This window comes from Fictibacillus barbaricus (genome assembly GCF_014635025.1).
In the GTDB taxonomy this organism is placed as follows: domain Bacteria; phylum Bacillota; class Bacilli; order Bacillales; family Fictibacillaceae; genus Fictibacillus; species Fictibacillus barbaricus.
Map to the genome: position 1 here is coordinate 1,728,595 of NZ_BMCE01000001.1, position 56,460 is coordinate 1,785,054.

Here is a 56,460-nt window from a genome sequence, read left to right on the forward strand (position 1 = left end):
CTTCTTTTTGGGTTAATGAAAATAGAACAAATGTCCTGTGGGAGAGGAGAGACTTTTTTACCTTGTTGGACGGAAATTTTGTAAAAAAAGGTCAAAAAATAAGGAATTTTAAGGGTAGAATAGCGAAAAACGCCTAAAAAAGATTGAATTTCTTAATGTAATCGTATAATATAAGGCTTGTCACAGATAAAATTAGTAAAATCCTGTATATTACATACATAAATAATACTTAGGAAAGTATTTCAATACCGATATAAGTGAGGGAATTCCTTGAGAGGAGGTGAATGGAATGAACAAGACTGATCTAATCAATACAGTATCTGAGCAAGCTCAGCTTTCTAAGAAGGATGCATCTAAAGCAGTTGACGCTGTTTTCGAAGCAATCACTGGTACTCTACAAAGCGGTGATAAGGTACAACTTATCGGATTCGGTAACTTTGAAGTTCGTGAGCGTGCTGCTCGTAAGGGACGCAACCCACAAACTGGTCAAGAAATCGAAATTTCTGCTAGCAAAGTTCCTGCTTTCAAACCAGGGAAAGCCCTTAAGGACGCTGTTAAATAATTGATACATAGGGCATTTGAAAGGAACCGTGAAACAAATTTCACGGTTCTTTTTTGTTTATTGAAAACGGAGAATCTCTTGCAGGCAACCGATTAATTAGCGGAAATTTTGATATATATTGCAATCATGTAACTTATCAACAAAAAAACAATAAATTCTGCGAAAAATAACTTTTTTCGGCATGATCTCCGGGCATATCGGCATTTCGCCAAATCCCCTTACCTGCTTTCTTCAGAAAACGTTACAGGTGTTCTCCTGGTCTCATCACTTTCTTTCGACCTCGCATGACTCAATAAACCAAATCTTTTTCTCCTTGGTGTAAGGGTTTTCTCCTTTTGCTATTCTTTCTGCATTATGCTAAAATTTTTCTATTGTGTTATTGGAATTGGAGGACAAAAAGCGTGGCAGAAGTTCAAAAAGAAAAAATTGAAATAGCAGTAAAAATGATTCTAGAAGCTATCGGTGAAGACCCTGAACGTGAGGGGTTAATAGATACACCAAAACGTGTGGCAAAAATGTATGAAGAAGTGTTTCAAGGATTAAACCAAGATCCGAAAGAGCATTTTGCTACTATCTTTGGGGAAGACCATGAAGAATTAGTGCTAGTAAAAGATATACCGTTTTATTCAATGTGTGAGCATCATCTTGTACCTTTCTTTGGCAAAGCGCATATTGGATATATACCAAAAGGCGGAAAAGTTACTGGTTTAAGTAAACTTGCACGAGCTGTAGAAGCCGTTACGAAGAGACCGCAGCTCCAAGAGAGAATTACCTCTACGATCGCAAACAGCTTGCTTGAGACTTTAGAGCCTCATGGAGTAATTGTTGTTATTGAAGCGGAACATATGTGTATGACCATGCGCGGTGTGAAGAAACCTGGTTCTATGACCGTTACTTCAGCTGTTCGAGGTGTTTTTGAAAAAGATCCGGCTGCTCGTGCGGAAGTCTTAAGTTTAATTCGAAACTAAGGAGGGTAACCAATGAAATCCGATTTTGATTTTTTCGTGATTAAAGCAAAAGAAAATGGTGTCAATGTAATTGGGTTAACCCGTGGAACGGAAACTAGGTTTCATCATTCTGAAAAGCTGGATAAAGGTGAAGTAATGATCGCTCAATTCACAGAACATACTTCAGCTGTAAAAGTAAGAGGGAAAGCGGTCATCTATACGAAGCATGGGGAAGTAGATACAGAATCGTAAGTGATTTAACGGGTGTTAGGATGCCGATTAAATACGCTAGGCCATAAGCCTAGTTTTCTTTATGTCTTTTAGAGAGGTTGAATCCTAACATTATTGGCGACTATGTTATAATAATAAAGCGCAAAATGGCTGTATCATTGGAGGGATATGATGAACACCATGGAACAAATTCAACGTTTAAAACAGCATACACTTTTATTGATGCAGCACAGTTATGTGGAAAGATACATCCAACCTCCCGTCTTTAGTGAAGCAAAAGTGTTTATCACGTACTGTCTGCTCCGTGAACTTGAACTCGATGAGGCAATAGAAGCGGAATATTTTAGCTCTATTCTTTTAATACAGTCTGCGCTGGATCGTCACGATGATATTTTAAACGAGAAAATAACAGCCGACAAAAAGAAGAGACAGCTTGTTGTTCTATCTGGTGATTATTTCAGCAGTCTCTACTATCTCTTGTTATCCCGCTGCGAAAACTTAGATTTAATCTCCCGGTTATCAAGTGCAGTACAAAGGATAAATGAATATAAAGCACAGCTGCATATGCAAGATCAATCTATGAGTTACAGTGTGGAAAACATGAAGGCAACTCAGCAGATCGAATGTTTATTACTTACAAAGGCAGCTGAATCATTAGGCTTGCATACATATATTCCTTTTATTGAACGTTACCTTCTAATATCTCGTTACCAAAGCATAGAGGAACGAAAAAAATTGAGTGAAGAACAATTAGAGTTTTTGGTTGCGTGTGAGAATGACTTGAAAAATAAAGAAGTTGAAATTCCGCTGCTGTTTCATAGGGAAGGTTACAGCATTGAAAATTGGATTGAAAATGACCTAATGTTAGGAGAGGGGTAATCCGATGTTGAGCAAAGAAGAACGGGTTCACTCTGTATTTGAAAAAATCTCTGATCAGTATGACTATATGAACGATCTGATCTCGTTTAAACAGCATAACAAATGGCGCAACGATACGATGAAACGAATGAAAGTGAAACCGGGAGATCATTGTTTGGATGTTTGCTGCGGAACAGGTGAATGGACATTTGCTCTTGCAGAGGCCACTGGTGCAAAAGGAAAAGTAATCGGCTTGGACTTTAGTCAAAACATGCTTAATGTCGGCCGTGAAAAGTTGAAAAAACGTAATTTTCCGCAAGTATCTTTTATCCATGGGAATGCGATGGACCTTCCTTTTGAGGACGATTCGTTTGATTTTGTAACAATTGGTTTTGGCTTAAGAAACGTCCCGGATTACCTCCAGACGCTAAAAGAGATGGCGAGAGTCGTAAAGCCGGGTGGACGTGTAGTGTGTCTTGAAACATCACATCCAACAGTACCTGTGTTTAAACAGCTCTTTAAATTTTATTTTACGTATATCATGCCTGTATTCGGTAAGTTATTTGCAAAAAGCTATCAAGAGTATGCATGGCTTCAAGAATCAACAGAAGCCTTTTTAACGAAAGAGGAACTTAGGGATCTGTTTAAAGAAGCAGGTTTATCTAATTTGGAAGTCAAATCGTATGCTTTAGGTGCTGCTGCTATGCATACAGGGAAAAAACAGCAATAGAAGAGAGCGTTGCAGTGTGTGGAAAAAGTTTAAAATAATACTAGAGATGATTAAGTTTGAGCATACCATTTTTGCTCTGCCGTTTGCTTTTCTAGGAGCAATAATGGGAAATCTTGTTGAAGAAGGCAATCTGCCATCATTGGTCGAATGGATTTGGATCACGCTGGCGATGGTAGGTGCCAGAAGTTCTGCGATGGCTCTAAATCGTGCGATAGATTCAGAGATTGATGGAGCGAATCCAAGAACAAAAACTAGAGCGATTCCGGCTAAGCTGTTGAAACGAGGAGAAGTTTATCTGTTTATTGCTGCTTCACTTGCTCTTTTGTTTGTGAGTGCATATCAGCTAAACCCTCTGTCTGTGAAGCTGCTTCCGCTTGCCGTGTTTTTTCTCGTTATCTATTCGTATACGAAGCGGTTCACTTATTTGTGTCATATCGTCCTTGGTATTACGATTGCCATCGCGCCTCTTGGCGGATGGGTAGGTGCAACGGGAACATTGAGTTCAGAAGCATTTCTGTTATTCTTCGGTGTCCTGTTCTGGACAGCAGGATTTGACGTGATCTATGCAACACAAGATGCTGAATATGATAAGACTCACGGCCTGTATTCCATTCCATCTGCGTTTGGTATTGCAAATGGCCTGATGACAGCTAGATGGCTGCATGTTGCTAGTTTCATAGCTTTTATTTCTTTAGGTGTTGTTTCTGGGATGGGCTGGATCTATTACCTTGGTGTATTCATCTCTGGTGCGATCATGGTCTATGAGCATTCACTCGTGAAGCCACATGACTTGTCCAAACTGGATGTAGCTTTCTTTACGATGAACGGCATCTTGAGTGTAGTCATGTTTATCTTTTCAATAGGGGACCTTTTATTATGAAGACTTTTACAATAGGAATTACTGGTGCAAGCGGGGCGGTTTATGGTGTACGCCTTGTACAAGAAATCTTAAGAAGCGGTCATAAAATACACCTAGTCGTAACAGAAGCAGGGTGGCAAGTGTTTAAAGAAGAATTGTTATGGGATACAGAAGACCGTGAAAGATGTATTGAAGAAAATTTTGCCTCATTTGGCAAAGACCGTTTTTATTATCACACATTACGTGACTTCAACGCACCTATTGCAAGCGGATCTTACCAGAATGATGGAATGGTCATAATACCTTGTTCGATGGGAACACTCTCGGGTATAGCACATGGTGCATCAGGTAATCTATTAGAACGTACGGCTGATGTTATGCTGAAAGAGAGCCGCAAGTTAATTTTAGTGCCTAGAGAAACACCGCTTCATAAAATTCATCTGGAAAATATGTTGAAAGTGACAGAGGCTGGAGGTAAGATCGTACCGGCTATGCCTGGATTTTATCATCTGCCTAAGTCGATGGACGACCTTGTAAACTTTTTAATAGGGAAAGTTCTGGATAACTTAGGCGTACATCACGAATTGTTTACACGCTGGGGAGACTGATAGATTATGAACATCGGGGAGATCAGCTATACGAACATAATACCCCTTTATTATTACTTAGATAGAGAACGGTTGATGGATCAAGGTGTAACGATCACACATGCTGTACCATCAAAGATAAATTCATTAATGGAGAAGCAGTTAGTAGATATCGGAGGCATCTCTTCTTTTTCTTATGGAAAGAATGCCGAAAATTACAGTTTGGTTCCGGATCTATCTGTGTCTTCGTTCGGAAGAGTTAATTCGATCTTTTTATTTTCTAAATACAAGATCGATGAATTAGGCGGAAAACGAATCGCCTTAACTTCTAGCTCGGAAACATCGGTTGCGCTTCTGAAAATTATATTAGATCGTTTTTTTAGGGTTGAGTCTTCCTTTCAAGTGGAAACTCCTAATTTCGAAAAAATGCTTGGTAATTATGATGCATGTCTATTAATCGGTGATGATGCGATCGCAGCTTTCAGAAAAAGAGGCACATACCATGTATATGACTTAGGGGAGATCTGGTATCAGCAGACCGGCCTTCCTATGATATTTGCGGTAATGGCTTATCGGAATGAGATGGAAACACAGAAGGGAAGCCTCCTTTCATACGTCGGAAAAAGTATGATTGAGAGTAAAGAGCGTTGTCAAAGAGAAAATTTTGTTCCGGTTATTGAACGTGTGTTAACTCAGCATGGCGGCACTTTTGAGTTTTGGGAATCTTATTTTAACGGATTAAATTATCAATTTAGTGGCGAACATGAAAAAGGATTAAATCTTTATTTTCAGCTAGCTGTAGAGTGCGGATTGTTAAAGACAATGCCCTCTATCTTAAAGTTTTCGTATAAGTAACGGGCGATAGGGTGAAACAAAATGAAGTTAAAGGACTTATACTCATTTTTAAAAAAAGATTTGCAGCAAATCGAAGATCAGCTTGTTCAATCCGTTCGTTCTGATCAGACATTGATTCATACGGCCGGCGTTGAACTTTTGAAAGCTGGGGGAAAGAGGATCCGCCCTGTATTTGTATTGCTTTCTGCTCAGTTTGGGACGTATAACATCCAGCAGATAAAAAAACCTGCAGCTGCCTTGGAGCTGATTCATATGGCGTCTCTCGTACATGATGATGTCGTGGATGATGCTGATATGAGACGTGGAAGAGTAACAGTAAAAGCAAAATATGACAATAAGATCGCCATGTATACGGGAGACTTTATTTTCGCATCTGCATTGAAATTAATGACTGAGATAGATATTCCGGGTGCACATCAAATTCTTGCACAAGGCATCAAAGAGATGTGTCTTGGTGAGATCGAGCAGATTAATGAACAGTATGATACGGATCAAAATATTAGAAAATATTTCAAGCGTATCAAAAGGAAAACAGCGTTGTTGATCGCATTAAGCTGCCAGCTGGGAGCCATTACATCAAAAGCCGATGTTTCTCTGCAAAAGAAGTTGTATGAATTTGGATTCTGTGTCGGAATGGCTTTTCAGATTACTGATGATATTCTGGACTTCACAGCTTCCGAAAAGCAGCTCGGAAAACCTGCAGGAAGTGATTTAAAGCAAGGAAACTTAACGTTGCCGGCGCTTTATACCATTTATCGGCATCCTTTGATGAAGGAAAAGTTAAAGTTGTACTACGAATCCAAAGATGCTGCATTGCTCGCTGAATTATTAAAAGATATTAAGCGCCTTGGCGGAATTGAATATGCAACGGACATATCTGATAAATATTTAAAACGTGCTAAACAGGCTGCTGCTTCCTTGCCTGAAACGGAGGCTAGGGATAGTCTGTTAAAAGTAGCAGATTTTATCGCTGGTCGAAAATTTTGAGTGATTGCTAATTTTTAAAATTTTTGGTACGATTTCTCTGGGGAACTTGTCCCACATATACATAGATGATAGGAGAGGGAATGCATGGAAAAAACGTTTTTAATGGTCAAACCAGATGGTGTTCAACGTGCGTTAATCGGAGAAATCGTATCCCGTTTTGAAAAGAAGGGTTTTCAGCTTGTTGGTGCGAAACTAATGAACATTTCTGAAGATCTTGCGAAAGAACATTACGGTGAGCACAAAGAACGTCCGTTCTTCGGTGAACTTGTAGATTTCATTACTTCTGGCCCTGTATTTGCAATGGTCTGGGAAGGAAAAGACGTAATTCTTACAGCTCGTAACATGATGGGGAAAACAAACCCAGCTGAAGCTGCTCCTGGTTCAATCCGCGGAGATTATGCTGTACAAGTAAGCAACAACATTATTCATGGTTCAGATTCAGCTGAGAGTGCAGTACGTGAAATCGGTCTATTCTTTAAAGAAGAAGAGCTCGTTTCTTATGATAAAGCAGTTGCAGTTTGGATTTAATTTCAAAACAAAATGAAAGCGTTTTAGCCGGCCTTGTGCCGGTTTTTTTTCATGCAATAATCCCGAATCTATCCGATATATATAGAAGATTACATAAAATTCTTTTTGGTGTTGAATAGGAGAGAAACACACATGGATCACGATTATGATAGTTTTAAAAAGAATATTTACGATAAGACAGGAATCGACCTGTCATTATATAAGGAAGCTCAGATGAAAAGGAGACTTGTTGCGCTTAGGGATAAGCGCTCATTCTCTTCATTTATGGATTACTACCGTTATCTTTCACGAGATAAAGAACTTCTAAATGAATTTTTAGATCGAATGACGATTAATGTTTCAGAGTTTTATCGAAATCCCGCTAGGTGGGCAGTCCTAGAAGAGAAAATCCTTCCTCTTCTATTAGACGATAGGCAGTCACTTAAGACGTGGAGTGCGGCTTGCTCTACAGGTGAAGAACCGTATACGATATCCATGCTGCTCTCTGAATACAAAGGTTTATCCCGGTTTTCAATATTAGCGACAGATCTAGACGAACAAGTGTTAGACCGTGCAAAAAAAGGGTTTTATTTTGAAAAAGCTGTTCAAGATGTACCGAAAGATAAGAGGGTTCGTTATTTTACAAAAGAGGAGCTGGGATTGAAACTATCAGAATCTATTAAGAAGAATGTTACATTTAAAAAGCAGAATTTGCTTTCCGATAGATTCGGGACAGACTTTGATCTGATTATCTGCCGGAACGTGATGATTTATTTTACAGAAGAAGCAAAAATGGTTCTTTATCAAAAGTTTAGCGATGCTCTTCGTAAAGGCGGGATATTGTTTGTCGGGAGTACAGAACAGATTTTTAATCCAGCGTTATATGGTTTAGAGTCTGTTGAACCGTTTTTTTACCAAAAGAAATAATTTTTTGTTTAATCTCTCTTCAGATGTATCTGTTGACAGATTAAGGTGAATGGTTTATTGTAACTGATAAGTTTAGAGATTTAGTTTAGGTATGAAGTTTAGAGCTTAGTTGAGACAAGTTGAGAGAGTTTGAGTGGAGCAGAGCCGAGAATGGATATGTACATATGCCATGCGGGTTATTTCTGCATGGCTTTTTTGTATTCCACATAAAAATAAAGTACATGTTCCAATGAAATCGACCTCTTTAATTCCCCCTCATTCTCCGTATTAACGGAGGTGCAGATATGATTAGACCCTTTCCGATTCCTCCTTGAACGTTTTTGTTTTCTCCAACGATAAACAAAACGTTAAAAGGAGTGTTCATATGATTTCAACTATCATTCAAAAAATAATGAAACACGAGACATTAAAAGAAAACGAGGCTTCCTTTTTTATGGAGAACCTCGCGAGTGGAGAAGTTTCAGACGCACAAGCGAGCTCTGTTTTAAGCATCATGAGCTTTCGAGGCGAAACCGTAGAAGAGATTGTAGGATTTGTAAAAGCCATACGGAAACTATCTCGCATAACAGAGCCTTCACTTCATCACGATCTGATGGATACTTGCGGTACAGGCGGCGATGGTGCATCTACTTTTAATATCTCCACAGCAGTAAGCATCATTTTATCCTCACTAGGTATTAAAGTGGCTAAACATGGAAACAAAGCGGTTACTTCTAAAAGTGGCAGCTCAGATGTATTAGAAGCATTAGGCATACATGCGGCAAGTAATCATTATGAAGCGAATACTCAATTGTCAAAATACGATATCGCGTTTTTACATGCACCTTATTTTCATCCAGCATTAAAAAAAGTTGCTTCCTTAAGACAGCAGCTTCCTTTTCGAACCATCTTTAATTCTATTGGCCCCTTACTGAACCCTATGTCACCAGCTTATCAGTTGATTGGCGCAAGCAATGAGATAGTCGCTGGGAAGCTGGCAGAGGTGATCAGGGTGCTGGGGATAAAAAGAGCTTTGATCGTAACAGGCAAGGAAGGGTTGGACGAATGTTCAATTACTGGGGAGACGAGCATGTTTTTAGTTGAGAACAACGCTGTTTCAGCCTTTACTTATACCCCAGAAGAAGCTGGGTTAAGACGAGGGTCATTGCATGACCTAAAAGTTAAGAACAAGCAAGAAAGCGCTAAACTAATTATTTCCATTTTAAATGGAGAAGGAAATGAATCTGCAAAAAACATCGTTATCTTAAATGCGGCTGCAGCCCTTTTTGCCTCTAATCGTGTACAGAGTATCCGAGACGGTGTTGAGATCGTTAACCAATGCTTACAATCACAGACCGCTTATTATCATTTGCTAGAAATCACAAAAATGGAGGCGAATGTTCATGTTAACTAAAATTCTCCAACATAAAGAAAAAGAGATTGCGGTACTGCCTCCATTCTCAAAAGGAGAGCTTAAATTTAGAGATAAAGATCACAGGCCGTTTTCCTCAAAGCTTGTTCAATCACAGAACAGACCCGCATTGATCGCTGAAGTGAAAAGAGCTTCTCCTTCAAAAGGTGTGATAAAGGAGAATTTTAATCCGATAGACATTGCTCTGACGTATGAAAAAGCGGGGGCTGCCTGCTTGTCCGTTTTAACGGATACTGAGTTCTTTCAAGGAAGCCTTCAATATTTAAGAGACATACGAAACCATGTTTCCCTTCCTCTGTTAAGAAAAGATTTTATTATTGACGAAAAGCAGATCATTGAGAGTGTAGAAAACGGAGCTGACGCTATTTTACTCATTGCAGCTTGCTTGACGAGCGATAAGTTGAGGGATCTGTATGATTTTGCTGCCGAATGCGGATTAGAGTGTTTAGTAGAAGTTCATTCCAAAGAGGAGATCAAACAAGTTTATGATGTTTGTAATCCTTCGATGATCGGAATCAACAACCGTGATCTAAAAACGTTTGAAACTGATATTCAACATACATTTTCCATGCTTCCATCTATTAAGAAAGACACACTTGTTATCAGTGAGAGCGGGATTAAAACTGCGTCAGATGTAAAAAGCCTTTTGGATCATCAGGTAAACGGAATGCTGATCGGTGAGACATTGATGAAGGCTGACTCTATAGAAAAAAAAATTAAAGAGCTTTATTATGACATTTCAAATTAAATATTGCGGTTGTCAGTCAGAAGAGGATTACAGACTGTTAATCAAAACACATGCTAACATGATCGGATTTATATTTGCTGAGAGCAGAAGAAAAGTAAACCCTTTTGACGTGAAAGTATGGGTTAAAAAATATGGAAGGCCTAAACAGCTCGTTGGCGTTTTTCAAAATGCAGCAAATCAAGAGATCATTAATACGATTAACGAAGTTCCGCTCGATATGATTCAGTGCCATGGAGCTGAAACAGTAGAATCGATAGCAGAGTTAAAGAAACAAACAAAAAAGAAAGTCTACAAAGCGCTGCCATATAGTGACCAAATTCTTGAGGATATCCGTTTATACGGAAGTGCTACAGATGCGATCATTGTGGACAGTGTCTCAAAAGGGCAGTTCGGCGGCACGGGTGTACCTTTTTCTTGGAGAAACGTTCCAGCCATCATGAAGGAAGCGGAGCAACAAGGCATTTCGTGTTTTATAGCTGGGGGAATTACTCCAGACAATGTTTCTTTGCTGCTTAAGTTTAAGCCCCATGGAATCGATCTTAGTGGTGGAATTGAGAAAAACGGAAAAAAATGCAAAAAACGGATAGATAAGTTAGAAAGGATGATGTACCCATGAAGACAGCAACAGTACCTGATCAAAGAGGAAGATATGGTGTGTTCGGCGGAAAATATGTACCGGAAACGATCATGTTTGCACTCGAAGAGCTTGAGACAGCCTTTGATGAGGCCGTTCGTGATAAAGAATTTAATGAACGATTTCAAAAAGAACTTGCCATCTATTCTGGACGGCCTACTCCGCTGACAAAAGCAGATCGGTTAAGTGAGTCAAACGGCGGGGCTGCCATCTATTTAAAGAGGGAAGACCTAAATCATACAGGGGCACACAAGATTAATAATGCTATCGGCCAAGCACTTCTTGCTGTCAGAATGGGAAAGAAAAAGATTATTGCTGAAACAGGTGCAGGTCAGCATGGTGTTGCAGCAGCGACTGTAGCTGCTAAATATGGGTTGTCCTGTAAAGTGTATATGGGAAAAGAGGATATAAGAAGACAAGCGTTGAATGTGTTTCGAATGAAGCTTCTGGGAGCAGAAGTGATCGAAGTAACAAGCGGGAGCCAGACGCTAAAGGATGCTACAAACGAAGCGATCAGAGAGTGGGTAGCTTCAGTAGAAGATACATTCTACTTGATCGGTTCCGCAGTCGGTCCATATCCTTATCCTAAAATGGTTAAACAGTTTCAGCAGGTGATCGGATATGAGACCAAGAACCAGTTCGAGTCTGTGCATGGCGGAAAACTTCCTGATGCTGTTGTAGCCTGTGTGGGCGGAGGTAGTAACGCGATTGGGATGTTTGCATCTTTTATTGACAAGGAAGTGCCATTGTACGGGATAGAAGCAGCCGGCCTTGGCGTTGATACAGATCGGCATGCAGCTACTCTATCAAAAGGGTCAAACGGTGTGATACATGGCTCATTGACCAAGCTGCTTCAGACAAGTGAAGGGCAGATAACAGAGCCTTATTCTATCTCTGCAGGACTTGATTACCCGGGCATAGGACCGGAGCATGCCTATCTTCATGAAACAGGAAGGGTTACTTATGAAGCTGTAACCGACCAAGAAGCATTAGAAGCTCTGAAACTATTATGTATGAATGAAGGTATACTATGTGCACTTGAGAGTGCTCATGCGATGGCTTATGCCATAAAGCTCGCTAGATCTATGAAAAAAGATCAGACAGTGGTAGTTTGTCTTTCGGGCCGTGGAGACAAAGATGTACACACCCTTATGGACCAATTTGAGGAGGAGGGCGAATAACATGAACAACAGATGGGAAATTTTTCAGAGTTCGTCCGACTATCGTTTTGTGCCTTATATCATGGCAGGAGATCCTTGTATCGAGGCAACGATTGAATTGTCTTTAGCGCTGCAAGAGAGTGGGGCAGCTGCAATAGAACTCGGCGTGCCCTATTCAGATCCCCTTGCCGATGGACCAGTTATCCAACGGGCAGGGATGCGCGGACTAGTTCAGAATATGAATCTTGAGAAAACAGTTAGGCTTGTTAGTGAACTTCGGGCAAGAGGATTAGAGATTCCTGTTATTATCTTTACTTATTATAATCTTTTGTTACAATTAGGAGAAAATCGCTTCCTGTCGTTAGCTAAAGAGAACGGGGTTGACGGGGTTCTTGTACCAGATCTCCCGTATGAAGAAAGCGGTTATCTAAAAGAAATGTGTTCAGACCATCAGCTTGCTTTAATATCTCTCGTATCACCAACCACAAGGGAAAAGAAGCTAGTTAAACTCTCAAAAGAAGCAGAAGGTTTCTTGTATTGTATCTCCTCACTAGGCGTTACAGGGATTCGAAGCGAGTTTAGGAAGGAATTGAACGATTTCTTGAAGGCCGCCAAAGCAAACAGCAGCGTTCCAGTCTTAGTAGGATTCGGACTGTCACAAAGAGAACAGATTCAACAGTTTGAAGGAATAAGTGATGGGTTCATTGTAGGCAGTGCGATCGTTAAAAAGATCGAAGAACTAGAAGAACAGCTGCTTTCGAACAGGAATGAAGCGATAACAACGTTTAAACAATTTATTGAATCATTGCTGCCAGTCTATAGTCGTTAAAAAGGAGTGGGAAAATGCAGCCGAAACAGCAGTTATTATCTTTAAGACCTTACAAACCAGGTAAACCGGTAGAAGAAGTTAAACGAGAATTAGGTTTGGAGAAGATTGTAAAGCTTGCTTCAAATGAGAACCCATACGGATGTTCTGATCTTGCCAAAGATAAAATCACCGAAGAACTCTCTAATCTTCATGTATATCCAGATGGATATTCAGCAGAGCTTAGAGAGAAGCTAGCAGACTATCTTGGGGTCGATCAAGATCAGCTTATATTCGGCAATGGATCTGATGAAGTGGTACAAATCCTATGCAGAGCTTATTTATCTCCTGAAACAAACACAGTAATGCCAGCTCCTACTTTTCCTCAATATAGACATAACGCCATTATTGATGGAGCAGAGGTAAGGGAAGTTCAATTGATCAACGGCAACCATGATCTAGAAGCGATGTTAGCGGCCATCGACAATCAAACAAGAATTGTCTGGCTCTGTAATCCAAACAACCCTACTGGCAGCTATATCCCTGAAGCTGACTTTGTAAGCTTTATGAAGAGGGTTCCCTCAAACGTTATTGTTGTGAGTGATGAAGCATACTTTGAATATGTTTCAGCTGCTGATTATCCAAACACGGTAACTTATTTAAATGATTTTCCGAATCTGGTGATCTTAAGGACCTTCTCTAAAGCACATGGACTTGCAGCCCTCCGTATCGGTTACGGAATTGCGAACAGCACGGTCATACAGTCTATAGAGCCGGCAAGAGAACCTTTTAATACTTCACGCATCGCACAGGCTGCTGCTATCGGTGCACTTGACGACGCAGAATTTATCAAGACGTGTAAAGAAAAGAATAGAGAAGGGTTAAAACTTTTCTACTCTTTCTGTGAAGATAAAGGTCTGCTGTATTATCCTTCTGAAGCAAACTTTATTCTCCTTGATGTGCAATCAGATGCCGACGAAGCCTTTGATTTTCTGCTAAGAAAAGGATATATTGTGCGTTCAGGTAACGCACTCGGATTCCCATCAATGATCCGAATCACAGTAGGTGAAGAAGCTCAGAATAAAGAGATCATCAGTCACTTAGAAACATATATAGAAACAGTTAAAGAAAAAGTAAGCAAATAAGAAGCAGCCCGGGTTCTTTCGTTAAAAGACTCGGGCTATTTTCATAATTTTCAAAAAAGTGTTGCATTTTAAAAAAGCTGTCTTTATAATGAGGGTAATATGGTTTCTCTCCACTCCTATCCATATTATTCTTTCCTGACAACGCTTACATGTCAGGACTTTTTTTGTTTATAAGACTTTTCTTTCATAAAAATAGCATTTCTATCATAGCTTGTCTTAAAGAGAAAAAAGGAGGCGAGCTATGCGATATATTATTGAGCGCCCGTTGCAATCGCTCGGTACGAATACTGTTCTTTCTTATCTAGTAGACTCTCAAAAGATCTCCTATGTGTCACAGGGCCCTCTCAGGATGAATGTCATGAAGATGTCCATGCATGGATTTAAGATGGTTCCAGGCCACATCAGTCCTCTATTTTCATTAAATAAACAGCCGATTGAGATTGTAAAGCAGCGTTTATCTGAGAAACTTCGTAAAGGTACGACTACACTTTTAACTTCTGCTGAGATTAATTATCTCCACGATGCAGAAACAGAACTAAAAAGAACACGCCATCTGCTCATTTCAAGTTCAATTGATTATTGTATCGGCCTAAGCATGTCTCCAGAAAGAATCACACCACAGATGATAAGTTTTTGCAGAAAGAAAAAGATTCCTTTTATTGAGTTGATCTGTAAGGATTTTAGTCAGTTAACACACGTGATCTGGGAAAGGATCAGAGAAGCTAATTTTATTTACGGAACAGTTATTTTTCCAACTTTCCCTTCGCATATAGATAGTAAAATGAAAAAACTATGGCAAAAAAAATGGAATGAACTTTCTGCAAAGTATCAGATTCCGACATTGTTCAATGAACTGTATGAAGATGAAACGGTCCCATTGCCCAGCCTGAAGACACTAGGCCTCTACCCTGATAAAGGTGGTTTATTTACCGGCAGCGATGCAGATTATTGTCTTCTTTCCACTGATGGTGTGACTGAAAACATAAAGAATGTAATCGTGAGAGGAACAATCGTCTATTCAGAGAACCTTCCGGAAAAACATCAAGGTCATGGCAAAGAAATTGTCGTCGTTAAGCCCCGTCGTTTTGGAGAATCTCTTATATCTCGTGTATAATAAGCACAAGAATACAAGGGATAAGGGAGTTTTACCATTGAATGATATCCAAGATGCGATTAGGCTTGTAGAACGCGGCGACGTAGAAAAAGGAATGTCTTTATTAGATCAGCTAAAGCAAAAAGCAACAGACCCTGAAAAGTTTGAGATAGCAGAAATTTACTTGAATTGGGGACATGCATCAGAAGCAATGACTCTTTTTAACGAATTACTGATGAAATATCCTGGTGACGGGGAACTGCTTGTTTCTATTGCAGAGTGCTGTCTGGATGAAGGGATGGATGAGAAAGCAATCGAGTATTTAGAACAGGTAAAAGAGCAGGATGATGAATATTTGAGGGCACTTATTCTGCAAGCAGATCTGTACGAGAATCTTGGATTAACTGAAGTGGCTGAACGGAAACTAACTGCAGCACACCGAAAAGACGAGAACCATCCTGTTCTCGCCTATGCGCTGGGCGATTTCTATTTGAGACAAGGTAAGTTTGATTCGAGTTTACCGTTATTAAAGATAGCATTAGATCAAAATGCAGAAATTGAAGACTTAACGCTTAGATATGCAGAAGCTTTAAGCAGAGCTGGAAAATTTGAAGAATCACTGCCTTTTTACAGAAAAGGACTGGATCACCATAAGGATCTATACAGCCTGTTCGGCCATGGTGTAACAGCCTTTAAAGCAGGTGAATTTAAAGAAGCGATCGCAAGTTTAGAAGAGTTAAAAGATATGGATCCAGACTATACCACTTTATACAGTGTTCTCTCTGAATCATATGAAGAAGAAGGGGCTTTAGCTGAAGCTTATGAGGTCATCACAGAAGGCTTAAAAAGAGATGAACACAACGAAAATATATATTTGCAGGCAGCGAGACTAGCATATAAACTCCATAACCCAGATCAGGGTGAAGAATGGGTGAAACAAGCTCTAGAACTTAATCCGAGCCGAATAGAGCCGCTCCTACGTTTAGGTGATCAATATATTGCAGAAGATAGATTTGAAGATCTGTTAAGTTTATACAAACCACTCGCTGATACGAAAGAGGAGATTCCACTCATGTATTGGCATCTTGCAACAGCTAATAAAGAAACTGAAAACTATGAGGAAGCAGCCGGGTGGTATGCTAAAGCAGCAGAACTTTTTTCAGAAGACCCTGTGTTCTTAGAAGAATATGCTTATTTCCTTTTAGAGGAAGGCGAGTCGGTAAAAGCGAAGAACATCTTGTTGAACCTGCTAAAACATAATCCTGAGCGAGTGGACATAGAGGATGTTTTAAACCGAATGGAAGAATTTTAAAACTTTCTGAAGCTAAGAAGGATTTTACAACCAGTGGGAGAATATAATTATTATACAAAAGACGTGTTTTGAATGATGGGGGGATTGCAATGAGCAGCACCGTTTCGGTCCTTGAAAAGAAGGATTTTATCAAATGGTTCCTTAATCATTATCAGTTAAAGAAGCGCGAATGTGTTTGGTTATTAAATTATTTAGTCAGTGATGATCAGTTGATGGAAAAAGTACATTTTGTTGAGAAAGCTGAATATTGCCCAAAAGCCATTATCATGTCAACTCAATGCACAGATGGTGTTCCGTTTCGTTTTTATAAGCAGAATGTTTTAACAACAGATGCTGAAAAATCGTTCCATGACATCAGGTTGAACCAAGAAGAAGAGATCTACCTGGAGCTTAATTTCAATGCGTCACGGCTGACTCCAGAATATGCCTCGGTCTTAGAAGAGAATCCTCACTTGCCGCAAAATATGTCAATGGATAAAAAATACGGCATATGGGCAGAAATGGTTTTAGAAAAATCGATCGAAACGTACCGTAAGAACGATATCATGGCTAAAATTGATGAAGCCTTAGATCAAAAAGATTTTGATAGTTTCACGAAATGGACGAACGAACTTAAGAATCTTGAGAAACAGCCATCATAAACGTAGAGGTGACTTCATTCTAGGAGTCATCTTTTTTTGTGCTCTTTTAAGATTCTAGTCATTCCGGGAATTTAATATTCATACCCGTCCTCGTCTCTAAACAAGAGGCGACAGTCTCCTAGACCAGCTTTTCAAAAGCTACGCGATAATCCTGCCAGAATTATGGTACGATAAAAACAGTACATACTAAGTAAGGAGACTTTATCATGAAATGGAAAACAAAAGATGCAGACGTATTCTTAAAGTCTGGAGAATATGTTGACTCTCTATTAATCCCCTTAACTCCTGTAAGTTTCACACAAGATTTCAAGTCGAGTGTAACGATGGCAGAATACACCGAGCTGCTCTGCGGGGAAATGGAGCGTCAGCTTCATGGCAGACTGTTTTTAGCTCCTAATTTTACTTATGTAAAGGACGAACCGGCTATTGAACGGCTAGCAAGTTTCATAGAACATGTTACAATTTCCGGACACTTTAAGCATGTCTTTTTGATGACCAGTGACGTATATTGGAAAGAATTCGAACAGCGTCTTTCAGGCAAGCTTTTTTGGGTTCCGGCACTGCCGCTTGATAGCTTGGATGAAAACTATAAACTTGAAGTTGTAAAAGAGCAGGTAAAACCTATATTTCAGCTCATATTCAACGATTGGCAGAGAAGTATAAATTCGTAATATTTACCACATGTCATATTGACATTAAAAGACAACATAAGCTATCATGTTTATGTCCTAGTAATATGTGTGTAAAAGTCCGGATGGACCGTCATTTACAGCATAAGGGGGGGAAAACAATGTCAAAGGAAGATATTTCAAGACGTCAGTTCTTAAACTACACATTAACTGGCGTTGGCGGTTTTATGGCTGCCGGCATGCTTATGCCAATGGTCCGTTTCGCCCTTGATCCGATTTTAAAAGAGGGTACAGATCAAGAAATGGTAGCGGTTACGAGCGTTGAAGAGCTAGCGAACGAACCAAAGCGTTTCGATTTTAAAATCAAACAAAAAGATGGCTGGTACGAGTCTGATGTTACTCAATCTGCTTGGGTTTATAAAGCGAAGAATGGTGATGTTATCGCACTTTCTCCAATCTGTAAACATCTAGGTTGTACGGTAGACTGGAATACAGATCCATCGCACCCTAATCAGTTTTTCTGTCCATGCCACTTAGGCCGTTATACCAAGGATGGAACAAACGTTAAGGGTACTGCACCTCTTGCACCGCTTGATGTATATGACAGCCAGGTGAAAGATGGAAAGCTTTATTTAGGAAAGGCAAAACCAAGAAAGGGGGCGTAATGAATGCTACAAAAGATTTATGACTGGGTAGATGAGCGCCTGGATATTACGCCACTTTGGAGAGACGTTGCAGACCATGAGGTACCTGAACACGTAAACCCCGCACATCATTTTTCTGCATTTGTTTACTGTTTCGGTGGACTAACCTTTTTCATCACGGTTATCCAAATTCTATCAGGTATGTTCTTAACGATGTATTATGTGCCTGATATCGTGAATGCTTGGGAATCCGTTTATTACCTGCAAAATGAAGTGGCATTTGGAGTTATCGTACGCGGAATGCACCATTGGGGTGCGAGCCTTGTTATCGTAATGATGTTTTTACATACATTGCGCGTATTTTTCCAGGGAGCTTATAAAAAGCCAAGAGAGTTAAACTGGGTAGTTGGAGTACTTATTTTCTTTGTTATGTTAGGTTTAGGTTTCACAGGTTATCTATTGCCTTGGGATATGAAAGCGCTATTTGCGACAAAAGTAGGGATTGAGATCGCTATGACAATTCCTGTAGTTGGACCGATCGCGAAAACGTTCCTTGCCGGCGGAGAGATTATCGGAGCACAGACGCTTACGCGATTCTTTGCGATTCACGTATTCTTCCTTCCTGCAGCATTGTTAGGCTTAATGGGTGCCCACTTCTTAATGATCCGTAAACAAGGTATTTCCGGACCGTTGTAAAAACAAACATAAGATGAAAAGTTTCATGAGAGCAAAGGAGGGAAATATATGCATCGCGGTAAAGGAATGAAGTTTGTCGGTGACTCACGTGTCCCTGCTGAGCGCAAACCGAATATTCCAAAAGACTATTCGGAGTTTCCAGGAAAAACGGAGGCGTTCTGGCCAAACTTTCTTTTAAAAGAATGGATGGTAGGAGCTGTATTCTTAATTGGATACCTCATATTGACAATCGTCCATGAATCTCCTTTGGAGAAAAAAGCGGATCCTACCGATGCTGGATATATTCCTCTACCAGACTGGTACTTCTTATTTTTATACCAGCTTCTGAAGTACAAGTATGCGGCAGGGGATTATGTTCTTATCGGTACTGTTATTATACCGGGTCTAGCATTTGGGGCTTTAATGCTGGCGCCATTCCTTGATACAGGATTGGAGCGACGTCCTTCTAAACGTCCAGTCGCAACAGGATTAATGTTATTGGGTCTGATTTCGATTACATACTTAACATGGGAATCCGTTGTGACACATGACTGGGAAAAAGCTAAGACTCAAGGTAAGATCGTTGATGTAAGCTTTGACGAAAACGATCCAGGATATCAGATCTATCAGAAGCAAAGCTGTGTAGGCTGTCACGGTAACACCTTATCTGGTGGAGCTTCTGGTCCTTCCTTGATCGGAACAGGTCTAAAGCCTGAAGAGATTATGAAGATCGCTAAAGAAGGTAAGCCGCCTGGCATGCCGCCAAATGCGTTCAAAGGTTCAGATGAAGAGCTAAAGCAATTAGCAGAATTCATCTCCAAACTTGAGAAGAAGTAATGATGAAAAAGCCGGCTCGGTAAGGGTCGGCTTTTTTCTAAATGTAAAGGAGTATGTGATATGTCGTGGATACGAACAATCCTGATGGAGCGATGGTTTTTAATCGCTCTTCTATGGATCAACATTCTTGGCACGATCTACGGATATTATTGGTACAACTATCAATTGCAAGAGACTCCATGGTACTTCTTGCCCTTCGTTCCGGACAGCCCGACGGCTTCATTATTCTTTGTGTTCGTGATCATTGGTTTTTTAACCAAAAAGCAATTGGGCTGGATAGAAGCTTTAGCTGTTGCAACCCTTTTTAAGTACGGCATATGGGCAGTCGGTATGAACGTTGGCGGAGCGATCGTCGGACCGCCCTTGGACTTTATAAGCTATATGCTTATTTTTTCTCACTTAGGAATGGCCGTGCAAGGTCTCTTATACGCCCCTTACTACAAAATAAAAGTTTGGCATGTTGGGCTTGCTGCTGTATGGCTGTTCCATAACGAAATCATCGACTATGTATTTGATATGATGCCAAGGTATCCAGTGCTCGAACCTTATCAAGATCTGATCGGTTACCTCACATTCTGGCTTTCGGCACTCTCGATCTTTATTGTTTGGAAAATCAGGAGTCTTTAGTTTAAGCGTAAATTTAGGTCTAACCTTGTCCCAGCTCTCATACGTTTTAGTATAAGGGTACAGGAGGGACAACGGATGAGAAGGTTAGGATGGGCAATTATAGTTCTGTTTATGGTTTTTGGACTTTCTATGCCGGCATTTGCATCAAATCATACAGAAGTAAAAGAGTGGTCTGAGATAAATGAACTAACAAGTGAAATTTGGGAGCTTGGTAAGATAGAGCGCTATCAGGAAGCGGCTGATGTCTTGAAATTCACATCAGAAAATATTGTTCACATACAGGACGTTCTATCCTTAAGCCCCGACCAGCAGCGAATCGTCCAATATACGTTTTCAGATGCTGTATCGTCTCTTCAGAATCCCGAGTGGTCCAAAGAGAAAAAGTTAAACAAACTGACTGAAATCAGGCTGTTAGTTGACGCACTTCAAACCGATTATGAGCCTTTATGGAAAAAAACAGGGCTGATGATGTTAGAACCTTTTATCACGATGGAAAAAGGGATCAGTGATGAAGATTCTGTCGCATTTCATCAAGCAGCGAACCTTTTGTTAGAACGTTATGAAACGGTTAGACCAGCGCTATTGGTAGATCTTTCTGCTGATGAAGTCGAAAAATTGGATGAACATGTATCATATGTGGATGTTAACCGTAATCTGATATTGACTGAAACCGAGCATCAAGAACAGCTTAAGACGGCAGCAGCAGATTTTGAAGCACTTTTCTTTGCTAAAAAAGATAATTCAGAGCCCTCTTTGTTCTGGCTTATTTTCTCAATCGGAGGCATTATTTCTTCAACATTATTTTATGTCGGTTGGAGAAAATATAAAGGTGATAAAGAAGAAGAAATGCGTGTACCCGGTAAAAGGTAAGACATGCATATTCTTTGACAAACAATGAACGGAAAACGTAAACTGTTTGTAACAAAAGCTTTTTATATGGAGGAATGCCAACAATGGGTGGATTTTTAATCTACTTCGCTATTTTGCTTATTGTTCCCATCTGGGCTCAGATGAGAGTGAAAAGCACGTACAAAAAGTATTCGAAAGTTGCCAATAGTACTGGGAAAACTGGTGCTGAAGTAGCAAGAGAGATCTTAGACGAGAACGGGCTTTATAATGTACAGGTAGAACCTGTAAGAGGTATGTTATCTGACCATTATGATCCTCGTAAAAAGGTTGTTCGTTTATCAGAAGATAACTATTATGGAAGTTCGATCGCAGGTGCTGCAGTAGCAGCCCATGAAGTAGGGCATGCGATTCAAGATGCAGAAGGATATGCTTTCCTGCGATTTAGACATGCATTAGTCCCTGTAGCAAACATCGGATCGAATTTTTCGTTTTTATTAATACTTGGCGGAATGCTCCTCGGAGCAATGAATTTGTTCCTTTTAGGTATCATTTTCATGTCTGTCGCCGTATTGTTCCAATTCGTAACATTGCCCGTTGAATTTAATGCAAGTTCACGTGCGATGAACCAGATTGTTTCCACTGGATTAATCCGAAATAATGAAGAACATGGTGCTCGTAAAGTATTGAATGCGGCTGCTTTAACATATGTAGCAGGTGCTTTGATAGCACTTCTGGAACTAGCAAGATTTATCTTCATGTTCTTAGGAATGAACCAAGACGACTAAAAAAACTCCCGATGTTTCGGGAGTTTTTTATTTTATCTTCCTATCGGGTTCTTATCAGCATCAAGTGTAAAGCCTTCCCCAATAACTTCATGCACATCATTTACTGTAACAAAAGCATGCGGATCGATTCTTTCGATCACTTGCTTTAAGCGTACGATTTCGTTTTTTGCGATTACACAATATAAAACTTCACGTATACTTCCTGTAAACGACCCTTTTCCATTTAGGATAGTAGCCCCGCGGTCCAGCTCTTTAATGATATCAGCAGCAATCTCAGTGTTCTTGTCTGAAAAGATCATAACAGCTTTTCCTGCATAAGCACCTTCCTGCATAAAATCGATCACTCTTGCTCCGATGAATACAGCAACGAGTGTATACATCGCTTCACGGTAATCAAGGTATACAAGAGAGATGGCAATAACCATGAAATCAAAGATAAACATCGTTTTACCCATACTCCAGCCTAGAAATTTATGACCGAGTCTTGCGATTATATCGACACCCCCGGTTGTGCCTCCAAATCTGAAGATGATTCCTAGACCTACTCCGATAAATACTCCTGCAAAGAGGGCAGCAAGTGTCATATCTTCCTTCAAATCGATCATAATGGAAGAATAGCGCTGAAAAATAAATAGAAAAACAGAAACAGCAACCGTCCCAATAACCGTATAGATAAAGGAATTTTTCCCGAGCAGCTTCCAGCCGACAAAGAACAGCGGAATGTTTAATGCCAGGTTAGAATAGGAGGGATCGATCGAGAACAGAAAATATAGGATAAGGGTGATCCCTGTAAAACCTCCTTCTGCTAAATTGTTTGTCATGTTAAAATGAACGATTCCAAACGAGAAGATAGCAGAACCGAACAGGATAAAAAAGATATTCTTTAATTTGATTGGATAACTCATATAATGCCTCTTTTCCTTCTAAGTACGACAACAGTCTTCGTGCATGCCTTCCTATTATAATCAAATTTTCATGAAATTTGTCAAACAGAAAAATTACCGATAACATAAAGAAGAATAATATTGAATGAGGAGTGTCAACATCATGGCCAACCGTACCTTAAAAGAGAGTCAGGACGTTGTAGATCAATACATATCACAATTTAAAGAAGGCTATTTCAGCCCGCTTGCTATGCTTGCAAGATTAACGGAAGAGTTAGGTGAACTTGCCCGTGAGATTAATCATCATTATGGTGAAAAGCCCAAAAAATCAACAGAAGACGCTAAAACTGTCGATGAAGAACTGGGTGACATGTTCTTTGTTATAATATGCCTTGCCAATTCTTTAAATATAGATTTAGATGAAGCGCTGAGTACAGTAATGAACAAGTTTGAAACGCGTGATAAAGACAGATGGACACGAATTAAAGAAGGAGAGAGAGATTCATGAATAACATTCGGATTATTTTAGCAGGACCACGCGGAAAGATGGGACAAGAAGCACTAAGAATGATCGATGAGACACCTCATCTTGAGTTAGTGGCAGCCGTAGATTCTAAGAATGATGGTCTGCAGGTTAAAGACTTAACTGGGGCGCCTCAATCTATGGATGCTCCTGTATATGACGATATGGAGAACTGTATAGGTGCAATAGAAGCAGATGTAGTCGTTGATCTTACACGCCCTGATATCGGTAAGAAGCATTTAGAAATCGCTTTAGAGCATGGGCTTCGAACAGTTATTGGTACAACAGGTTTTTCCAATGAAGATTTGGAACGTTTGACTAATCTGGCTGAAGAAAAGAAGACAGGTGCGATCATTGCGCCAAACTTTGCGATCGGTGCTATTCTTATGATGAAGTTCTCTCAGATGGCAGCTAAATATTTGCCGGATATCGAGATCATCGAAAAACATCATGACCAAAAGCTTGATGCCCCATCAGGTACAGCCTTAAAAACGGCTCAGCTTATCTCACAAGTCCGAGAAGAAAAAAGACAAGGTCATCCCGATGAAAAAGAAGATCTAGAAGGTGCAAGAGGAGCCCAGCTTCAAGGGATCAGGATCCATAGTGTTAGACTCCCCGGCTTAGTTGCTCATCAAGAGGTCATCTTTGGCGGTGAAGGTCAAGTTTTAACGATCCGTCATGATTCCATGAACCGGACTTCATTTATGCCTGGCGTCAGATTAGCTGTGGAGAGTGTCATGAATATCGAAGGTCTTGTGTATGGCCTTGAAAATATTATGGAATAAGAGGAGATAATATGAAAATAGCTCTTATTGCGCACGATAAAAAGAAAAACGATATGATCAACTTTACTGTCGCTTATACACCTATTTTGAAGAAGCATACTTTGTTTGCAACAGGAACTACAGGTACTAAGATCAATGAAGCGACAGGTTTACCGATTAAAAGATTCCAGTCAGGTCCTTTAGGCGGCGATCAGCAGATCGGAGCATTAATAGCTGAAAATGATCTTGATCTGGTCCTTTTCTTCAGAGATCCATTAACAGCCCAGCCGCATGAACCAGATGTATCAGCTTTGATGCGTTTATGTGATGTGTATCAGATTCCGCTCGCGACAAATGTGGCATCAGCAGAACTGTTTATTCGTTCGCTCGAACGCGGAGATCTGGATTGGCGAAAAATAATCGATGAAAGAGAGCAAGAATAGATAATGAATGAAAAAAGCTGGCTTGCCTTTGGTGCCCATGCAGATGATGTAGAGATAGGTATGGGCGCTGCCATCAAAAAAGAAACAAAAAGAGGCCGTAATGTGATCATCTGTGACTTAACAGAAGCTGAACTCTCTTCTAATGGCACCGTTCCTATTCGAAAAAAAGAAGCCAAAGATGCAGCTGCCCTTTTAGGAGTAACAAATAGATATAACCTTCAACTTCCAGACCGCGGGCTGTATATGCGAGATGACCATATACTGAAGCTAATTTCTGTTATTCGAAAAGTAAGACCAGAATATGTTTTTGCACCATATTGGGTCGACCGTCATCCAGATCACGGCAACTGTGCTCAGCTTGTAAAAGAAGCTGTTTTTTCTTCAGGAATCAAGAATATGAAAGACCCTGAGGATCTGCCTGCACACAAAGTGAAGAATATTTTCTACTATTTGATTAATAGTACAGAGAAACCTGAGCTGTTCGTAGATGTGACTGAGTCATATTCCTATAAGCTAAAAGCTCTGCAAGCATATCCTTCTCAATTTATTAAAACAGCTGACAGTGTCGATACACCCTTAACAAACGGTTATATTGAACGTGTTGAAGCTCGTGATAAACTGTTTGGATTTGAAGCAGGTGTTTCCTATGCTGAAGGTTTTATAACGGAACGAACTTATGTAACCAACAATCTATAAGGAGTAAGCTATGACGTTAAAAATAGGCATCACTTGTTATCCGACTGTAGGAGGGTCTGGGGTAGTTGCTACCGAATTAGGGAAACTTTTAGCAGAAAAGGGGCATGAGATACACTTTATTACATCAAGCCTCCCTTTTCGTTTAGGGAAATTTAATCCGAACATTTACTTTCATGAGGTGGAAGTGAACCATTATTCTGTATTTAAATATCCTCCCTATGATCTTGCACTTGCCAGCAAGATGGCAGAAGTGGCGAAACGAGAAAAGCTAGATCTCCTCCATGTCCATTATGCTGTACCACATGCGGTTTGTGCAGTATTAGCCAAGCAGTTGTTAAACGACAAGATCAAAATCGTAACAACCCTTCACGGAACGGATATTACCGTGCTAGGCTACGATCCATCACTTAGTGAGATGATTAAGTTTGGTATTGAAAAATCTGATGTTGTGACTTCAGTTTCTCATCAGTTAAAAGAGGACACTTTACAGCTTCTCAATATCAATAAAAACATCGTTCCTGTTCATAACTTTGTGGATGAAAGAGTTTATTACAGGCGAGACAATAATGCGGAACTTAGAAAAACATACGGAATTGAAGAAGATGAAAAAGTGATCGTACATATTTCTAATTTCCGGAAGGTAAAACGAATCCAAGATGTGATCAGATCTTTTTCACTAATCCGAAAAGCGATGGCTGCAAAGTTATTATTGATCGGAAACGGCCCTGAATTAACTGTTGCCTGTGAGCTGGTACGAGATCTGAGAATAGAAGATGACGTTCTATTCTTAGGAAAACAAGAGAACGTAGGTGAATTGTTCTCTATATGTGATTTGAAACTTTTATTATCTGAAAAAGAAAGCTTTGGACTTGTGCTTTTAGAAGCAATGGCCTGTGGAGTTCCTGTAATCGGAACAGGGATCGGGGGTATACCCGAAGTTATTGTAGACGGAGAAACAGGGTACATGGTTGAAGTCGGCGATACAAAAGCAGTGGCGGAAAAAGCGGTTGCTCTATTAACGGATAACGAAAAATTAAACCGTTTTAGAGAAAATGCTGTAAGACATGTAAAGGAAAACTTTTTGTCTGAGAGGATCGTATCGGTCTATGAAGACATTTATTATTCTCTGTTGAAGGATCAAACGGTATGAATGAGTTGTTTCAAGAAGCTTTGTATGTGTTGGAGCAAATCGAACGTAATGGATACAAAGCTTACTTTGTAGGCGGCTGTGTCAGGGATTATGTATTAGACCGGCCTATCAAAGACATCGATATTGCTTCTAATGCAAAGCCCGAGGACATTCAACGCATCTTTCCTAAAACGATTCCTGTCGGTATTGAACATGGGACCGTGATTGTAAGACATAATCATATATCATATGAAGTTACGACATTCAGGAAAGAGGGTCAATACGAAGATTATCGAAGGCCATCAAATGTTTGGTTCGTTGATGATCTTGAAGAAGACCTTTCGAGAAGAGATTTTACGTTCAATGCGATGGCGATGGATAGATCTTTCCAAATAATCGATCCCTTTTCAGGAAGAGAAGACTTGAAGGTTCGTCAGATTCGGACTGTCGGAGACCCTCATCTACGGTTTTCTGAAGACCCGCTGCGTCTTATGAGAGCCTGCCGCTTTATGAGCGTATACGATATGGGCATCGAAAAAGAAACAGAAGAAGCGATCCTAGAAAAAGCATCTTTTCTAAAACGGATTTCGACGGAGCGAATTACCGAGGAGTTCAAAAAGCTATTAGAAGGAAAACAGGCAGGAAAAGCACTTGAATTTATGAAACAAAGTGCTGTGTTAACATATTTGCCTTACGTGTTAGAAGAAAATGAGCGTGAAGCTTATAAAAACTTTGGATGGAATTCACTTCAAAACGAAGAACAAAGATGGACTGCAGTCATACTTCTCTCAAACATAGGGGATGTCAAGGAATTCTTAAAAAGTTGGAAGCTTCCCAACACAACGATAAGAAAGGTTCTGAATTTGCTTTCTGCTTATCAAAACCAAACTTGGACAAGAATGGATCTATACAGAGCCGGAATCGAAGCGGCATCAGCTTCTGTTTTACTAAAAAGTTTGTTAGACAACCGTTCTTATGATGAAGATTTGGCAGGACTTCACGAACTCGCCAGGACCATCCCTATCTCATCCAGAAAAGATATTCCGATAGATGGGGAAGATATTATAAGAATCAAGCAGGAATCTCCAGGGGTCTGGGTCGGAAAACTTTTTGATGAGATGGAAAAGAAAATTGTGGAGGGAGATCTAGCCCTCAAAGAATCAGAGCTTAAGGATTGGATAAAAAGGTGGGAGCCATAATGAAAGAAGCATTATTGCACATGCTTACTGAAAATGAAGGACAGTTTGTTTCTGGGCAAGAGATCAGTAATAAGCTGAACTGTTCAAGAACGGCTATCTGGAAACACATATCAGAACTCCGTAATAACGGTTATTCGATAGAAGCAGTTCAGAAAAGAGGATATCGGTTAATTACATCACCAGACCTCGTAACAGCCGAAGAGGTTTCCTTATACACTGGCAAAGGATCGTTCGGGAAAAAGATCGTGTACCAGCCATCTGTTAAAAGTACACAAGAGATCGCATACAGCTTAGCAAGAGACGGTGCTCCTGAAGGAAGTATCGTGCTAGCGGATGAACAAACAGGGGGAAGAGGAAGATTAGGAAGAGCCTGGCAGTCACCAGCAGGCACGGGAATATGGATGAGTTTAATATTAAGACCTGAAATTCCTTTGCAAAAAGCCCCTCAGCTAACACTGCTAATAGCGGTTGCTGCTTCAAAGGCGATCGAAAAAGTAACTGGACTTGAAGCAGCTATCAAATGGCCGAACGACCTTTTGATCAACGGTAAAAAAACCGCAGGGATATTAACAGAGCTTCAAGCTGAAGCTGATTCTATCCATTCAGTAATTGTTGGAATCGGAATGAATGTTAATCAAGAAAGTAAGCACTTCTCTGAAGAGATTGCACAAATTGCTACAAGTCTTGCCATTGAAGGCGGCAAAACCTACAAGCGGGCAGAAGTTATCGGATACCTTTTACAGGAGATAGAATCGCTGTATCATCAGTATCTTCAAAATGGATTTGGTGTTATTAAGCTCTTATGGGAAGCGAGAGCATTCAGTTTAGGTAAAAGAATTACAGCAAGATCTGTCACAGGTTCGATCACTGGCTATGCAAAAGGAATCACAGATGAAGGCGTGTTGCTTTTAGAAGACGATACAGGCAGGGTACACTCGATCTACTCAGCTGACATTGAAATTCCTTCTCCTTGAGTAAAGTACGTGATAAAATAAATCCGTAGGCGGTATCCGAAGTGTGGAACTGCACTAAGTATTATCTTTTTTTAACCACAAACCTTATATCTGCCTAGATCCAAAATCAGGACCGGGACAGAGGGAGCAAACAACAAAACGTCTAGGATGTTTCCTATGCCTTCTTCCTCTTTGGAAAGAAGGTTTTTTGCACTTCTGGCCCTGTTAAAAAACAGGGAGGCTACAAAATGAAAACAACAAAAAGCTTTCTCAAAATGAAAAGGGACGGCGAAAAAATCACGATGGTAACAGCTTATGATTACCCAACGGCTGTTATCTGTGAAAAAGCAGAGATGGATCTTTTGTTAGTCGGAGATTCTCTTGGCATGGTCGTACTGGGATATGAATCGACGATCCCAGTTACGATGGAAGATATGATCCATCATACAAAAGCGGTTAAAAGAGGTGCTCCGAATACCTTTATCGTTACAGACATGCCGTTTATGACGTATCACGGTTCGATCGACGAAACCCTAAGAAACGCACGACGTATTTTGCAAGAAAGCGGTGCTTCAGCAGTCAAAGTAGAAGGCGGTAAACAAGTTGTTCAGACCGTAGAAACCTTAACGAATGCCGGGGTGCCTGTGATGGGTCATCTAGGGCTTACTCCACAGATGGTCGGTGTAATGGGTGGATATGGTGTTCAAGCAAAGGAAGAAGCGGAAGCAAACCGTCTAGTTGAAGAAAGTCTGTTACTAGAAAAAGCAGGAGCATTTGCGATCGTATTAGAGTGTGTTCCTCAACAGCTTGCAGAGATCGTAACAAAGAAACTTTCTATTCCTGTAATCGGCATCGGTGCTGGCAAACATACAGATGGGCAAGTCCTCGTCTATCACGACATGATCGGCTACGGGTTTCACCATGTACCAAAGTTCGTGAAAACCTATGGCAACGTTAAAGATGTAATGGTAGAAGGACTCTTAAAATATAAAGAAGATGTAAAGACTATGCAGTTTCCTGAAGAGAGCCATAGCTTTAATATGAAATCTGAAACGCTCGACAGATTGTACGGAGGAGTCAATTCATGAAATTAATGAACAGCATCCAAGAGATTCAAAGCTATGTAGCAGAAGAAAAAAAGGTAGGCAGAACGGTAGGTTTCGTTCCAACCATGGGGTATCTGCATGAAGGCCACCTTTCGCTGATCGAACGTGCAAAAAATGAGTCAGACCTCGTTGTAGTCAGCATTTTCGTTAATCCGCTGCAATTTGGTCCAAATGAAGATTTTGACAGATATCCAAGAGACTTAGATCGAGATAAAAAATTAGCAGAAGAAGCAGGAGCGGACGTTCTTTTTGTACCGGAAACACAGGAAATGTATCCGGATGAGTCTGTAGTCACCGTTTCTGTGAATAAAAGAGTGGACGCACTTTGCGGTGAAACCAGAGTAGGGCATTTTGATGGAGTTGCTACTGTACTCACAAAACTTTTTCACATCGTTTCTCCTGATTTTGCTTATTTTGGACTGAAGGATGCTCAGCAAGTTGCTGTCGTTCAAGGTCTTGTTGATGACTTTAACTTTCCTGTGAAAGTGATCGGCTGTGAAACAAAGCGAGAGTCAGACGGCCTTGCCATGAGTTCAAGAAATGTGTATTTAACTGAAAAAGAAAGAAAAGAAGCAGTCCATCTGAGCCAATCTTTACTAAAAGCAAAGAAATGGCTTTTAGACGGTGATAGTGGTGAGACCGAACAAAAGATGATAAACTATTTGGAGGAACATACGAGCGGTTCTGTTGAATACTGCAAAATTTTATCGTATCCTGAACTTCTTCCTCCAACACCAGATACGAACAAACTAATTGTCGCTGTAGCTGTTAAATTCAGCAAAGCGCGATTGATTGATAATGTCATCTTAGATCCTATTTTATTGAAACAAGGAAGCGAGGAAGAAACATGTTCCGTACATTAATGAAAGCTAAAATACACCGTGCAACGGTAACTGAATCAAATTTAAATTATGTTGGCAGCATCACCATTGACGAAGATATTTTAGATGCTGTTGATATGATCCCGAACGAAAAAGTGCAGATTGTTAATAATAACAATGGTGCACGATTTGAAACATACATCATACCCGGCAAACGAGGATCTGGTGTTATGTGCTTGAATGGCGCTGCAGCAAGACTTGTACAAGAAGGCGATACCATTATCGTCATTTCTTATGCCATGTATGATGAGAACGAAGCAAAACATCATGTACCGAAAGTAGCAATTATGGATAAAGATAATCGTGTACATGAAATGCTCGGAGTTGAACCTGAGGCTACCGTTTATTAATGTTTGATTAGAATAGAGCCACAGGGGAATGAGGTGAAGGCTATGACACGGCGGTTTGTCGTTATCGATTTTGAAACAACAGGAAATTCAGCAGCAAAAGGAGACCGAATTATCCAGATTGGTGCGGTCGCCGTTGAGGCAGGACAGATAACGGACAGATTTTCGACGTTCATCCAGCCAGGCGTTCCCATCCCCCCATTTATTGAACAATTGACCGGCATCAACGATGAGATGGTAAAAGATGCACCGTTGTTTGAAGAAGTGGCACCAAAGCTCCTTCAGATGTTAGAAGGAGCTTATTTTGTTGCCCATAATGTAATGTTCGACTATTCCTTTCTTCAAGGCGAGCTCGACCGATCGGGTTATTCCAAGCTTTCGATGCCTTTGATCGATACGGTTGAGTTGTCTCGACTCCTTCTATTAGGGGCGGACGGATATCAGCTGGGCATGCTCGCTGATTATCTCGGACTTGAACATGAGAACCCTCACCAGGCAGATAGCGATGCTGAAGTTACAGCAAGACTTCTCATTCATCTTCTTGAAAAGTTAGAGAATCTGCCGTTGGTGACATTAGAGCGTCTCACTCCTTTTTTAAAGAAATTACAAAGTTCATTAGAAAGCATAGTAGGGGATATGATTTCTGAGAAGTCCGCCTTTTTAGCGGATGAAGAAACGTATGACTTCTACCGTAAACTTGCACTTCTGAAAAGACCCGACACCGTCCCAACAGAGGAAAACGATTTTAAAGAGATCGAAGATGAGGAAGTGGCTGTAAAGCTTCAGCAGCATATGCAGCATTACGAGGTTCGAAAAAGTCAGCAGAAGATGGTAGAGCTTGTTGATGAAGCACTCCATACGAGTCAGCATCTGGTGATCGAAGCAGGAACAGGTGTTGGGAAATCTTTAGGGTATCTGATTCCGGGCATTCGGTATGCAAAGGAAAAAGAACGGCCTCTGGTTGTTTCAACCCATACGGTTCAATTGCAGCAGCAGCTGTTAGAGCGTGATGTTCCACTCCTTAAAAGGATCATGCCTTTTGACTTCACAGCGACACTCCTTAAAGGGAGAAATCATTATCTATGCTTGCGAAAGTTCGAACATACGCTGATGGACAATCATGATGACAACTACGATATGAATTTTACGAAAGCACAGCTGATCATCTGGCTGACAGAAACAGAAACAGGTGATGTCGAAGAACTATCCATGGCATCAGGCGGAAAGCTATTTTGGAACACCGTTAAAAGTGATGCCAATTCTTGTTTAAACCATCGTTGCCCTTGGTTCTCAAGATGCTATTACCATAAACAGAGACGAGCAGCGCATGAGTCAGATCTTGTGATCACGAATCACGCATTATTGTTTACTGATCTGAAGTCTGATTCACAGCTTTTGCCGTCGTATAAAGAAGCTGTATTGGATGAGGCGCATCATGTTGAAGAAGTGGTAAGTGATCATTTCGGAAAAGAGACGGATTATTTCTCTTTTGTGAAGCTGTTAGACAGGTTATCACAAACGGATGGCGATGGCATGATGAACACGTTCAGAGAGATCTGTGATCTGCTTGAAGTACCAAAGTTTGAAAACCATCTTGCGAACTGGGATAGTTTGTTCTTAGATGTTAAAAATGAACTGGACGAGATGTTTAAACAGATCAAGACGATCTGTTTAAGAAAAGCAAGATCTCCCCGTTCCACAGAGCTCACCAAACTAACCCTTCGATATACGAAAGATGATATTGAGACAGCTGCTTGGGAACCTGTATTAGAGATGGAAGAACGTGCACGCCAGTTCATTACAGATTTGGTCAAGCCGGTCAAACGACTCTTAAAGGGTCTGGATAACTATGAAGATCATTTAACTGTGCAGCAAAAAGGGTTTTTAGTTGACATTGAAGGAATCATAAATGATCTGCAAGATGAGATGAACGACCTGCATCATCTCTTATCTTGTCCGTTATCTCAAGAAGTGTACTGGATGGAAGCTGAATCAAAAGGACCTAGACATGCAGTCACACTATTTGCAAAACCAGTAGAGATCGATCAGATTTTAGCAGACAAATTTTTTGGAAAGAAGAGCTCTGTAATTCTTACTTCAGCAACAATGAGTGTGAAGAACACGTTCCGTTATATGTCTGAAAGGTTAGGACTTCTTGATTTCGGTCCTATGAATGCACAGCTGCCATCTCCATTTCATTACGAAAAACAAGCTAAACTAATGGTTCCTACCGATATACCCCTAATAAATGAAGTGGACCAAAAAACGTTTGTATCTAAGATCTCGTTATCACTTTATGAAATTGCAAAAGTGACGAAGGGCCGTATGCTCGTACTTTTTACTTCTTATGAGATGTTAAAAGAGACACATGCCGAATTTAAGAATCTGATGGATCAAGAAGAATTCGTTTTAATCGCACAAGGTGTGGACTCAGGAAGCCGGGCAAGGCTGACAAAGAACTTTCAGCGGTTTGATAACAGCATCTTGTTTGGAACAAACAGTTTCTGGGAAGGGATAGACATTCCTGGAGATGATCTTTCTTGCCTTGTCATCATAAGACTGCCGTTTACACCGCCAGATCAGCCGGTTATGGCAGCTAAAAGCGAGAAACTGAAGATGGAAGGTGGAAACCCGTTCTACGATCTATCACTTCCGCAAGCGATCATCCGGTTTAAGCAAGGGTTTGGACGATTGGTGAGAAGCTCTCGAGATAAAGGAGCCGTGTTTGTATTTGACCGCAGAATGATCGAAACCAGATACGGTAAATCATTCATTCAGTCTCTGCCAAAGCTTCCGGTATCGATAAAACCAATAGATGAACTCGTTTCAGAACTCCATGATTGGATGGAATAAAGAAAAAGGAGAAGGATTGCTGCTTCTCCTTTTTCTTATAGGCTCTGTTAAGTGATACTATTGAATGACATGTAAGACAGGAAATTCACTCCCTTTCCCCTGACGAACACCCAAGCCTCCTCGCTCGCACCTCCCTGCGGAAAGCGAGCATCCTGGAGCGGGAAATAAGCCATACATTAAGACACTTTCCGCCTTTTTCTCGGATTCTAAAGTACCACTTTCACAAGATTTCTGCTATAGTAAACAGGGATAAGATTGTAAAGTATAGGAGGAAGAACAGTGGAAAGCAAAATTGAAGTTCTTTCGACACTGAAGGTGGACAAGTCAAGTGATTTGTACAAAGTAGTTTCTGAACTCAACAAAACATTAAAACACCAAGATTTAATGTTTGGGCTGGCGTTAGATGACGAAAATAAAAATAAGATGATTTTTACGATCTATCGCACATAGAGAGGCTTAAATATGGAGAAGAAGTGGATACTTGTTATTGTTGGACTGGTATTTCTAGCAGGCTGGCAAGCCTATTATCTTTATAACGAAGTAAATGCCAAGCCTGAAAAGAAAGAAGCAGAAGCGGTTGAGGTCGCAAAGAAAGAAGAAAACCTTGCATCGATTAAAAATGTTGATCACTTTTTTAAGAATGAAACCTATTATGTAGTAGAAGGTGAAAATGAAGACGGTAGAGATATGATCGTCTGGGTCGGTGAAGATAAGAAGGTCTATTCTGAGATTGCTAAAAAAGGTCTTTCCGAAGGTCAGATGATTGATTATGTTAAGGCGAACCATGACGCAAAAGAAATCATCGACATCCGGCTTGGTATGGAAGATGAGATACCATTATGGGAAGTCGTTTATTTAGATGATCAAGATCGCTACACTTATTATTATGGATATTTTGAAACAGGAAAACGTTACGAAATTTATCGTTTAAAAGAATCAGAACAAAAATAAAATGCGGAGGGATTTATTAGTATGAAGCTTGCAAAACGTGTGGAGGCATTAACTCCTTCAACTACATTGGCAATTACAGCAAAGGCAAACGCATTAAAAGCAGAAGGGCACAATGTAATCGCACTTGGGGCAGGTGAACCTGACTTTAATACACCAATACATATTATTGAAGCTGCATATGAGTCTATGAAACAAGGCCATACGAAATATACAGCTTCTGGCGGCCTTCTGCCTCTAAAGAAAGCTATCGCAAACAAATTGCAGAAAGACCAAGGTCTAACGTACGATCCTACAGAGATCATTGTAAGTACAGGTGCAAAGCATTCTTTGTACACGCTTTTTCAAGCGATTCTTGATGAAGGTGACGAAGTAATCATCCCGATCCCTTATTGGGTAAGCTACCCTGAACAAGTAAAGCTTGCTGACGGAACACCTGTTTATCTAGAAGGAAAAGAAGAGAATCAGTTTAAGATCACTGTAGAGGATCTGAAAAAAGTCATCACCAAACAAACGAAAGCATTAATTCTTAATTCTCCTAGCAATCCGACAGGATCTCTTTATTCTGTTGAAGAATTGCGTGCGATCGGAGAAGTTTGTTTACAACACGATATTCTTATCGTTTCCGATGAGATCTACGAGAAATTGGTATACGGCGGGGTAAAACATACATCGATCGCAGAACTATCACCTGAACTTAAAAAGCAAACGATCATCATCAATGGTTTATCAAAATCACATTCGATGACAGGCTGGAGAATCGGTTTTGCGGCGGGTGATGCAAAGATCATTAAAGCGATGACGAACTTGGATAGCCACAGTACGTCAAACCCGACTACAACATCTCAGCATGGTGCACTAGCTGCATACAACGGTACACAAGAACCTGTAGAAGAAATGCGTCAAGCTTTTGAAGAACGGATGAATAAAGTGTACGATCGCTTGATCACAATCCCTGGAATCACTTGTGTGAAACCGAACGGTGCGTTCTATCTTTTCCCGAACGCAACAGAAGCGGTTAAGATGACAGGATATTCAACAGTGGATGAGTGGGTCGAAGCCATTTTAGAAGAAGAAAAAGTGGCTCTTGTTCCTGGATCAGGTTTTGGAGCTCCAGACAATGTGAGACTCTCTTACGCTACTTCTTTAGATATGCTTATGGAAGCGTTAGACAGAATCGAGAGCTTCATCAATCGAAATACAAAGAAAGATTGATTTTTAGAATGGAGTCATTCATAATTTTTTGATAGATATTGATTTTTAGTACAGTGGAGGTACATTTTGTGAAAACGACTATTCAAAAACTTAGTGAACATGTAGGCAAAACCGTAACGATCGGAGCATGGCTCTCTAATAAACGTTCTTCTGGTAAGATCGCTTTCTTACAGCTGCGAGATGGAACTGGCTTTGTTCAAGGCGTAGTTGTTAAAAGTGAAGTTGGTGAAGAGATCTTTGCAAAAGCAAAGGGACTTACGCAAGAATCCAGTCTTTACGTTACAGGAACGGTAAAAGAAGATGAGCGCTCTGCATTAGGTGTAGAGCTTGAAGTAACGGATGTTGAAGTACTTCATCAAGCCGTTGATTATCCGATCACACCAAAAGAGCACGGAACCGAATTCTTGATGGATCACCGTCATCTTTGGATCCGATCTAAACGTCAGCACAGCATCTTAAAGATTCGTAACGAGATCATTCACGCGGTAAACGAGTTTTTCTACAACAATGACTTTGTGAAAGTGGATCCTCCTATTCTCACAGGGAGCTCTGCTGAAGGAACGACTTCTCTGTTCCATACGAAGTACTTTGAGGAAGATGCATATCTTTCACAAAGTGGACAACTATATATGGAAGCAGCGGCAATGGCACTCGGTAAAGTATATTCTTTTGGTCCAACTTTCCGTGCAGAAAAATCAAAGACACGCCGTCACTTGATCGAATTCTGGATGATCGAACCTGAGATGGCATTTGTTGAACATGAGGAATCACTCGAGATCCAGGAACAATTCATCTCCCATATCGTACAGTCTGTTATCAAACGCTGTGAAAATGAATTAAAGACACTTGGCCGCGATATCTCGAAGCTTGAGAACGTGAAAGCACCATTTCCTCGTATCTCATATGATGACGCGATCAAGCTTTTAAAAGAAAAAGGATTTGATGATATCGAATGGGGAGATGACTTTGGCGCTCCTCACGAAACGGCGATCGCCGAAAGCTTTGACAAACCGGTATTCATCACAAACTATCCAAAAGACATTAAAGCTTTTTACATGAAGCCTGATCCGAACCGTGATGATGTTGTTTTATGTGCTGATCTGATTGCACCTGAAGGGTATGGAGAGATCATTGGAGGGAGTCAGCGTATCGACGACCTTGCATTAATGGAACAGCGCTACGAAGAACATGGACTTACGGATGACGCTTATAAATGGTATTTAGAATTAAGGAAATACGGCAGCGTTCCGCATTCTGGATTCGGTCTAGGGCTTGAGCGTACAGTGGCATGGATCTCAGGCGCAGAACATGTTCGTGAAACGATTCCATTCCCGCGTCTACTTAACCGTCTATATCCTTAATAAGTGAAAATCTCCCTAATCAAGGGGGATTTTCTTTTTCATTTTTTCGAATTTGAATTTACAAAATTAACTAACGTATCTGAGTCTATAAACAAAATATGAAGCAGGTTTTCTGTGCTATAATGGGACAAGAGGTGTTTTGAGAATGAACGGAACTTTATTTGAAAGATGGATGGCAGAAGGATCTGTCAGCATTCCTAATATGCTTTTGAAATCCTATAAAAGTATTGGCTTAACGGATAATGAATGCATGCTGTTCATACAGCTTCATGTTTTTATAGAATCAGGAAACTACTTTCCGACACCTGGAGAGCTGTCAGAACGAATGACAGCGTCAAACGATGACATGGCATCCATGCTGCGATCTCTCATAGGCAGAGGGCTGCTCGGAATGGATCAGTATGAAGACAAAGAGAAAGGCGTATACTTTGAGGCATATACGCTCCAGCCGTTATGGAACAGGCTGATTGAGAGCCTTAAAGAAGAAGAACAGATTAAAAAAGAGGTTTATAGAGAAAAACAGGAACAGAACGTGTTCGTTCTTTTTGAAAAAGAGTTCGGTCGCCCCCTTTCTCCAATGGAACTTGAGACGCTGAAGATTTGGATGGATGAAGATCATCAGTCTCCAGAGCTTATCCTCTCAGCGCTGAAAGAGTCTGTTTTATCAGGTAAACTGAATTTCAGGTATATTGACCGCATTTTGTTCGAGTGGAAGAAAAACGGCATTAGAAGTCCAGATGATGCAAAGAGGTACGGGGAAAAATTTAGAGTCAGACAGCTGCAAAAATCTGGTCAGCACGATCAGCCGCGAAAAGACAATGGTTTAAAAAGACCTGCATACAACTGGCTGGAATCGTAAAAAAGCTATTTAGAAGGCCAATGAAACTCGGGCCTTCTTTTTGATGACAGGGGGTAAGTCACATGTTAAACAAAGCACAAATCCAATTTTGTTTAGAACAGATCGAGGATATGTTCCCGGACGCTCATTGCGAGCTGAATCACTCCAATCCTTTTGAATTAACGATAGCCGTGCTTCTGTCTGCGCAATGTACAGATGCATTAGTCAACAAAGTAACGCCAAAGCTATTTGCCAAATATAAGACACCTCAAGACTATCTGAAAGTATCGGTCGAAGAGCTGCAAAATGATATTCGTTCCATCGGACTATATCGGAATAAAGCCAAAAACATTCAAAAATTGAGTGAACTCCTTTTAACCGAGTACGGTGGTGAAATCCCAAAAGACCGTGATGAGTTAACGAAGCTTCCTGGAGTAGGTAGAAAAACCGCTAACGTTGTTGTTTCGGTTGCTTATGGTATACCAGCGATCGCCGTAGATACGCATGTTGAACGTGTATCAAAAAGGCTTGGGATCTGCAGGTGGAAGGATTCTGTTTTACAGGTTGAAGAAACGCTGATGAAGAAGATACCAAAATCACTTTGGGGTGCGACACATCATCGATTAATCTTCTTTGGAAGATATCATTGCAAAGCACAAAATCCGAACTGTCCGGAATGTCCTCTTTTATCTATTTGCCGTGAAGGTAAGAAACGGATGAATCAAAAGGAAAAGAAAAAGGTTAAATAAATATGTATGAATGTCTATGCTGGCCCAAATGACGCTGCGTCATGATGAGCCAGCTTTTTTTGTAAAGCGGCGAAAAGGACTGAAAGCTGACGGAATTGTCGGTCCCGTAACTTGGAATACACTCTTTTAAAGAGTTACAATATGTATAGATAAGAGATTATCTTTAGGATAAGCTCTTTTTGTTTTATAGGGAAGCGGGTGATGCAAGATGACACAAAAAGATAAATTGGATCAGATATTTCTAGAGTGGAGTGAGAAAGCTGAGGAGATCTCTCTTTACTTTAAAAATCGTGACAGAAAAAGTGCAAGAGAACCAATGCTCTACTTTTTGAAGAGATTTCTAGAGGCATTATTTATAGGAAATGGCTATAGCGATATGGAACAAGACTTTATAAACTGGAAAGAAGAGCTAAGAAAATTGAAGCATCTTCCTATAAATGCAGAAGACAGACTCCACTTTGTTGAAGAACAGCCAGATCATTATCAGTCATTTATTCAGTTAAGTGAGTTATTTTCTGAATGGCAAAAGAAAAGTGTCATCCTTTTAAGGCGCAGTACATAAGTGATGTTTTGATCAATATGACTTAGGTGGGGGGAGCTATTGGAATCTTTCATTCGTTATCCCTTTTTTTGGATTTATTTAGTTGATCACAATACGATTAAATTAGTGGAAAGCTGGTTTGGCGCATTAACTATTGAAACGGTTATTATTATGGTGAATTAGTTGATGTTATTCGAGCTGAACACTCGATGGATAATCTACGGTAATTCAATTTTTATCCGCATTTAATGTTCTGTAATTTCACGTTAAAGCAAATATTTCCACAATACTAAAAAAAGACTCATAAAGGCATCTTCACCTTTATGAGTCTTTTATCTTATTGTTCTATTGATCGAATCCAGGGAGTAATCCAGCACCCTGTCCGTCGTCTTCTCCTCCGTCTTGCCCGGGAGGAGGAGTGCCTGGTTCACCTTGGCCAGGCGGCTCAGTGCCAGGCTCCTGTCCAGGAGGGGTACCCGGTTCGCCTTCACCGCCACCTGGAGTACCAGGTTCACCCTCACCAGGTGGTTCAGTACCAGGCTCTTGGCCAGGAGGAGTAACCGGTTCACCTTCACCTTCGCCTTCACCAGGAGGAGGACCTTCCCCTTCTGGAGCTTCTATTGTAATAGAAGTTTCTGCCGGCTCACTTTCGGTGTTGTTTTCGCTGTCGACCGCGATGACTTGGAACGTGTACTTACCCGGAGCAGGGGTAGGAACTACAAACTTCGTATCGTTGATCGTTGCTCGTTCCTGCATCGGTCCGTCGTTATAACTAGCGAGAACTCTGAATGTGACACCTTCACTCTTCTCGTAATTCCATTTTACTTCGATCTCATTGTTGTTCTCATTGAAAGTTGCTTCTAAACCTTCGATCGTAGACGGCTTTTCAAACTTATCACTAATGCCAGGAAGATCTGATCCTTTTTACGAATAGCTCGATGATCTTTTCAGAATCAGGCGTAAATTCGCTAGCTCGTTTCCCAGTTCCTTTTTCCAAAGCCACTTCTGTTACGGATTTTGGCTTTTTAAAGTCAGTGTTCTTATGATCCAGCTGACTCATAATATCGCGGAAGATCTGTTTCGAGTAATCTGCTTCGTTTTCGTTGAGATACAGGCCATTTCCTTCTTTATCTTTCATTTCTGCGTAACCTGTCCATACTGCAGCTGTATAGGTAGGTGTATACCCGGCCATCCATGCATCTTTTGTTGCGCCGTCTGGTAAACCATATTTATCGCGATCTTCTTTAGAAAAGTTCGTCGTACCGGTTTTACCAGCTAGGTTTAGGCCACTTACGTTTGCTTCGGTGCCGGTACCTCTGTCCATTACATCTTTTAGCATATCGGTGATCATATAAGCTGTATAATCCTTCATTGCTGCTTTTGGTTCAGAATCCACTTCAATCGTACGGCCATCAGGGAATTCTACTTTACGGATTGTTGTCGGTTTTGAGTATACTCCGCCGTTTCCGAATGCTGTGTAAGATCCAGCAAGTGTAAGAGGGGAGATACCACCCTCAAATCCACCGATCGCATACGATGGATATGTTGTGTCAGGATCTAAGTCAAAGCCCAGCTTGTTCGCAAAATCCGTTGCTTCTTCAGGACCAACATCCTGGAATGCACGTACAGCTGTTGTGTTTTTTGATTCAACAAGTGCTTGGCGCATTGTGATGTCTCCAACGTTTCTATCGTTAAAGTTATTAATCGTAATATCACCAAGTTCTACTGGTTCATCTTTTAAGATGTGAGCTGTACTCCACTGCTTGTTCTCTATCGCAGGACCATAGTCTAAGATCGGTTTAATCGTTGACCCTGGCTGACGCGTTATTTTTGAAGAGAAGTAGTTACTCAACTCACCACCGCGGCCGCTTCCGACAGCACGGATCGCACCTGATTTTGTATCAACTAACGCCACACCGGATTGCAGAAATTCATGTTCACTCTCTAACTTCGCTTCTAGAACATCTTCTGTAGCTTGTTGAGCATTTGTGTCTAGGTTCGTATAAATTTTCAAACCTGATGAGTACACATCTGCTTCTTCAAGCCCTTCAATATCTTTTAGATCATCCATAACCTGTTTGATATAAGCATCATATGGTCGCGATTCGGTCTTAACTTCACCTTCTACGATCATATCTTTAACAGGTATACTCTTAGCTTTTTCAGCATCTTCCTTGGTAATGAATTTATGCTGAGCCATTAAGTTCAACACGACGTTTCTTCTATGTTCTGATTCTTTTGGGTTAACTGTTGGATCATAATAGCTTGGTGCTTTCGGCAAACCTGCTAAAAGTGCTGCTTCCTGAAGTTCTAGTTCACTCACGTCCTTGTTGAAATATACTTTAGCTGCCGTGGCGATACCATATGCACCTTTACCAAAATAGATTTTATTGAGATACATTTCTAAAATCTGATCTTTGGAATATTTCTGTTCTAACTGTACAGAAAGATAGGCTTCACGAATTTTTCGTGTCAGTGACTTTTCATCAGTAAGAATCGTATTCTTTATAACCTGTTGGGAGATGGTACTCGCACCTTCTGCACCAAAGCCTTCCGTTACGTTGGCGAACGCTGCTCCAAAGATACGTCGTACGTCAACACCGCTGTGTTGGCGGAAACGAACGTCCTCAGTCGCAATAAATGCGTTCTGTACCGGTTCTGGAATTTCGTTGATCTTCACTCGAATCCTTTTTTCACTTCCGGAAACAAGTGAAACTTCTTTATCGTTCATATCCATAATTTTAGAGGATACAGGTGTTTCAAGCTTTTTAGGATCTAGTTTAGGTGATGTTGCTGCGATGGCACCTATGGTTAATAGTCCTAGAAGTCCTAGTACTACTGCAAGCAGAAGAAGTGTCTTCTTCCAGTTGCGGCGTCTAGGTTTTTTTGTTTTCGTTTTATTCGCCGGTTTGGAAGCATCGCTTGATTGTCGGCGTTCCATACGGCTTCGGTAATCTTTTGACATAGTTTTACCAACCTTTCAACTTCATAAAAAAACTAGCATGTACAATTATTCGACGGGTTTTGACAATTTATGAACAATCAAAACGAAGAAGAAAAATAGACAGAATCTACTATGTGTAAGTAATTAAGTCGAGGTTGATACCCGATAGTAATAGAGTGTCCTTTTTCTTCTATTTCAGCCTTTGGGATCGATTTTCTGCCTAAGCTTTGCTCTTTCCAGAAATGGATCAGGTGGGAGCTGTCGAATAAATAGCTCTCATCTGTTGATGAGAATCTGAGTATAACAAACGATATTCCACCATGATCTATGATCTGCTGCATATGGGTGATCTGGTGTTCATGAAAGTTCTTCAATGGAAAGCTCGTTTTATTCTTCGTCTCTTTGGCCTCGAAGTCAATATATCTCCCTTTATACACCCCATTGTAATCGGTCGTTGAAGCCAGTTTAAAATAAGCTTCACGAATAACGGCTGCAGATCTTTTTGGATATTCTACATTTACGATCTGAACGGGAGTAGGTTTCTTATGGATGATCGCTTGATTTGTTAAAAGATAATAGTCGTTGCTTTGATTGATATCATCTTCTAACGACATTCCTCTGTTGCTGTATGAAATATCTCTTTTCATAGAAGATGAGGATTTCTTTTTCGCAATAGAAGTTACTTTCTTACCGTTGGGATAATGAAAGGTACCCATGATTCATCTCCTTTACAACGAAAGATGGCTATGCGCATTGAAAAGAACGATACACATAGCCGGCAGATGTTTTACTTTTTTAATAGTTGAGAAAGTTCATCTTCTTGAAAGCCCATTATAACCTCTTTGCCATCGATGCTCTCGATTACTGTAACTGGAGTAGCAGAAGCGCCAAGGTCAATAACTTCTTTCATGTGCTCTTGGTTCTTGCGTATATCGCGTTCTTCAAATGGAATATCGTTTGCTTTTAGCCACTCTTTTTCTGCGAAGCATGGAGGGCATGTCTCTTGTGTATAAATAATAACTTTTTTCTCCAAAACGGTTATGCCTCCTTTTTCCAAATGCATCTTTCATAAAGAATAGTTTACTCTTTTTTCTTATACGACACAAATATTTTATAGCATGAAAGTGAACGATAGAAAATAGGACAAAACTAAGGGAGGATCAGTGTGAAAAAGCGTTATGAAGAGATGTTGCGGGCAATTGAGAAAGAGACGATTTCACAAAATCGTGATAATATTTCACGTACCGTAAGCTATGCTTCCTTTTTCAAACGAAACCCTGAGATCAGGTGGTCGATGCTCGCAAGTCTTGTCTCGAGGAATGCCGGTTACAGTATGTGCGATCTTAAAGGTGACTGGCTTCCGAGAGTACTGTCAGCTGATACAAGAAAACATCTGTTTCTAACCTATGAACGCGCAAACTGGCTTATTTTTCAAGATGCGTATCCTCAGCTATTGTTATACGAACATTCGAAACGAGAAGGAACCCCTTTATTTCACTTACTGGATAAATATCATGTTTCGAACTTTATGAAGATAGAATGGGAACGTTTCTGGAGAGAGAAAGATCTGAAACGGTTATGTACATCACTGATCATAAATGAACAGCATGTAATTGATGAACCGGTCGTACAGCATTCGTTTTATAAAGAACGTATTTTTTCAGGTGTTCCGTTTCTCATGCAAGACTATATGCATTTTAGCACCGTTCTCTTTCCTGTAGTCTCAGGAGACGTGTATGGAATATCGGTTCATGGCTTTAAAAGAACTAAGAACCGTATTGAGACAGGCAAAATGCTGTACGCCATTCTTTTTGAGTCGAGGAGGAGTGAAGAAATTCTTCTCTTTTCTGATAAAGTCACACATACCGGCTCGAGGCATGATTTTGAAAAGTTTATCTATCCTGAAAAAAAACGAGAAACCCCAATGCTACGAATGGCTTTTCCGCTTGTAAAACATCATAGAAAAGGAACGAAAGACTGGTACAGAAGAAATATGAATACCGAAAAGTATTACTCACCTGTTAAACATATGGACAAAATCTGTCTAACAGACTGGTATAAACAAAAGCAGAGGCAGCTGAAGATTGGGATTCTGTTAAAAGAGTGGGTACAGCACGCATAAAAAAAGACGGCTTCTGTGCCGTCTCTCATTTATTATTAGGTACTTGGAATATCTGGGCCGTTTAGCTTTTTATCACCGTAGCCGGTATTTTGTTTTTGTTCTGTTTTTTGAGTAACAGTTCCATCATGGTCCGTATGTTGATCTTGCTGTCTTTGTTGTTTGCTGTCTTCGTTCATCTTCAGCACCTCCTTTTTAGTCACCTGAACTGCTCTTAGTTTTGGAGTTGTTGCGACTGAATATACAAATAATCAACAAATCGCTGTCGAAATTAAAGTGATTGGCTCAAAATCCACTTTCTTTGCCGAATCAAAACTAGTTTTGTCAGGTGTGAAGGGGTTCAAAGGAAACGGAACGAAATTAGATATCACAAGAAAACGGGGAGGGATTCATAATGGAAATGGTGTTGAAGACCAAAACTGTCTCTGAGGAACTTGGGGTGAATCCGACTACAGTTCAGCGCTGGGTCAGACATTTTAACATTCAATGTGATAAGAACGAGCATGGTCATTATTTGTTCAGACAAGAGGACATTGAACAGTTAAAAGAAATTAAATCACAGCTGGATAACGGACTCCTGATGAGCGATATTCAAATCCAATCGATACAAACAACAGACAAATCCTTAGAACTGCCAACCCAATTCGAAGAGAAATTCAGCCGTTTGAATGCTGCGATCGAGGCTCTAGAGAAAAAGATTGAAGAAAAGGCAGATGCGGTTGTATCCTATCAGATGCTGCAGCACGCGTCAGAGCTCGAGGAGCTCATAAAGAAGATGGAAAACATGGAAGCACGTCTTCAGGATCTCGAAGTGGCTCTTTTAAAGAACAATTACCCAGAAGAGCGTTTATATGTAAAAGAGAAACCGAAAAAGAACTGGTTCGTCAGTTTGTTTACACTGTAAAAAAATCAAAAAGTGTAAGTCTCTTCATTCTTTGGTAGGATATAAAGAATGGAGGGACTTTTTTATGAGCATTTTGTATAATTTAACGACTGAACTAATCGCTGATATAGATGAAGCATTTCACATTTATAAAACACAAACAAAGATAAGGGAAGATGAAGCCGATTTTTATAAAGAAGTAAAGCCCTTTGCTAACCGTATACACTTTCGTGTAAAGAAATGGGAGCCGCTTGCTCGAGAGTGGGTAATCGCAGATAAACCGAAATATTTATATCCGATCCAGATCAAGACGGCTGCTGAAAATATTGGTTATCTAGGAGTATATGTATTTCAAAAGAAAATGAAAGAAAAACGAATAACTGAAATGGTTAAGTCTGTTCTCTATGTTTTGAATCAGATGAAGGATCAATTAAGTGAAGATCTCAACTGAAAATTTTCACGTACCGTTCAAAAATTTTGTTTTTCATTTAGGGAGAGAGCAAGATGTATCATCCATCCGTTTATGATAATTTAAAAGTTGTGCTTGAAGGAGCCGTTTATGACCTTGATTTCTCAGGTGATATAGAGATCGTTAACCGTAAAGATCTAATCGATCATGCTATTTTCGAGAGAAATTATTCAATAGATTTCGTGGTCTCTGAGATTGGTGATTTAATGAGAGGGAATATTACATTAACCGCTACCCTTGAAGATTTAGCTACTGAGAAGTTGAACGATAATCCAGAGGGAGCTGGGAGTAAACTAACTTTAGAAATAAAGACACCAGTCTATGAAATTGAAACGGATTGCAAGCAGCTTCAATCCATCTTGAAAAAATGGACAAGTGGAGACTTAAAAGGGGATATTCAGCAAAAACTTACTTATATATATGGAGAATCAAGAAATGTGTTTAACAACACCATTTCCATACAACTGCAAAAACGAGTTGCTGAGGAAGAACCAGATCGTATTTCTAAGGTATTAGAGCAAGTTTTGTTATCGATGAAAGAAATGAATGATTACTTTAAGGGGTATAAAAAATGACAAAATCACTACATAATTTTCCGGATTTTATCCAAACCGCTTGGAATAAAAGCGGATTTACTTCATTAACAGATATTCAGGAAAGAGCTCTACCTGATCAAGTAGATAATAAAGATATGATCATCGAGTCACCTACTGGTACAGGTAAGACATTGGCTTATGCATTGCCAGCTCTATCGAAGCTAAACCCTGGAATAAAAAATGCGCAAGTACTTTTTCTCGCACCTACCAGAGAACTAGCGATGCAGATCTATGAAGTTTGTCAAAAGTTTACGGAAAACAGCGGTTTAAGTGGTGCTTCCTTAATTGGAGGCGCAAATATGCAAAGACAGTTAGACAAGCTGAAGAAAAAGCCTCAATATATTGTTGGTACACCAGGGCGTGTAAAAGAATTAATTCAGAACAAAAAACTAAAAGTACATGATGTTAAAACAATTGTCATTGATGAAGCTGACCATATTATTGAAGCTGGGTTTAATGGCGATGTGGAACAAGTGATCGGAGCTACTTTAAAAGACCGTCAACTTGTATTCGTTTCAGCTACCATCAATAAAAAGACAGAAGACTGGTCAAGAAAATTAGCGGTTGATCCAGTTGTCGTAAAAGTTCAGAAAGAAGCGGTTGAGAGTCAAGTTACCCATACGTTTATGGTTTCTGATTACCGTGACAAAGTGGATAATCTTCGAAAGTTAATCCGCCATACTCCTGATATAAAAGCAATGGTCTTCATTAATAGCTCGATGAAGATGGATGAGTTCGCTTCAAAGCTGGAGTACAAAAAGATTAAACTTGGTGTTTTAGCAGGTAACTCTACAAAGCAAGAGCGGCAAAAAGTATTGAATGATTTTAAGAATGGAAAGATCCCTGTGCTGTTGACAACAGATGTGGCTACTCGAGGATTAGACATTCCAGACATAACACATGTGGTACATTTTGAACTTCCGGAAGATGTAAAGCAATACGTCCATCGCTCTGGAAGAACAGGCCGTATGGGTAAAGAGGGGACAGTAGTCTCACTTGTTACAAAAGCTGAGCTGTCATCTGTTAAGAAATGGACAGCAAAAATGAATGTTACTCTTCAGAAACAAAACCTTGAAAAAGGACAAGTTGTTATAGAAGAAATAAATAAGACATCATACAACGAGCGAGGATTCAAGCAAGATACGAAGGTGTCTCAACAAAAAACGAGTGTGAGTAAAAAAAACAGAGAGTCTGATAACAAACGGTCATAAAGTTTAAGAGGGCTTTTTCACTTGATAAAGAATCACCTCTTAAAGGGGAGAAATGCGAATGGAAACAACAGAGTTTTTGTATCAGATAAAGCCAATCAGACTTGATTTTATGGAAAATCAGACTTCTGAAGAACAGAACGTGTTAAGTTCTCATTTTACCTACCTCAAGAATCTGTTGGGAGCAGATAAATTGGTATTAGCAGGTCCTTGTTTGGATGCATCGTTTGGTGTTGTGATCCTTTTAAAATACGAATGAAGAAGAAGCGAAAAGAATCATGGAGAACTACCCTGTCATCGTGAACAAGATCATGACCGGGACACTATATCCATTCCGTGTTTCGCTTCAAAAAAAATAAAGAGCATGCGGCTGAAGGGCTGCATGCTCTTTTCGTGGAAGTCGTACGGAAGATCCTTATTTTTTGAACAACTGTACCCAGGCTCCTTGATAATAAGCAACCCCAATCGAGTCATAGTTAGAACTTAGAATGTTTTGGCGATGTCCAGGACTGTTCATCCAATCATTCATAACTGCTTGTGGAGAAGTTTGTCCTTTTGCAATGTTCTCACCTGCAGCTGTATAATTGATTCCAAAGCTGCGCATCATTTCAAACGGGGATCCGTATGTTGGTGAGTTGTGATCGAAATAGTTGTTTGTGATCATGTCCTTTGCTTTTGCCATAGCAACATTGCTTAATTCAGCATCAAGTGTTAATGGGGCAAGGCCGGCTTTTTGACGCTCTTGGTTCACGATTTGTGAAACTTGAGTCGCATAAGAACCTACAGTCGTATTAGGTGTAGAAGGTGTAGAAGGTGTTGTAGGTGCAGATGTTTTAGCTGCTGGCAGGTCAAGAACTTGTCCAGGATATACCCAATTAATCTGCTTGATTTGAGGGTTTACCTGTAGAATTGCCCATAAACTAACATTTGATGCCGAAGCGATCTTATAAAGAGTGTCTCCTCTTTTAACGGTATAAGTCTTTGAAGAAGACGGAATATATAAAGTTTGGGCAGGATAGATTGAATAGCTGACTAGACGATTCATCCCGATAAGCTGAGAAAGGCTTACCCCTTTATTCTGCGAGATCTTCCACAGTGTGTCATTTTTCTGAACCGTATAAGGTGTTGAAGCATAACTAGCAGACCCCATCATAAGAAAGGCGGCTAATGATAAAGATACAATTTTTAAACGCATAATATCCCCCAATATCCGGTTCCTCCAACGACTTTCACTATTTAAATGTTCACATAATTTTGACCATGAAACAACTGGGAATGGCAGAAAAATTTTGTAAATAATTGTATGGAGAAGGATTTTTGTGTCATTAAGAAGAAGTAATCCTAGACAAACAATCAGGAAGGGTTGATGTTATGAGTTTGCATCAAGCAGCCATGGATGGAAAAATAACAGACATAATCGCATTAGTAGAAGAAAAGAACGTACATATAAACGAGCTTCAGGATGGATGGTCACCTCTTCATCTTGCAGCACATTTCGGACATTTAGAAATCGTCAAATACTTGTTAGAAAACGGGGCAGATGTACATGTGAAATCAGGTAACAGCATGGCGAACACCCCGCTTCATGCGGCTGCAGCTAATAGGAAGAACCGTAAAGAGATGATTGGTTTGCTATTATCACATGGCGCTGACATTAATGAACAGCAAAGCGGAGGGTGGACGATCCTTCATCAAGCCGCACAGCATAATGATTCTGAGATGATTTCATACTTTATAGAACAAGGTGCAGATCCATTCCTTGCAAAAGGTGATGGGAAGACAGCCCTAGAATTAGCTGAAGATGAAGAGTGCTTGGAAGCGGCTTCCTTGCTGCGGAACTACACATTGAATAAAATCTAAAATACAGGCTGCAGCCTGTATTTTTCTTTTTTTAATAATTTGTTATTATAGGAAAGGTAGTTGTTAAGAAGTAAAAGTAGGTGGGAAATATGGACATACAAGTATTGCTATATTATAAATATGTTTCAATTGAAAACCCCGAATTCTTTAAGGAAGAACATCTGGCCCTATGTAAAGAGATTGGGCTCAGAGGAAGAATTCTCGTTGCGCATGAAGGTATTAATGGAACGGTTTCTGGAACTGTTGAACAAACTGAAAAGTATATGAAGGTCATGAAGGATGATCCTCGGTTTAGCGATACCGTGTTCAAGATAGAAAAATCAAACGAACATGCCTTTAAAAAGTTGAAAGTTCGAGTGAGACCTGAGCTTGTACATCTAAATCTAGAAGATGATGTAAACCCGAATGAACTTACAGGAAAGCATCTTTCTCCCAAGGAATGGCTTGAAGCCATGCAGCAAGAGGATGTTGTAATCTTAGATGCACGAAACACGTATGAATATGACCTTGGTCATTTTAAGAATGCGATCAGACCCGATGTTGAAACGTTTAGAGAGCTTCCTAAATGGGTACGTGAAAACTTTAGTCAATTTAAAGATAAAAAAGTATTAACCTATTGTACTGGCGGTATTCGCTGTGAAAAGTTCTCTGGTTTTCTCGTAAAAGAGGGGTTTAAAGACGTTTCTCAGTTAGAAGGCGGTATCATCTCTTACGGTTATGATGAAGAAACAAAAGGAAAGCTTTGGGACGGTAAATGTTACGTCTTTGATGAAAGGATCTCTGTTCCTGTAAACCGAAGCGGAGAAGAGACCGTGGTCGGCAGGTGTTATCATTGCGGAAATCCTGAAGAACGTTATGTGAAATGCGGCAACCCAGAATGCAACGCTCATCTTTTGATGTGTAAAGAATGTGAGAAGGAACATAAACGTTCATGCAGTACAGAATGCAAGGAACATCCATGGAATCGTTATATAAAAGAGTGTGAAACAGAAGATGGAAGTTCTCCTCTTTAGGAGAGCTTCTTTTTTTATACCTATTTCTGTATTCTTTAACGTAAAATACAAGTAGGGGGAGTGTGCATGTTTAATAAGCGTAGCTATTTAATGATTTTATGCTTTTTCTTTTTTGTCTGTTTTTCATTTTACGATTTCAGCATTATGATGACCTTTGATTCAAACGTCAGAGCATTTATTTTAAATTCAAGAAATGACTGGCTGAATGAATTTGTTTTACTTTTTACACATGTGGGAGATGCAAAGGTGCTTGCAGTTATCTGCCTGGTAGGTATGATCGCCTTATTTATCATGAGACAATGGAGAGAGGGCGCTTTATTGTTCGCGAGTCTCGTTGTTTCTTATGGACTTAACTTGATAGTAAAGAATGCTTTTGGGCGCGAACGTCCTTCGGATAATGGTTTGATCGAAGAGGATGGTTATAGTTTCCCAAGCGGGAACGCCATGGTGGGAACATCGTTTTATTTGTTTGCTGCTTATCTGATCTATAAAAGGTATCAAAAACCTTGGATTCTTTGGGTGGGAATACTTTTACCCTTGTTATTGGGTATCAGCCGAGTTTACATAGGTGTCCATTTCCCATCTGATATTCTTGCTGGTTTTTGTTTTGGAGTCTTTCTCGTACTATGTTTCAAGAGACTAGCAGGCACACAAGCAAAAACTAAGGAGAGCGTTAACAGAAACAACACAAATACCGCTCTATAATTTACCACTCTTTGTCCTTTTTTGTTATAATAAAACGTAATGTTTACCGAAAGGGTGCAAAGAGATGCTGCCGATTGTGTTTCCAGAAAATAAACTTGAGTATATTCCAGCTTTTATAACACTTGCGATCTTTACAATCTTCGCTTGGAGAACAGTTGTATTCTTTAAAAGACATTCAGCAAAAGAGTTAAAGAGAGCCCAACTAATAGAAGAAGATTTATTAAGTAAAGAGCCGAAGAACAAGGACTTATAACAAGTTCTTGTTTTTTTTGAAAAAAAATATATTTCTATGAATAGGTTTTCAAAATCAAAACATACTACTTGTAACGGAAAACAAAAAAGTTTTTCGTACATATTATCTCCCAAAGGAGGGAAATCACATGGCACGTAACAACAACAGCAACCAAATCGTGGTTCCTGGAGCACAAGGAGCTCTTGATGCAATGAAACAAGAGATCGCTGCTGAGTTCGGAGTACAACTTGGACCAGACACGACTTCTCGTGCAAACGGATCTGTAGGTGGCGAAATCACTAAGCGCCTTGTAGCTCAAGCGCTAGGCGGACTTCGTTAATTTGTAACCTCCTTGTAAGAAAACCTCAGGATTCGTCCTGGGGTTTATTTTTTTATAGACTACTTAAATTTAATATGTTACTATTTAGTCACATATTAAATGTTACCAGAAGGTCACATCTTAGGCTTATGAAAGTTGGTGAGAAATAACCTAGATGATTAATAATGATCTTGTTGAAACTTTTAAAGCCTTATCACATCCAATTCGAATTGGTATCTTAGATGAGTTGAAAAAACAACCATTAACGACCGGGGAAATTAGTGAAAAGTATGATGTTTCAAGATATGCGATTATGAAACATCTTGCTGTTTTGGTAGACGCTAAACTAGTCCTTGTACGTCGAATGGGGAGACAGAGGGTTAATTACCTTAATGTAATCCCGTTGCAAGAGCTTTATAACAGATGGGTCAGTAAATATGAGGCGCCACATGCATCTTCACTTCACCATCTGAAAAATTTAGCAGAAGAAAGGGAGAAACAAACGATGGATCAAACTAAAGCAAAAAAGATAGATTCGTTTCAGATTGAACAAGAAGTAGTTATTCATGCAACAAAAGAAACAGTTTTCAAAGCATTGACCGAAGACATTAATAATTGGTGGAAGTTTAGAGTTGGCGAGGAGAATTCTAAATTGATCTTTGAGCCTTACCTTTCAGGACGATTTTATGAAGAGTGGGGTAATGGAGGAGCATTGTGGGGAAATATAACTTATATAAAAGAAAATGAGGAAATCCGGCTAAATGGACTTCTAGGAATGTCTGGTGCGGTGAATAGCTTTTATTCCTACAGATTAACTGAGGATGGAGAGCAGACGATATTGCAGTTGACTCATCAAGCCACAGGTTTTCTTGAACCACATTGGGAAGATGCTCATCGTCATGGCTGGAATGAACTGCTTGCTGTAAATCTGAAAAAATTTGTTGAGCAGCAATAGGAATCGTTGCATGGTTGATGTGAAAACAGAGATTCTAATACATTGTCCGAAAGAGAAAGCAGCCGAATATGCGGCTGATCCAGATCGAGCTCCTGAATGGTATGTCAACATAAAAGCAGCTGAGTGGAAGACAGAAAAACCGCTGAAGATAGGTTCGAAGGTAGCTTTTATAGCTCATTTTTTAGGGAGGAAATTAGAGTATATATATGAGATAGTAGAATATGTTCCTGAGCAAAAGCTTGTCATGAGAACAGCTGATGGTCCTTTCCCTATGGAAACCACGTATACGTGGCATATGGAAGATGCTTATACCACACGAATGACTTTACGAAATAAAGGTGTTCCTTCAGGCTTCTCTACATTATTTACCCCATTTATGTCACTGATGATGAAGAGTGCAAACAAGAAAGATTTGCGTAAGATCAAGCAAATAATTGAACAGAACCATTAGATTGATTATAAGAATCAGTCTTTTTTCTTAACATTTATGAAATGAGGACTTAAAAATCATGTATAATGAAAGCGATAACACAATAGTTAACATGTCCAGGGGAGTGGATCATATGACAGAACAGAGAAAATTGGACAGCAAAGAAACAGAAAAAGGAATTTATACCGATTTTATCAACCACATGACGTACGGAGAATATCTGAATCTTGACCAGATCTTATCTGCTCAGAAAAGGCTTTCTGGTCATCACGATGAGATGTTGTTTATTATCATTCATCAAGTGACTGAACTATGGATGAAACTGATCCTGCACGAAACACGATCAGCGATTTCTGCTATAGAAGGTGGCAACCTTCATTCTGCTTTTAAGATGCTTGCTCGTGTTTCAAAGATTCAATCACAAATCATCGAATCATGGGATGTACTCTCAACGTTAACTCCAGCAGAATACATGGAATTTCGTGATAAGCTTGGACAAGCATCTGGCTTCCAATCGTATCAATACCGCATGATTGAATTTGCTCTAGGTTATAAGACACCTCATATTTTAGAGATCTATAAAAAAGATGCGGATCTTCACGAACAACTAACAGCTGCTCTTCATACACCGAGTCTTTATGATGTATCCATTCAGGCACTGGCTAAAGCTGGACTTCCTATTGATGAAGAAGTACTGAACCGTGATGTTACAAAAAGATATGAGTACAACAGCTCTGTTGAGTCAGCATGGCTTGAAGTCTATAAGAACGTGGAGAAGTATTGGGATCTTTATGAATTAGCTGAAAAGCTGGTAGACATTGAAGATTGGCTACAGCAATGGCGATTCCGCCATATGAAGACAGTTGAGCGTATTATTGGCTTTAAAGTAGGAACAGGTGGCTCATCAGGGGTTAACTATTTGAAAAAAGTATTAGATCAACGTTTCTTCCCAGAGCTTTGGGATTTGCGTACAAGTATTTAAGTTAGAGAGGATGGCTGATATCAGCCATCCTTTTTGTTTACATAAATATGCGGACCAGCTCAATACTAAGGATAGAAAGATAAGGAGTTGGGATCATGCCTGAACTGCCAGAAATGGAGACGTACAGAGAATTTTTAAGTCGCAATATCCTGCATAAACCGATAACGCATGTGGAGATTAATAGAGAAAAATCGATCAATACACCAATCCAGAAGTTTATCGAATCCGTCCAAGGGAAACATATTACCTCGATAAAAAGAAGAGCCAAGCATCTTATATTTGAGTTGAGCACAGGCGAAAACCTCTTGCTTCATCTCATGCTAGGGGGTTTGATGTTTCTAGGAAGTAAGAACAACAGTCCGGATCGCACAAAACAGGTGATTTTAGAATTTAGTGAACTCCAGCTTAATTTTATAGGACTGCGACTAGGATATCTCCACTTATTAGATAAAGAAGGACTAGCCGAGAAGCTTGATGAACTTGGACCTGAGCCTTTTGAGATGGATTTAAAGGATTTTCAAGAACGGATCAGCAAGAAAAAAGGGGCATTAAAACCACTATTAGTGGACCAAAAGTTTATTGCGGGAATCGGTAACTGTTATTCAGACGAGATTTGTTTTGAAGCAAGACTAGACCCTATACGTAAAGCAAGTGACTTAACTGATGCTGAAATGAAAAATCTGTTTGAAGCGATAGAACCTGTTTTAAAAAGAGCCATCCAGCACGGGGGTTACATGGATTTCCCCATGTATGAAGGCGATACAAAAACGGGGAATTACAATGATAACGTTCTTGTTTATGAAAGGGAAGGAGAAAGGTGTTATCGGTGCGGCGCTGAAATAAAAAGGGTGGAAAGCTCAACTGTAAAATCATTTTATTGTCCGCACTGCCAAATATAATAACTATTCTTTCTAAGACTTCATTAACTTAATGTTGTCTTTATATATTGGTGGGGGATGGTTTTTCAATAACAATATCTTATCCATAACAGAAAAAAAGGATAAAACCGACGGGACTTGAACATTACGTTTAAGTCCTTGTTTCATTACGAACAAATATTCGTTAAAATAGAGAGTGAGGTGGTAAACATGTTTCGAAAAAAATCCATCCAGCAAGTAATGGATGTTTTGCGAGAAACTGAAATTTCAAATCAAATCGTGCACTGGAAGACGATCGAACCAAGAGAAGCGGTTTTTGTTCCACTTCCAGAATCTTTGCATCCAAATATTCGATCTGCTCTGCAAAAAAGAGGGATCTCTTCCTTATATATTCATCAGTTATCTGCATATGAAGCAGCACTGCGAAATGAAAGCTTTGTCGCAGTCACACCAACAGCTTCTGGAAAAACACTTTGCTACAACCTGCCTGTTCTACAAGAGGTAGCGAACAATCCAGAAGCAAGAGCACTTTATCTTTTTCCAACAAAAGCACTCGCTCAAGATCAAAAATCAGAAATCAATGAACTGATCGATGAGATGGGATTAGATATTAAAAGCTACACGTATGATGGCGATACCCCGGCGAACATCCGCCAAGTGGTGCGAAAAGCAGGGAACATCGTCATGACGAACCCCGATATGCTTCATGCTGCTGTTCTCCCGCATCATACGAAATGGGTGGCTTTATTTGAGAACTTAAAGTATGTCGTCATCGATGAGTTGCATACATACAGAGGGGTTTTCGGAAGTCATGTAGCGAATGTCATCCGACGACTTAAGCGCATCTGTAACTTTTATGGAAGCGATCCGATCTTTATCTGTACATCAGCAACGATCGCGAATCCAAAAGAGTTAGCAGAACAGCTGACGGGCAACCCGATGACTCTGATCGACAACAATGGTGCTCCTGCTGGTCGGAAACATTTTTTGTTCTATAACCCGCCCGTCGTGAACAAACCGCTTAACGTGAGACGAAGTGCAACACTCGAAGCCAGAAATCTTGCGAAGCTGTTCTTGGAAAATCACATTCAGACCATCGTTTTTGCGAGGAGCCGTGTAAGAGTGGAGATTCTGCTGACTTACTTACAAGAACTTGTGAAGAAGGAGTTTGGTACGAAATCCATTCAAGGCTACCGCGGCGGCTATCTGCCAAAACAGCGAAGAGCCATCGAAAAAGGTCTTCGAAACGGAGAGATCAAGGGTGTTGTTTCAACGAACGCCCTTGAACTTGGCGTCGATATCGGGCAGCTTCATGCTTGTATCTTAACAGGGTATCCAGGTTCTATCGCGAGTGCGTGGCAACAAGCAGGCCGAGCAGGACGCCGACAGGAT

At 40.1% G+C, this 56,460-nt stretch carries 69 protein-coding genes (1 of these 69 only partly in view); 62 read left to right on the forward strand and 7 right to left on the reverse strand.

Features of this window, described 5'->3' with window-relative positions; genetic code table 11:
- Positions 1-289: 289 nt before the first annotated feature.
- From IEV52_RS08620 to IEV52_RS08750, 27 genes are all read left to right on the forward strand, one after another.
- Positions 290-562, forward strand: coding sequence for an HU family DNA-binding protein (locus tag IEV52_RS08620; protein ID WP_188402037.1), 273 nt, complete (start codon positions 290-292; stop codon positions 560-562).
- Positions 563-963: 401 nt separating this feature from the next.
- A complete protein-coding gene (gene folE, locus IEV52_RS08625) occupies positions 964-1,530 on the forward strand; it encodes a GTP cyclohydrolase I FolE (protein WP_188402038.1) in 567 nt (188 codons plus the stop codon).
- A 12-nt stretch (positions 1,531-1,542) separates the two neighbouring features.
- Positions 1,543-1,761 carry a trp RNA-binding attenuation protein MtrB gene (mtrB, locus tag IEV52_RS08630; protein ID WP_188402039.1) on the forward strand — a complete coding sequence of 73 codons (219 nt, stop codon included), beginning with the start codon at positions 1,543-1,545 and terminating at the stop codon, positions 1,759-1,761.
- Between the two features lie 150 nt (positions 1,762-1,911).
- Entirely contained in the window at positions 1,912-2,619 is a 708-nt protein-coding gene (locus tag IEV52_RS08635; RefSeq protein ID WP_188402040.1) for a heptaprenyl diphosphate synthase component 1, read from the forward strand.
- Between the two features lie 4 nt (positions 2,620-2,623).
- Complete coding sequence (locus IEV52_RS08640) at positions 2,624-3,328, forward strand: demethylmenaquinone methyltransferase (RefSeq protein WP_188402041.1); 705 nt, start codon at positions 2,624-2,626, stop codon at positions 3,326-3,328.
- Between the two features lie 16 nt (positions 3,329-3,344).
- Positions 3,345-4,208, forward strand: coding sequence for a UbiA-like polyprenyltransferase (locus IEV52_RS08645; protein WP_188402042.1), 864 nt, complete (start codon positions 3,345-3,347; stop codon positions 4,206-4,208).
- Positions 4,205-4,795 (forward strand): UbiX family flavin prenyltransferase, encoded by a 591-nt coding sequence (locus IEV52_RS08650; protein ID WP_188402043.1) that lies wholly within the window; start codon positions 4,205-4,207, stop codon positions 4,793-4,795. The genes IEV52_RS08645 and IEV52_RS08650 overlap by 4 nt, the downstream gene beginning before the upstream one ends.
- A gap of 6 nt (positions 4,796-4,801) precedes the next feature.
- Positions 4,802-5,629, forward strand: a complete 828-nt coding sequence (locus tag IEV52_RS08655; RefSeq protein WP_188402044.1) for a menaquinone biosynthetic enzyme MqnA/MqnD family protein — start codon at positions 4,802-4,804, stop codon at positions 5,627-5,629.
- Positions 5,630-5,650: 21 nt separating this feature from the next.
- Entirely contained in the window at positions 5,651-6,616 is a 966-nt protein-coding gene (hepT, locus tag IEV52_RS08660) for a heptaprenyl diphosphate synthase component II (RefSeq protein ID WP_188402045.1), read from the forward strand.
- A gap of 84 nt (positions 6,617-6,700) precedes the next feature.
- Positions 6,701-7,144, forward strand: coding sequence for a nucleoside-diphosphate kinase (gene ndk, locus IEV52_RS08665; protein WP_188402046.1), 444 nt, complete (start codon positions 6,701-6,703; stop codon positions 7,142-7,144).
- A 132-nt stretch (positions 7,145-7,276) separates the two neighbouring features.
- Positions 7,277-8,050, forward strand: coding sequence for a CheR family methyltransferase (locus IEV52_RS08670; RefSeq protein WP_188402047.1), 774 nt, complete (start codon positions 7,277-7,279; stop codon positions 8,048-8,050).
- Positions 8,051-8,414: 364 nt separating this feature from the next.
- Entirely contained in the window at positions 8,415-9,443 is a 1,029-nt protein-coding gene (gene trpD / locus IEV52_RS08675; protein ID WP_188402048.1) for an anthranilate phosphoribosyltransferase, read from the forward strand.
- Positions 9,433-10,209, forward strand: a complete 777-nt coding sequence (gene trpC / locus IEV52_RS08680; RefSeq protein WP_188402049.1) for an indole-3-glycerol phosphate synthase TrpC — start codon at positions 9,433-9,435, stop codon at positions 10,207-10,209. Before trpD ends, trpC begins: the two co-directional genes overlap by 11 nt.
- A complete protein-coding gene (locus IEV52_RS08685) occupies positions 10,193-10,825 on the forward strand; it encodes a phosphoribosylanthranilate isomerase (protein ID WP_188402050.1) in 633 nt (210 codons plus the stop codon). The genes trpC and IEV52_RS08685 overlap by 17 nt, the downstream gene beginning before the upstream one ends.
- Complete coding sequence (gene trpB, locus IEV52_RS08690) at positions 10,822-12,024, forward strand: tryptophan synthase subunit beta (RefSeq protein WP_188402051.1); 1,203 nt, start codon at positions 10,822-10,824, stop codon at positions 12,022-12,024. Before IEV52_RS08685 ends, trpB begins: the two co-directional genes overlap by 4 nt.
- A 1-nt stretch (position 12,025) precedes the next feature.
- Positions 12,026-12,832 (forward strand): tryptophan synthase subunit alpha, encoded by an 807-nt coding sequence (trpA, locus tag IEV52_RS08695; RefSeq protein ID WP_188402052.1) that lies wholly within the window; start codon positions 12,026-12,028, stop codon positions 12,830-12,832.
- A 14-nt stretch (positions 12,833-12,846) separates the two neighbouring features.
- Positions 12,847-13,953 (forward strand): histidinol-phosphate transaminase, encoded by a 1,107-nt coding sequence (gene hisC / locus IEV52_RS08700; protein WP_188402053.1) that lies wholly within the window; start codon positions 12,847-12,849, stop codon positions 13,951-13,953.
- 241 nt (positions 13,954-14,194) lie between these two features.
- On the forward strand, positions 14,195-15,067 hold the full coding sequence (locus IEV52_RS08705; protein ID WP_188402054.1) for a hypothetical protein: 873 nt from the start codon (positions 14,195-14,197) through the stop codon (positions 15,065-15,067).
- Positions 15,068-15,104: 37 nt separating this feature from the next.
- Positions 15,105-16,358 carry a tetratricopeptide repeat protein gene (locus tag IEV52_RS08710; RefSeq protein ID WP_188402055.1) on the forward strand — a complete coding sequence of 418 codons (1,254 nt, stop codon included), beginning with the start codon at positions 15,105-15,107 and terminating at the stop codon, positions 16,356-16,358.
- Positions 16,359-16,447: 89 nt separating this feature from the next.
- Positions 16,448-16,999 carry a ReoY family proteolytic degradation factor gene (locus IEV52_RS08715; RefSeq protein WP_188402056.1) on the forward strand — a complete coding sequence of 184 codons (552 nt, stop codon included), beginning with the start codon at positions 16,448-16,450 and terminating at the stop codon, positions 16,997-16,999.
- 206 nt (positions 17,000-17,205) lie between these two features.
- Complete coding sequence (locus tag IEV52_RS08720; RefSeq protein WP_188402057.1) at positions 17,206-17,670, forward strand: YpiF family protein; 465 nt, start codon at positions 17,206-17,208, stop codon at positions 17,668-17,670.
- Between the two features lie 119 nt (positions 17,671-17,789).
- Positions 17,790-18,293: a Rieske (2Fe-2S) protein gene (locus IEV52_RS08725; RefSeq protein WP_188402058.1), complete on the forward strand. Its 504-nt coding sequence runs from the start codon at positions 17,790-17,792 to the stop codon at positions 18,291-18,293.
- 3 nt (positions 18,294-18,296) lie between these two features.
- Positions 18,297-18,968 carry a menaquinol-cytochrome c reductase cytochrome b subunit gene (gene qcrB / locus IEV52_RS08730; protein ID WP_066241815.1) on the forward strand — a complete coding sequence of 224 codons (672 nt, stop codon included), beginning with the start codon at positions 18,297-18,299 and terminating at the stop codon, positions 18,966-18,968.
- 48 nt (positions 18,969-19,016) lie between these two features.
- Positions 19,017-19,784 carry a menaquinol-cytochrome c reductase cytochrome b/c subunit gene (locus tag IEV52_RS08735; RefSeq protein WP_188402059.1) on the forward strand — a complete coding sequence of 256 codons (768 nt, stop codon included), beginning with the start codon at positions 19,017-19,019 and terminating at the stop codon, positions 19,782-19,784.
- Between the two features lie 60 nt (positions 19,785-19,844).
- A complete protein-coding gene (gene lhaT / locus IEV52_RS08740; protein WP_188402060.1) occupies positions 19,845-20,411 on the forward strand; it encodes a lipoprotein heptaprenylglyceryl N-acetyltransferase LhaT in 567 nt (188 codons plus the stop codon).
- 75 nt (positions 20,412-20,486) lie between these two features.
- Positions 20,487-21,281, forward strand: a complete 795-nt coding sequence (locus IEV52_RS08745) for a sporulation protein YpjB (protein WP_188402061.1) — start codon at positions 20,487-20,489, stop codon at positions 21,279-21,281.
- An 83-nt stretch (positions 21,282-21,364) separates the two neighbouring features.
- Complete coding sequence (locus tag IEV52_RS08750; protein ID WP_188402062.1) at positions 21,365-22,045, forward strand: zinc metallopeptidase; 681 nt, start codon at positions 21,365-21,367, stop codon at positions 22,043-22,045.
- A gap of 32 nt (positions 22,046-22,077) precedes the next feature.
- On the opposite strand, the gene IEV52_RS08755 is transcribed toward IEV52_RS08750, so the two are convergent.
- Positions 22,078-22,950: a YitT family protein gene (locus tag IEV52_RS08755; RefSeq protein WP_188402063.1), complete on the reverse strand. Its 873-nt coding sequence runs from the start codon at positions 22,948-22,950 to the stop codon at positions 22,078-22,080.
- Positions 22,951-23,092: 142 nt separating this feature from the next.
- Between IEV52_RS08755 and IEV52_RS08760 the strand changes: the two genes are divergently transcribed.
- The 19 genes from IEV52_RS08760 to IEV52_RS08845 all read left to right on the forward strand — a co-directional run bounded on the left by IEV52_RS08760 (position 23,093) and on the right by IEV52_RS08845 (position 39,496).
- Positions 23,093-23,437: a nucleotide pyrophosphohydrolase gene (locus IEV52_RS08760; RefSeq protein WP_188402064.1), complete on the forward strand. Its 345-nt coding sequence runs from the start codon at positions 23,093-23,095 to the stop codon at positions 23,435-23,437.
- A complete protein-coding gene (dapB, locus tag IEV52_RS08765) occupies positions 23,434-24,237 on the forward strand; it encodes a 4-hydroxy-tetrahydrodipicolinate reductase (RefSeq protein WP_188402065.1) in 804 nt (267 codons plus the stop codon). Before IEV52_RS08760 ends, dapB begins: the two co-directional genes overlap by 4 nt.
- 11 nt (positions 24,238-24,248) lie before the next feature.
- On the forward strand, positions 24,249-24,659 hold the full coding sequence (gene mgsA, locus IEV52_RS08770; RefSeq protein ID WP_188402066.1) for a methylglyoxal synthase: 411 nt from the start codon (positions 24,249-24,251) through the stop codon (positions 24,657-24,659).
- A gap of 3 nt (positions 24,660-24,662) precedes the next feature.
- Complete coding sequence (gene bshB1, locus IEV52_RS08775) at positions 24,663-25,355, forward strand: bacillithiol biosynthesis deacetylase BshB1 (RefSeq protein ID WP_188402067.1); 693 nt, start codon at positions 24,663-24,665, stop codon at positions 25,353-25,355.
- 10 nt (positions 25,356-25,365) lie between these two features.
- The gene (gene bshA, locus IEV52_RS08780; protein WP_188402068.1) at positions 25,366-26,505 is read left to right on the forward strand and encodes an N-acetyl-alpha-D-glucosaminyl L-malate synthase BshA; all 1,140 of its coding nucleotides are present in this window, start codon (positions 25,366-25,368) and stop codon (positions 26,503-26,505) included.
- A complete protein-coding gene (locus IEV52_RS08785) occupies positions 26,502-27,683 on the forward strand; it encodes a CCA tRNA nucleotidyltransferase (protein WP_188402069.1) in 1,182 nt (393 codons plus the stop codon). Before bshA ends, IEV52_RS08785 begins: the two co-directional genes overlap by 4 nt.
- Positions 27,671-28,657: a biotin--[acetyl-CoA-carboxylase] ligase gene (locus IEV52_RS08790; RefSeq protein WP_188402070.1), complete on the forward strand. Its 987-nt coding sequence runs from the start codon at positions 27,671-27,673 to the stop codon at positions 28,655-28,657. The genes IEV52_RS08785 and IEV52_RS08790 overlap by 13 nt, the downstream gene beginning before the upstream one ends.
- Positions 28,658-28,884: 227 nt before the next feature.
- On the forward strand, positions 28,885-29,724 hold the full coding sequence (gene panB / locus IEV52_RS08795; RefSeq protein WP_188402071.1) for a 3-methyl-2-oxobutanoate hydroxymethyltransferase: 840 nt from the start codon (positions 28,885-28,887) through the stop codon (positions 29,722-29,724).
- Positions 29,721-30,605 carry a pantoate--beta-alanine ligase gene (panC, locus tag IEV52_RS08800; RefSeq protein ID WP_188402072.1) on the forward strand — a complete coding sequence of 295 codons (885 nt, stop codon included), beginning with the start codon at positions 29,721-29,723 and terminating at the stop codon, positions 30,603-30,605. Before panB ends, panC begins: the two co-directional genes overlap by 4 nt.
- A complete protein-coding gene (gene panD, locus IEV52_RS08805; RefSeq protein ID WP_188402073.1) occupies positions 30,590-30,973 on the forward strand; it encodes an aspartate 1-decarboxylase in 384 nt (127 codons plus the stop codon). The genes panC and panD overlap by 16 nt, the downstream gene beginning before the upstream one ends.
- Before the next feature lie 42 nt (positions 30,974-31,015).
- Entirely contained in the window at positions 31,016-33,823 is a 2,808-nt protein-coding gene (gene dinG / locus IEV52_RS08810; protein WP_188402074.1) for an ATP-dependent DNA helicase DinG, read from the forward strand.
- 279 nt (positions 33,824-34,102) lie between these two features.
- Positions 34,103-34,273, forward strand: a complete 171-nt coding sequence (locus tag IEV52_RS08815) for a YpmA family protein (protein WP_082820684.1) — start codon at positions 34,103-34,105, stop codon at positions 34,271-34,273.
- A gap of 12 nt (positions 34,274-34,285) precedes the next feature.
- Positions 34,286-34,774: a cell wall elongation regulator TseB-like domain-containing protein gene (locus IEV52_RS08820; protein WP_188402075.1), complete on the forward strand. Its 489-nt coding sequence runs from the start codon at positions 34,286-34,288 to the stop codon at positions 34,772-34,774.
- 21 nt (positions 34,775-34,795) lie between these two features.
- The gene (locus IEV52_RS08825) at positions 34,796-35,986 is read left to right on the forward strand and encodes a pyridoxal phosphate-dependent aminotransferase (protein WP_188402076.1); all 1,191 of its coding nucleotides are present in this window, start codon (positions 34,796-34,798) and stop codon (positions 35,984-35,986) included.
- Positions 35,987-36,054: 68 nt separating this feature from the next.
- A complete protein-coding gene (asnS, locus tag IEV52_RS08830) occupies positions 36,055-37,347 on the forward strand; it encodes an asparagine--tRNA ligase (RefSeq protein WP_188402077.1) in 1,293 nt (430 codons plus the stop codon).
- A gap of 145 nt (positions 37,348-37,492) precedes the next feature.
- On the forward strand, positions 37,493-38,206 hold the full coding sequence (locus IEV52_RS08835) for a DnaD domain-containing protein (protein ID WP_188402078.1): 714 nt from the start codon (positions 37,493-37,495) through the stop codon (positions 38,204-38,206).
- Positions 38,207-38,268: 62 nt separating this feature from the next.
- The gene (gene nth, locus IEV52_RS08840) at positions 38,269-38,934 is read left to right on the forward strand and encodes an endonuclease III (protein ID WP_188402079.1); all 666 of its coding nucleotides are present in this window, start codon (positions 38,269-38,271) and stop codon (positions 38,932-38,934) included.
- A 10-nt stretch (positions 38,935-38,944) separates the two neighbouring features.
- Entirely contained in the window at positions 38,945-39,064 is a 120-nt protein-coding gene (locus tag IEV52_RS22750) for a peptidoglycan-binding domain-containing protein (protein ID WP_373869403.1), read from the forward strand.
- Between the two features lie 78 nt (positions 39,065-39,142).
- A complete protein-coding gene (locus IEV52_RS08845; protein WP_188402080.1) occupies positions 39,143-39,496 on the forward strand; it encodes a YpoC family protein in 354 nt (117 codons plus the stop codon).
- Positions 39,497-39,820: 324 nt separating this feature from the next.
- On the opposite strand, the gene IEV52_RS08850 is transcribed toward IEV52_RS08845, so the two are convergent.
- The 4 genes from IEV52_RS08850 to IEV52_RS08865 form a co-directional block, all read right to left on the reverse strand.
- Complete coding sequence (locus IEV52_RS08850; protein ID WP_188402081.1) at positions 39,821-40,231, reverse strand: hypothetical protein; 411 nt, start codon at positions 40,229-40,231, stop codon at positions 39,821-39,823.
- Positions 40,232-40,373: 142 nt separating this feature from the next.
- Positions 40,374-42,440: a transglycosylase domain-containing protein gene (locus tag IEV52_RS08855; protein ID WP_188402082.1), complete on the reverse strand. Its 2,067-nt coding sequence runs from the start codon at positions 42,438-42,440 to the stop codon at positions 40,374-40,376.
- A 77-nt stretch (positions 42,441-42,517) separates the two neighbouring features.
- Positions 42,518-43,135: a Holliday junction resolvase RecU gene (gene recU, locus IEV52_RS08860; RefSeq protein WP_188402083.1), complete on the reverse strand. Its 618-nt coding sequence runs from the start codon at positions 43,133-43,135 to the stop codon at positions 42,518-42,520.
- A gap of 71 nt (positions 43,136-43,206) precedes the next feature.
- A complete protein-coding gene (locus tag IEV52_RS08865; protein ID WP_188402084.1) occupies positions 43,207-43,452 on the reverse strand; it encodes a glutaredoxin family protein in 246 nt (81 codons plus the stop codon).
- A 132-nt stretch (positions 43,453-43,584) separates the two neighbouring features.
- Here IEV52_RS08865 and IEV52_RS08870 point away from each other — a divergent pair, with 132 nt between their 5' ends.
- On the forward strand, positions 43,585-44,541 hold the full coding sequence (locus IEV52_RS08870; protein ID WP_229754219.1) for a DUF2515 family protein: 957 nt from the start codon (positions 43,585-43,587) through the stop codon (positions 44,539-44,541).
- 35 nt (positions 44,542-44,576) lie between these two features.
- On the opposite strand, the gene IEV52_RS08875 is transcribed toward IEV52_RS08870, so the two are convergent.
- Entirely contained in the window at positions 44,577-44,717 is a 141-nt protein-coding gene (locus tag IEV52_RS08875; protein WP_188402085.1) for a hypothetical protein, read from the reverse strand.
- Positions 44,718-44,932: 215 nt separating this feature from the next.
- Here IEV52_RS08875 and racA point away from each other — a divergent pair, with 215 nt between their 5' ends.
- From racA to IEV52_RS08900, 5 genes are all read left to right on the forward strand, one after another.
- Entirely contained in the window at positions 44,933-45,442 is a 510-nt protein-coding gene (racA, locus tag IEV52_RS08880) for a chromosome-anchoring protein RacA (protein WP_188402086.1), read from the forward strand.
- A gap of 64 nt (positions 45,443-45,506) precedes the next feature.
- A complete protein-coding gene (locus IEV52_RS08885; RefSeq protein ID WP_188402087.1) occupies positions 45,507-45,872 on the forward strand; it encodes a DUF1798 family protein in 366 nt (121 codons plus the stop codon).
- A gap of 53 nt (positions 45,873-45,925) precedes the next feature.
- On the forward strand, positions 45,926-46,465 hold the full coding sequence (locus IEV52_RS08890; RefSeq protein WP_188402088.1) for a hypothetical protein: 540 nt from the start codon (positions 45,926-45,928) through the stop codon (positions 46,463-46,465).
- Positions 46,462-47,697, forward strand: a complete 1,236-nt coding sequence (locus IEV52_RS08895; protein ID WP_188402089.1) for a DEAD/DEAH box helicase — start codon at positions 46,462-46,464, stop codon at positions 47,695-47,697. Before IEV52_RS08890 ends, IEV52_RS08895 begins: the two co-directional genes overlap by 4 nt.
- Before the next feature lie 58 nt (positions 47,698-47,755).
- The gene (locus IEV52_RS08900; protein ID WP_188402090.1) at positions 47,756-47,953 is read left to right on the forward strand and encodes a YciI family protein; all 198 of its coding nucleotides are present in this window, start codon (positions 47,756-47,758) and stop codon (positions 47,951-47,953) included.
- Between the two features lie 156 nt (positions 47,954-48,109).
- On the opposite strand, the gene IEV52_RS08905 is transcribed toward IEV52_RS08900, so the two are convergent.
- Positions 48,110-48,889 carry a LysM peptidoglycan-binding domain-containing protein gene (locus IEV52_RS08905; protein ID WP_188402091.1) on the reverse strand — a complete coding sequence of 260 codons (780 nt, stop codon included), beginning with the start codon at positions 48,887-48,889 and terminating at the stop codon, positions 48,110-48,112.
- A gap of 176 nt (positions 48,890-49,065) precedes the next feature.
- Here IEV52_RS08905 and IEV52_RS08910 point away from each other — a divergent pair, with 176 nt between their 5' ends.
- The 10 genes from IEV52_RS08910 to IEV52_RS08955 form a co-directional block, all read left to right on the forward strand.
- Complete coding sequence (locus tag IEV52_RS08910) at positions 49,066-49,554, forward strand: ankyrin repeat domain-containing protein (RefSeq protein WP_188402092.1); 489 nt, start codon at positions 49,066-49,068, stop codon at positions 49,552-49,554.
- 89 nt (positions 49,555-49,643) lie between these two features.
- A complete protein-coding gene (gene trhO / locus IEV52_RS08915) occupies positions 49,644-50,567 on the forward strand; it encodes an oxygen-dependent tRNA uridine(34) hydroxylase TrhO (protein WP_188402093.1) in 924 nt (307 codons plus the stop codon).
- A 66-nt stretch (positions 50,568-50,633) separates the two neighbouring features.
- Positions 50,634-51,272 (forward strand): phosphatase PAP2 family protein, encoded by a 639-nt coding sequence (locus tag IEV52_RS08920; RefSeq protein ID WP_188402094.1) that lies wholly within the window; start codon positions 50,634-50,636, stop codon positions 51,270-51,272.
- A gap of 64 nt (positions 51,273-51,336) precedes the next feature.
- Entirely contained in the window at positions 51,337-51,525 is a 189-nt protein-coding gene (locus IEV52_RS08925; RefSeq protein WP_188402095.1) for a hypothetical protein, read from the forward strand.
- A 127-nt stretch (positions 51,526-51,652) separates the two neighbouring features.
- The gene (locus IEV52_RS08930; RefSeq protein WP_188402096.1) at positions 51,653-51,844 is read left to right on the forward strand and encodes an alpha/beta-type small acid-soluble spore protein; all 192 of its coding nucleotides are present in this window, start codon (positions 51,653-51,655) and stop codon (positions 51,842-51,844) included.
- 154 nt (positions 51,845-51,998) lie between these two features.
- The gene (locus tag IEV52_RS08935) at positions 51,999-52,778 is read left to right on the forward strand and encodes a metalloregulator ArsR/SmtB family transcription factor (RefSeq protein ID WP_188402097.1); all 780 of its coding nucleotides are present in this window, start codon (positions 51,999-52,001) and stop codon (positions 52,776-52,778) included.
- A 10-nt stretch (positions 52,779-52,788) separates the two neighbouring features.
- Positions 52,789-53,229, forward strand: coding sequence for an SRPBCC family protein (locus IEV52_RS08940; protein ID WP_188402098.1), 441 nt, complete (start codon positions 52,789-52,791; stop codon positions 53,227-53,229).
- Between the two features lie 112 nt (positions 53,230-53,341).
- Positions 53,342-54,190, forward strand: coding sequence for a tryptophan 2,3-dioxygenase (kynA, locus tag IEV52_RS08945; protein ID WP_188402099.1), 849 nt, complete (start codon positions 53,342-53,344; stop codon positions 54,188-54,190).
- A gap of 95 nt (positions 54,191-54,285) precedes the next feature.
- A complete protein-coding gene (gene mutM / locus IEV52_RS08950; RefSeq protein WP_188402100.1) occupies positions 54,286-55,089 on the forward strand; it encodes a DNA-formamidopyrimidine glycosylase in 804 nt (267 codons plus the stop codon).
- A gap of 189 nt (positions 55,090-55,278) precedes the next feature.
- Positions 55,279-56,460, forward strand: partial view of a DEAD/DEAH box helicase gene (locus IEV52_RS08955; RefSeq protein WP_188402101.1) — the 5' portion only. Its footprint extends 1,101 nt past the window's final position; only the first 1,182 of its 2,283 coding nucleotides appear in the window; its start codon is at positions 55,279-55,281; its stop codon lies beyond the right edge, outside the window.

Coding starts and splice junctions, on each gene's coding strand:
- IEV52_RS08620 (WP_188402037.1), top strand. CDS start 290: ATGAACAAGACTGATCTAATCAATACAGTATCTGAGCAAGCTCAGCTT.
- mtrB (WP_188402039.1), top strand. CDS start 1,543: ATGAAATCCGATTTTGATTTTTTCGTGATTAAAGCAAAAGAAAATGGT.
- IEV52_RS08635 (WP_188402040.1), top strand. CDS start 1,912: ATGAACACCATGGAACAAATTCAACGTTTAAAACAGCATACACTTTTA.
- IEV52_RS08640 (WP_188402041.1), top strand. CDS start 2,624: ATGTTGAGCAAAGAAGAACGGGTTCACTCTGTATTTGAAAAAATCTCT.
- IEV52_RS08650 (WP_188402043.1), top strand. CDS start 4,205: ATGAAGACTTTTACAATAGGAATTACTGGTGCAAGCGGGGCGGTTTAT.
- IEV52_RS08655 (WP_188402044.1), top strand. CDS start 4,802: ATGAACATCGGGGAGATCAGCTATACGAACATAATACCCCTTTATTAT.
- hepT (WP_188402045.1), top strand. CDS start 5,651: ATGAAGTTAAAGGACTTATACTCATTTTTAAAAAAAGATTTGCAGCAA.
- ndk (WP_188402046.1), top strand. CDS start 6,701: ATGGAAAAAACGTTTTTAATGGTCAAACCAGATGGTGTTCAACGTGCG.
- IEV52_RS08670 (WP_188402047.1), top strand. CDS start 7,277: ATGGATCACGATTATGATAGTTTTAAAAAGAATATTTACGATAAGACA.
- trpD (WP_188402048.1), top strand. CDS start 8,415: ATGATTTCAACTATCATTCAAAAAATAATGAAACACGAGACATTAAAA.
- trpC (WP_188402049.1), top strand. CDS start 9,433: ATGTTAACTAAAATTCTCCAACATAAAGAAAAAGAGATTGCGGTACTG.
- IEV52_RS08685 (WP_188402050.1), top strand. CDS start 10,193: ATGACATTTCAAATTAAATATTGCGGTTGTCAGTCAGAAGAGGATTAC.
- trpB (WP_188402051.1), top strand. CDS start 10,822: ATGAAGACAGCAACAGTACCTGATCAAAGAGGAAGATATGGTGTGTTC.
- trpA (WP_188402052.1), top strand. CDS start 12,026: ATGAACAACAGATGGGAAATTTTTCAGAGTTCGTCCGACTATCGTTTT.
- hisC (WP_188402053.1), top strand. CDS start 12,847: ATGCAGCCGAAACAGCAGTTATTATCTTTAAGACCTTACAAACCAGGT.
- IEV52_RS08705 (WP_188402054.1), top strand. CDS start 14,195: ATGCGATATATTATTGAGCGCCCGTTGCAATCGCTCGGTACGAATACT.
- IEV52_RS08715 (WP_188402056.1), top strand. CDS start 16,448: ATGAGCAGCACCGTTTCGGTCCTTGAAAAGAAGGATTTTATCAAATGG.
- IEV52_RS08720 (WP_188402057.1), top strand. CDS start 17,206: ATGAAATGGAAAACAAAAGATGCAGACGTATTCTTAAAGTCTGGAGAA.
- IEV52_RS08725 (WP_188402058.1), top strand. CDS start 17,790: ATGTCAAAGGAAGATATTTCAAGACGTCAGTTCTTAAACTACACATTA.
- qcrB (WP_066241815.1), top strand. CDS start 18,297: ATGCTACAAAAGATTTATGACTGGGTAGATGAGCGCCTGGATATTACG.
- IEV52_RS08735 (WP_188402059.1), top strand. CDS start 19,017: ATGCATCGCGGTAAAGGAATGAAGTTTGTCGGTGACTCACGTGTCCCT.
- lhaT (WP_188402060.1), top strand. CDS start 19,845: ATGTCGTGGATACGAACAATCCTGATGGAGCGATGGTTTTTAATCGCT.
- IEV52_RS08745 (WP_188402061.1), top strand. CDS start 20,487: ATGAGAAGGTTAGGATGGGCAATTATAGTTCTGTTTATGGTTTTTGGA.
- IEV52_RS08750 (WP_188402062.1), top strand. CDS start 21,365: ATGGGTGGATTTTTAATCTACTTCGCTATTTTGCTTATTGTTCCCATC.
- IEV52_RS08755 (WP_188402063.1), bottom strand. CDS start 22,950: ATGAGTTATCCAATCAAATTAAAGAATATCTTTTTTATCCTGTTCGGT.
- IEV52_RS08760 (WP_188402064.1), top strand. CDS start 23,093: ATGGCCAACCGTACCTTAAAAGAGAGTCAGGACGTTGTAGATCAATAC.
- dapB (WP_188402065.1), top strand. CDS start 23,434: ATGAATAACATTCGGATTATTTTAGCAGGACCACGCGGAAAGATGGGA.
- mgsA (WP_188402066.1), top strand. CDS start 24,249: ATGAAAATAGCTCTTATTGCGCACGATAAAAAGAAAAACGATATGATC.
- bshB1 (WP_188402067.1), top strand. CDS start 24,663: ATGAATGAAAAAAGCTGGCTTGCCTTTGGTGCCCATGCAGATGATGTA.
- bshA (WP_188402068.1), top strand. CDS start 25,366: ATGACGTTAAAAATAGGCATCACTTGTTATCCGACTGTAGGAGGGTCT.
- IEV52_RS08785 (WP_188402069.1), top strand. CDS start 26,502: ATGAATGAGTTGTTTCAAGAAGCTTTGTATGTGTTGGAGCAAATCGAA.
- panB (WP_188402071.1), top strand. CDS start 28,885: ATGAAAACAACAAAAAGCTTTCTCAAAATGAAAAGGGACGGCGAAAAA.
- panC (WP_188402072.1), top strand. CDS start 29,721: ATGAAATTAATGAACAGCATCCAAGAGATTCAAAGCTATGTAGCAGAA.
- panD (WP_188402073.1), top strand. CDS start 30,590: ATGTTCCGTACATTAATGAAAGCTAAAATACACCGTGCAACGGTAACT.
- dinG (WP_188402074.1), top strand. CDS start 31,016: ATGACACGGCGGTTTGTCGTTATCGATTTTGAAACAACAGGAAATTCA.
- IEV52_RS08820 (WP_188402075.1), top strand. CDS start 34,286: ATGGAGAAGAAGTGGATACTTGTTATTGTTGGACTGGTATTTCTAGCA.
- IEV52_RS08825 (WP_188402076.1), top strand. CDS start 34,796: ATGAAGCTTGCAAAACGTGTGGAGGCATTAACTCCTTCAACTACATTG.
- IEV52_RS08835 (WP_188402078.1), top strand. CDS start 37,493: ATGAACGGAACTTTATTTGAAAGATGGATGGCAGAAGGATCTGTCAGC.
- nth (WP_188402079.1), top strand. CDS start 38,269: ATGTTAAACAAAGCACAAATCCAATTTTGTTTAGAACAGATCGAGGAT.
- IEV52_RS22750 (WP_373869403.1), top strand. CDS start 38,945: ATGTCTATGCTGGCCCAAATGACGCTGCGTCATGATGAGCCAGCTTTT.
- IEV52_RS08845 (WP_188402080.1), top strand. CDS start 39,143: ATGACACAAAAAGATAAATTGGATCAGATATTTCTAGAGTGGAGTGAG.
- IEV52_RS08850 (WP_188402081.1), bottom strand. CDS start 40,231: ATGCAGGAACGAGCAACGATCAACGATACGAAGTTTGTAGTTCCTACC.
- IEV52_RS08855 (WP_188402082.1), bottom strand. CDS start 42,440: ATGTCAAAAGATTACCGAAGCCGTATGGAACGCCGACAATCAAGCGAT.
- recU (WP_188402083.1), bottom strand. CDS start 43,135: ATGGGTACCTTTCATTATCCCAACGGTAAGAAAGTAACTTCTATTGCG.
- IEV52_RS08875 (WP_188402085.1), bottom strand. CDS start 44,717: ATGAACGAAGACAGCAAACAACAAAGACAGCAAGATCAACATACGGAC.
- racA (WP_188402086.1), top strand. CDS start 44,933: ATGGAAATGGTGTTGAAGACCAAAACTGTCTCTGAGGAACTTGGGGTG.
- IEV52_RS08885 (WP_188402087.1), top strand. CDS start 45,507: ATGAGCATTTTGTATAATTTAACGACTGAACTAATCGCTGATATAGAT.
- IEV52_RS08890 (WP_188402088.1), top strand. CDS start 45,926: ATGTATCATCCATCCGTTTATGATAATTTAAAAGTTGTGCTTGAAGGA.
- IEV52_RS08895 (WP_188402089.1), top strand. CDS start 46,462: ATGACAAAATCACTACATAATTTTCCGGATTTTATCCAAACCGCTTGG.
- IEV52_RS08900 (WP_188402090.1), top strand. CDS start 47,756: ATGGAAACAACAGAGTTTTTGTATCAGATAAAGCCAATCAGACTTGAT.
- IEV52_RS08905 (WP_188402091.1), bottom strand. CDS start 48,889: ATGCGTTTAAAAATTGTATCTTTATCATTAGCCGCCTTTCTTATGATG.
- IEV52_RS08910 (WP_188402092.1), top strand. CDS start 49,066: ATGAGTTTGCATCAAGCAGCCATGGATGGAAAAATAACAGACATAATC.
- trhO (WP_188402093.1), top strand. CDS start 49,644: ATGGACATACAAGTATTGCTATATTATAAATATGTTTCAATTGAAAAC.
- IEV52_RS08920 (WP_188402094.1), top strand. CDS start 50,634: ATGTTTAATAAGCGTAGCTATTTAATGATTTTATGCTTTTTCTTTTTT.
- IEV52_RS08925 (WP_188402095.1), top strand. CDS start 51,337: ATGCTGCCGATTGTGTTTCCAGAAAATAAACTTGAGTATATTCCAGCT.
- IEV52_RS08930 (WP_188402096.1), top strand. CDS start 51,653: ATGGCACGTAACAACAACAGCAACCAAATCGTGGTTCCTGGAGCACAA.
- IEV52_RS08935 (WP_188402097.1), top strand. CDS start 51,999: ATGATTAATAATGATCTTGTTGAAACTTTTAAAGCCTTATCACATCCA.
- IEV52_RS08940 (WP_188402098.1), top strand. CDS start 52,789: ATGGTTGATGTGAAAACAGAGATTCTAATACATTGTCCGAAAGAGAAA.
- kynA (WP_188402099.1), top strand. CDS start 53,342: ATGACAGAACAGAGAAAATTGGACAGCAAAGAAACAGAAAAAGGAATT.
- mutM (WP_188402100.1), top strand. CDS start 54,286: ATGCCTGAACTGCCAGAAATGGAGACGTACAGAGAATTTTTAAGTCGC.